Source organism: Shinella fusca, from assembly GCF_014203155.1.
GTDB lineage: Bacteria > Pseudomonadota > Alphaproteobacteria > Rhizobiales > Rhizobiaceae > Shinella > Shinella fusca.
Genome location: NZ_JACHIK010000025.1, coordinates 1 through 48,641, shown reverse-complemented (window position 1 = coordinate 48,641; position 48,641 = coordinate 1). Strand labels below are relative to the sequence as shown.

The following is a 48,641-nucleotide window of genomic DNA, read 5'->3' as shown; positions in this document are numbered from 1 at the left end:
CACGGTATGCGCATCCTCGACGTCCTTCGCCGCGCCGCCGGCCATCAGCGTGAGTTCGCCGGTCAGCGCCTTCGGCGCGCCGCCGGAAAGGGGGCAGTCCACCCAGCGAAGGCCCCTTTCGGCGGCATCGGCCGCCAGTTCCTTCGTCGTTTCCGGATCGATCGACGACATGTCGATGATCAGCGTGCCGGGCCTTGCGCCTTCTGCGACGCCCGTCTGACCGAAGACGGCCTTGCGCACGATGGCGGGCGCGTTGAGGCTGAGGATGACGTAGTCGCTCCCTGCAGCCGCTTCCGCCGCGCTCGATGCGGCATAGGCGCCCCTGTCGACCAGCGCCTGGCGCTTTTCCGGGCTGGGGTCGAAGACGGTGAGACGGTTGCCGGTCCCGGCAAGCCGCGTGCCGATGGCGCCGCCCATGGCGCCCGCGCCGATCAGCGCTACCCTGTTGCTCATGGCCCGCTCTCCTCAAGATGCGTTGCGATGTCGATGGTCACGGCCCAAGGGCGGCGATCAGCCGACTTCCGACCGCAGGAAGGCCTGCAGTTCCGGCGTCTTCGGAGCGGAGAAGAATTCGGCGGAGGGGCCTTCCTCGTGGATGATGCCGTCCTTCATGAAGATCGTCTTGTTGGCGACGCGCCGCGCAAAGCCCATTTCATGGGTGACGAGGATCATCGTCATGCCGCCGCGGGCGAGATTCTCGATGACGGCGAGCACTTCGCCGGTCAGCTCCGGGTCGAGCGCCGAGGTGACCTCGTCGAACAGCAGGACCTTCGGCTGCATGGCGAGCGAGCGGGCGATGGCCACGCGCTGCTGCTGGCCGCCGGAGAGCATGTCCGGATAGGCGTCGAAGCGATCGCCGAGCCCGACGAGCGACAGGCAGCGCCTCGCCTCCTCGCGGGCGGCCTGCCTCGGCAGGCCCTTCACCTGCACCGGCGCGAGCATGATGTTCTCGCCGGCCGTCAGGTGGGGAAAGAGGTTGTAGCTCTGGAAGACGATGCCCACGTCGCGGCGGAGCTGGCGCAGCTCGGCCGGCTTCCGCGACATGCGGTGGCCGGCCACCTCGATCTCGCCGTCGTCGATGCTTTCGAGACCGTTCAGGCAGCGCAGGAAGGTGCTCTTGCCGGAGCCGCTGCGGCCGATCAGGGCGACGACCTCGCCGCCTTCGACCGTGAGGGACACGCCCTTCAGGACCTGGAGCGCACCGAAGCTCTTGCGGATGTTCTTTGCGACGACGACGGACATGGCGGGGCCTCTCGATCGGGAAAGACGGGGCGCCGCGCGGGCGCCCCTCGGGTTTCAGGCAATCAGAACGACGGCAGTTCCGGCATCGGGGTCTTCATCCACTTCTCGTAGATCGCGCCCAGCTCGCCGCTCTGCTTGTGGACGAAGAGCACGGTGTTCAGCCAGTGCAGGAGGTCCGGATCGTTGCGGCGCAAGCCGACGCCGTAGAAGCTCTGGAGATAGGTGGTCTTCTCCTCGAAGCCGCGATCGGGATAGCGTTCCTGAAGCTGCGCGGCGATGTAGTTTACCGTGCCGATCGCATCGACCTGGCCGGAGACGAGCGCGTTCAGCGTCGTGCTGTCGTCGTCGAAGCGGACGAGCTCCATGCCTTCGATCCCGGCGGCCGAGAGGATCTTCTCGTGCGCCGTGCCGCGCGGCACGCCGACGCGCTTGCCGGCAAGGTCCGCGAGGCTCTTTATGACCGTGTCCTTCGGCGCGATGATGACCGACTTGTGGCCGCCGTAGGGGTTGGAGAAGGCGACCGAGAGCGCACGCTCGGTATAGATGCCGAAGCTCGCCACGACGAAGTCGACCTTGCCGGTCTGCAGCGACGGGATCCGGCTCTGGCCGGTAACGGAGACGAGTTCCAGCTCGACGCCGAGATCCTTGGCCAGCAGCTTGGCGACATCGACGTCGAGCCCGTCCGGCTGCATCTCGGCGTTGGTGATGCCGAAGGGCGGCACCGACAGGTCGACGCCGATCAGCACCTTCTTGCGGGCGATGATGTCGTCGAGGGAGGAGGCCGACGCCGTGGCGGCGCCGACGGTGAGGGCGAGAAGCCCGACGAGGGGCAGGAGAAGGGATTTCAGGCGCATGGTATCCTCTCAGTTTCGGTTGGGGTTCCGGTTGGGTGGACGGCCTTCTGCGTGCCGTCCGGCGGTTCAGGTTCTCGCGCCGCGGCGCGCGGTGCGCCGCTCCAGCCACAGGCTGAGCTGCGTCAGCGGGAAGCAGACTGCGAAGTAGAGTGCGGCGACGCTGAGGAACGCCTTGAGCGGCTCGAACGTGGCGTTGCTGACGAGTTGGCCGGCGCGGGTGATCTCGATGAAGCCGATGATCGAGGCGAGCGAGGTCTGCTTGATGATCTGCACGAGGAAGCCGACCGTGGACGGCATGGCGAGGCGGATCGCCTGCGGCGCGATGACGAAGCGCAGCGTCTTCCAGGGCGTCAGCGCCAGCGCATCGGCGCTCTCCCACTGGGCCCTGGGAATGGCGCGCAGCGCGCTTTCCCAGATGGCGCCGAGGAAGGCGCTGGAATTGACGGTGAGCGCGATGGCGGCGGCCGTCAACGCGGCGATCTCCACGCCGAACAGCGAAGGCGCATAGTAGCAGAGGAACAGCAGCACGAGCAGCGGCAGGCCCTGGACCAACTGCATGTAGAAGGTGGTGAGGCCGCGCAGCGCACGGCTGCGGGCGATGCGCAGCAGCGCGAGCAGGATGCCCATGAGGCCGCCGCCGACGAAGGCGATGACGGTCAGCGTCAGCGTCCAGCGCAGCGCATAGACGATGAACAGGAATTCGGGCGTGCCGAATGTGCGCATGTCATGCCCTCCCGAGCAGGCGGCGACGCGACCGCGTGAAGATCATGAGGCCGGCAATGTTCAGCACGCCGCGGAAGACGAAGTTGAGCACGACATAGACCACGGCGATGACGAGGTAGATCTCCATCGTGCGGAACGTCTCGGAGCTTGCGATCATCGCGGCGCCCGTCAGGTCCTCGACGCCGATGGCGGAGACGAGGCTGGTCGAGAGCATAAGCAGCACGCATTGCGAGACGATGGGCGTGAACACCTTTTCCAGCGCGGGCGGCAGGATCACGAAGCGCAGCGTCTGGAAATAGGTCATGCCGAGGCTCTCGGCCGCCTCCACCTGGCTGCGGTGCGTCGCCTCTATGCCGCCGCGCACGATCTCCGCGACATAGCCGCCGTTGTTGAAGACCAGCGCGATGAAGACGGACGCGAGCGGGGACAGGCGGATGCCGATATTCGGCAGGCCGAAGAAGATGACGAATATCTGCACCAGCAGCGGCGTGTTGCGCGTCACCTCCACGTAGATGCGCACGAGGAGCCGCCCCGGCTTCCACGGCGAGGTGGACAGGACCGCGCTGGCGACGCCGAGCGCGATCCCCCCGAAGATGCCGACGAAGGAAAGCAGGAGCGTCAGCCAGAGCCCGCTCACGACTTGCGGCAGGTAGTTCAGCAGCGGGCCGAACTGGAACGTATAGTTCATCTCTAACCTCGGCTTTCGTTCGGGTGGCGGGCGGGTTTGCTATTGCTGGCCGAGCGGGCGAACGCGCAGATTGGGGCCGGCAAAGCCGATCGTGTCCGGATGGCACAGATCCAGCGCAGCCGCCACATGCCACCACGTGTGGTCGGCCTGGCGGATGATGTAGCATTCCGTGCTGTGGCCGATATGCGCGCCTTCCAGCGAATGGCCCATGCAGATATGGCCGATCTCCTCCGGCAGGCCGACGGAAAGGCAGACATGGGTGCCGTAGGCCGAGTGGCGGAAGGAGGGCTCGCCGTAGCGGTCGCCACGCTCGCTCCAGCGCTTCAGGTTCACCGGGTCGAATTCCCAGGTCTTGCCGATATCGTGGCACAGCCCGCCGGCGAGGATGATGTCCCGGTCGACCTTCGCTTCCGGATAGGTCTTCCTGAATTCGTCGTAGATGGCGAGAGCAAGGCGCGTGACGCCGCGCAGATGCGCGTCCTGCCGGCCGCGCTTCAATGCGAAGACGTTGGGGCTGCCTTCGCCGGAAATGTCGGTGACGCGGTCGAACGAGGAGCGCTCCAGCGCGAAGACCCAGGCGTCGACGACCTTTTCCCTGAGCTCGTCGGACTGGATCTCCGCGATCTCCGGCAGGTCTTCGAGAATGTGTTCGCGCGAAATGGTCTTGTACATGGGGTCACCGCGTCTCTGATGTGGATGAGGAAATCCTATGCGGTCTTGAGATCAAAATCTAATTAGGATACTTATCGCTATCGATAGAAGAATTCTATTCATCATGGCCCTCAGCTTCTCCGCTCTCGAATCCTTCTACTGGGTCTGCCAGCTGCGCAGCTTCAGCGCGGCGGCCGACAAGCTCCATGTCAGCCAGCCCACGGTTTCCTACCGCATCCGGGAATTGGAAGAGCAACTCGGCGTGTCGCTCTTCGTGCGCCAGAAGCGCCAGCTCGTGCTGACCAGCGAGGGAGAGGCGCTGAAGCACTATGCGGAATCGATGATCGCGATTGCGCGGGACATCGAATCCAACATCAAGACCCGCAATACCCGCCTGCCGACGCTGAGGGTCGGCGTGATCGACAGCTTCGCCGCCGTATGCCTGCCGGCCCTGCTCGACGAACTCGACAAGCGCTTCGCCGGAACGCGGATCGCCGCTACGGTGGATACCAGCCACAGGCTTGCCGACCAGCTCTCCGAGGGTCTTCTCGACATCGCCGTCCTCTCGACCCCTCCCCCGCACGATAACGTCGCCCTGGAGCTCCTGGGGCGTCAGAGCGTCGGCTGGGTCGCAAGCAGGAAGCTCGGGCTACCGGAGGCAACCATCTCCGACGAGGAGCTGCTGGCGCAGCGCATCTTCTCGACCCCCGCGCCCTCCAACCTGCACTCGCTCACGACGGGCTTCCTTTCCGCCTCGTCGGGCGGCGGGTTGAGGCTCAATGTCTGCAACAGCCTCGGCACGATCCTCAACCTCGTGGAATCGGGCACGGGGATAAGCATCCTGCCGACCCGCCTGATGCAGGAGCTGATCGCGAGCGGGACGATGCAGGTCCTGAAGACCCAGTCGCCTCTTCCCTTGCAGGAAGTGTTCATCGGCACGAACAAGGGCGCCATCGTGCGCGCCCTCCCGCAGGTGACGCAGATGATCCGGAAGGTCAGCGGCAGCGTCGGTTTCTGCGTTTGAGGACGTCACGCAAACCCGGGAGCCCGGCCGGTCGAGGCGCGGAGACGGTAACCTAGGCACGCCCGCGGCGAACGATATGTTCGCGCTGAATGTCGCCCACCGCCGAGACGCCCAGCAAGGCCATGTTCCGGTGGATTTCGGATTGCAGGATCTCGACGGCTCTCTCGACCCCATGCGAACCCGCGACGGTTGCGGCATAGAGGAACGGCCGGCCGACGAAGACGAAACGGGCGCCGAGCGCGAGGGCCTTGATGACGTCCGTGCCGCGCCGGAACCCGCCATCGATCATGACCGCCGTCCTGTCGCCGACCCTTTCGACGATCCCGGGAAGCGCGCTCAGGGGCGACATCGTGCCGTCCAACTGACGCCCGCCGTGGTTGGACACGATCACCCCGTCCACCCCCAGTTCGTGGGCGCGGAGCGCATCGTCCGGATGCATGATGCCCTTGACGACGAGCGTCCGCGGCCAGCGCTTGCGGATGCGCTCCAGATGGACCCAGTTCAGATGGTCCCTCCGGCCGAAATCGCGCATGACGCTCGGCGAGATGATGGGCGCGCCGCGGGTCGCATAGGAATTCTCGAAATGCGGCACGCCGTGCAGCGCCAGCGTGCGCAGGAAGGTCCCGACGGTCCACCGGGGATGCGTGATGCCTTGCCATGCGAGGCCAAGGCCGGGACGCAGCGGCGTCGAGAAGCCGGCGCGCACGTTGTTCTCGCGGTTTGCCAGGATCGCGGTATCGACCGTGAGCACCAGCGTGGGAAAGCCCGCACGCTCGGCCCGCTCGACGAGCGCATCGATCCGGTCCGGCTCCCCCGGAAGGTAGGCCTGGAACCACGATCCCGGGGCGGCCGCGGCAATCTCCTCCATGCGGATCAGCGACGATCCGCTCACGATCATGGGGATGCGGCACTCCTTCGCGGCCTCGGCGAGGCGGATGTCACCCCGGTAGGCCATCAGGGCGCTGATGCCCATCGGCGCGATCCCGAACGGCGCATCGTAGGTCTGCCCGAGAAGGGTCGTCGCGGTGCTGCGCCCGGAAACGTCGCGAAGCACCCGCGGCTGGAAGGCGTAGGCGTCGAAATCCTCCGCATTGTAGCGCAGCGAGGCGTTCGTCTCGCTCGCGCCGGCGATGTAGCCGAACAAGGGCCGGGGGAGACGCCGCCTTGCCGCGCGTTCGAAGTCGTTGAGGCACAGATAGGTCTGGAGACGGGCACTCGTCATCGTATCACCGGGATTGCATCGACCCGGCGCGCCGGGTCGGAGAAGCGGATAACGGCCGCACAGGGCGGCCGTTTGAGGTTTCCAAGTCTTCCCTATACGTCAGGCTTCCTCTTCCTGGAACGCTTCCTCGCGCGTGCGGCGGAAGGAAGGCAGCACCATCAGCACCAGCATGCCGACCGTCGCGATGAGCAGGACGAGGCTGATCGGCCGCTCGTAGAAGACGCTCGGGTCGCCATGGGAGATGGTCATCGCCCGGCGGATGTTGGTTTCGAGGAGCGGGCCGAGGACGAAACCGAGGAGCAGCGGCCCCGCCTCGCACTTCGCCTTGCGGAAGGCGTAGCCGAGAAGGCCGAAGCCCGCCGCCAGGACCACGTCGAAGATGCGGTTGTTGATGCTGTAGACCCCGACGCAGCAGAACAGCAGGATCGCGGGATAGAGCAGGCGGTAGGGCACCGTCAGCAGCTTCACCCATACGCCGATCATCGGCAGGTTGATCACGACCAGCATGAGGTTGCCGATCCACATGCTGGCGACGAGGCCCCAGAAGATCTCCGGCTGCGTGGCCAGCACCGTGGGCCCGGGCGTGATGCCGTGGATGATGAAGGCGCTCAGCATCATCGCCATCATGTTGTTGGAGGGAATGCCGAGGGTCAGCAGCGGAATGAACGAGGACTGCGCGCCCGCATTGTTGGCCGCCTCCGGGCCCGCGACGCCCTCGACGGCGCCTTCGCCGAACTCTTCCGGGTGCCTTGAGATCTTCTTCTCGAACGAATAGGCGCAGAAGGAGGCAAGCGTCGCCCCGCCGCCCGGCAGGACGCCGAGGAACGTGCCGACGCCCGTTCCGCGCAGCACCGCGGGCCAGGCCCGGCGGAAGTCCTCGCGGGTCGGCCACAGCCGGCTGAGCTTGCTGACCAGCACCCCGCGCGCCTCGTGGTTCTCGAGGTTCTCGATGATCTCGGCAAAGCCGAACAGGCCGATGGCGATCACCACGAAGTCGATGCCGTCGAACAGTTCCATGGCGCTGAAGGTCAGGCGCTCCTCGCCCGAGCCGGCATCGATGCCGACCATGCCGAGAAGCAGGCCGAGCAGGATCATGCCGATGGCCTTCAGCACCGGCCCGCGGGCGAGCACCGTCGCCGCGAGCAGGCCGAACAGCATGAGCGAGACATATTCGGCCGGCCCGAAGGACAGGGCGAAGGAGGACAGCGTGGGGCCGGCGAGCGCAATCCCGAAGGTCGCGACCGTGCCGGCGAAGAAGGAGCCGAGGGCCGCGACGGCGAGCGCCGACCCCGCTCGCCCCTTCTGGGCCATCTTGTAGCCGTCTATCGCCGTCACCACCGAGGAGGCCTCCCCCGGCAGGTTGACGAGGATGGCCGTCGTCGAGCCGCCGTACTGCGCGCCGTAGTAGATGCCGGCCAGCATGATGAGGCCGGCAAGGGGCGGCAGGTAGAAGGTGATCGGCAGGAGGACGGCGATCGTCGCCGTCGGGCCGATGCCGGGCAGGACGCCGATCAGCGTGCCGAGCAGCGCGCCCACCAGGCAGAAGCCGAGATTTGTCGGTGTCAGCGCCTCGCCGAAGCCGAGCGCCAGAAGATTGATGAAATCCATGTTCCAAGCCTCAGAAGGGCCAGATGGGCATCTGAACGCCCAAACCGACGATGAAGACCAGGGCGCCGAAGGCTGTCAGCCCGGCGGTGAGCAGGAGCACTTCGCGCAGTCTGGAGTCGCGGTCGGCGACGCTGCCGACGAGCAGCAGCCAGACGGACCCCGCGACGAACCCGAAATATTCGGCGACGAACGCAAAGCCGATCACGGCGGCGAGGATGACGATCACAGGCCAGGGCCTCGGCCTTGCAATATCCTCCCGGTCGCGGAACAGGCCGAGACCGCCGACCGCCGCGCCGACGACGATCAGCAACCAGCAGACGACCCGCGGAAGATAGCCGGGGCCCATCGCCGAAACGGTTCCGAGGGTCAGGTCGCGCCCGGCCCAAAGGCCAAGCGCTCCGAAACCGACGAAAAGGGCGGCCGTCAGGAAATCCGGGCGGTCGCCGGTGCTGCCGGCCTTGCGCGGGGCCGACATTACTGCTGTTCCTTCGCCAGCTTCCAGATCGCGCCGAGACGTTCGGCCCTCACCGGCATTTCCTTGTTCCAGTCATCGGCGGAAAGGTAGGAGAGCGCCAACGACTGCTGCTTGGCCTTCTCCTGGAATTCCGGATTGTCGAGCGCCTTGTGGACGGCATCGGAGAACTTCGTCCGGATATCCGCCGGCACGTCGCAGCCCATCGCGATCCCGCGTTCGGAACTGACCAGAACGTCGAAGCCCTGCTCCTTCGCCGTGGGCAGGTCGGGAGCGATGACGGAACGCTGCTCGGCGAACTGGCCGAGGTTCTTGAAGGCCGAATGGTCGCTGCCGACGAATTCGCCGACATTGATGCCGATCATCATGACATGGCCGCCCAGCAGCGCGGTGCGGGCCTCGTTCGCCCCGTTGAAGGTCACGGCGGTAAGGTCGATGCCGGCCGACTTCTCCAGTTGCAGCATGGCAAGATGCTCGTCGGTTCCAAGCCCGGTCGTCCCGACCGTCACGGCGCCCGGATTGGCCTTGGCATACTCCACGAGATCCTTGAGGGAATTGAATTCCGAACCGGCCTGCACGATGAAGGAACCCGGATCCTCGACGATGCGCGCGACCGGGCAGAGCTTCTTGGGATCGAAGCGGACCTTACGGTCCATCTGCATGGTCAGGTAGCCGGGGGTGTTGAGGGAGGAGGCGGTGTAGCCGTCCGGGCGCGCCTCCGTCAGGGCCGTGTAGGCGATCTCGCCGGAGGCGCCGGGCCGGTTGAGGATCGTGATCTTCGCGCCCAGCTCCTCTTCGATATAGGGCGCCAGCGTCCGGTTCATCACGTCCGTGCCGCCGCCCGGCGCGAAGGCGACGATAAGCTCGATGGGCCGGTCCGTCGGCCATTCGGCATGCGCGATGCCCGTGCCGAGCAGCAGGGTCGTTGCGAGTGCGGTATTCCGGATCAAGTGCTTCATGGTTTCCTCCCGTTGATGACTCTAGCGAAAGCGCCGCGGCGCTTCGACATTTTCGATTGGCCCCGCACAGGATTGTCCTCTACGGGGCCGGGTTCCCTGCGGGACCGGCGGCCTCACTCCTCTGGCGCGCCTTCCGTCCCGCATCGGTGCGATCAGGCCTCCGCGGGCAGTTCGCAGCCGCTCTTTGCCAGCGTGTCGTTGAACCAGGTCGGCCTGTGCTTGCCGGCCAGGATGGTTTCCATCTGCGCGTTTTCCGCCGCGTGCTTGGCGGCCGTGCGCTCGTAGACCTCGGCGACGTCGTCCACGGGGATCGCGACGACCCCGTCCGCATCGCCGAGGACCAGGTCGCCGGGCATCACCACCATTCCGCCGATGGCGATGGGGCAGTTGATCTCGCCGGGGCCGTTCTTGTAGGGGCCGCGATGCGTCACGCCGACGGCGAACGCCGGAACGTTCATGTCGAGAAACGCGTCCGCATCGCGGATCGCGCCGTTGAGGACGAAACCGGCCACGCCGCGCGCCCGGGCATGGGCGAGCATCATTTCGCCCATCAAGGCATGGGTGACGTCGCCGCCCGCATCAACGACGATGACGTCGCCTTCGACGGCCATGTCGATCGCCTTGTGCAGCATAAGATTGTCGCCGGGCGGCGCCTTCACGGTGATGGCGGGGCCGGCGAGCTTGCCGGCGCGGTGCATGGGCCGGAGCTGCGCGCCCCCGCCGTAAAGCCGGTGCATGCTGTCGCTGACATTGGCGACGGGCAATTGCCTGAACTTCTCGACCCATTGCCGGTCGACGGCGCGGGGCCGGCTGCGAATCCTGAAACCGATGGTCAACGTACTCTCCTGCTGTCGAAATTGATGATGATCAGGCGGACGCCTTCGCCAGCGACCGGAAGTTCACGATCCGCTCGCGGCCGAGGCCGCGGCCCTGGAGCACGGCAAGGACCCCTTCGACCGCCTCCACCCCGACGCGGGCGTTCGCCTCCCTCGTCACCCCGCCGATATGGGGCGTGACGACGATCCGCGGCTCCTTCCAGAACGGGTGGTCGGCAGACGGCGGCTCCGTCCGGAACGTATCGAGGCCCGCCCCGGCGATATGGCCGCTTGTCACCGCGCGCAGCAGCGCCTCCTCGTCGATGAGGCCGCCGCGTGCGGTATTGATCACGTAGGAGCCGGCCTTCATCAGGCCGAGGCGTTTCTCGTCGAGCAGGTTGCGCGTCTCCGGCGTGAGCGGGCAGTGCAGGCTGACGATCTGCGACGCCGCAAGAAGCTCCTCGACGGTCCCCACCCTTGCGACGCCGGCTTCGGCGAAGACGGCCGCGTCGGTGAACGGGTCGCAGGCGCTCACCGTCATGCCGAAGGCTTTCGCGAGCGCCGCCGTGTGCCGCGCGATCGACCCGAAACCGACCAGCCCGAGCGTCATGCCGGAAAGCTCCTTGCCGGAAAAGCCGGGTTTTTCCCATTTGCCCGCCCGCAGCCCGCCGTCCAGCGGCAGGATCCGCTTGACGGTGGTCAGCAGCAGGGCCATCGCATGTTCGGCAACCGAAGGGGCATTCGCGCCGGCCGCGACCACGACCGGGATTTCGCGGCGCGAGGCCGCATCGAGATCGATGTTGTCGACGCCGACGCCGTGCTTGGAGATCACCCGCATCGAGGGCGCCGCGTCGATCGCGGCGGCACCGAAGCGGCCCATGCGGACGATGACGCCGACCGGGTCGGCATCGGCGACGATGCGCACCAGGTCCTCCTCGCTCGTATAGGGCGGCACGTAGACCAGGCCGTAGCCATTGTCCTCGGCGAGCTTGGCGGCCTGCTCGTTGATTGCCGGGCCGGTGATCAGGATATGCGGGCGTGCCATGCGTTCCTCGACTGGACATCACGAGGACCGGAGCGGCAAGTGCGCTCTCGAACCCATCCTCCCGTGCCCGAACGCCTCCGGGCACCTCCTAGCCCTGACGGTAACATAAGGATTTCTTGAAAAAAGCGAATAATTCTGTCAAAGAAGAACAGGAATTCTTAATTCATGAGGGGGCAGCTTGGATATCCGCCAGCTCAAGACCTTCATCGCCATCGCGGAACACGGCACCTTCGCGAAGGCGGCCGACGCGGTCGGCCTCACGCCCTCGGCCGTCAGCCAGCAGGTTCAGGCGCTGGAGAGCGAAGTTCGCGCCGAGCTGTTCGACCGCTCCACGCGGCCGATCACCTTGAACAGCCAGGGCCTGCAGATGCTCGAGGCCGCACAGGGCCTCGTGCGCTCCGCCGACGATATCGTCGATGCGATTTCGGGCCGGGCGATCGGCGGCACCTTCACCATCGGCTCGGTCCGTTCCAGCGCGCTTTCCCTGATCCCGCGGGCGATCACCGAATTGAAGAAGGACTTTCCCGACCTCAAGATAAAGCTCCATGTGGCGAACTCGGACGAGCTGCTCAACGACGTCGTCACGGGACGCCTCGATTCGGCGATGGTCGCGGAATATTCCGGCGTGCATTCCAGCCTGAGATGGAGCCCGTTTCTTCGCGAGCCGCTCTTTGCCATCGCGCCGAAGGGGACGCGCCCGCGCCCCGCCGAAGAGATGCTCTCTGACCTGCCCTATGTGAAGTTCGTCAGCCGCTTCCCCCTCGCCCACATCATCGAGACGGAGGTCGCCAGAAGCGGGATCGTCACGAATGTCATCGCGGAGATCGACACGATCACCTCCGTCGTCGCCTGCGTCGTCCACGGCCTCGGCGCATCCATCGTGCCGTGGAGCGCCCTGAAGGAGACCTCGGGCGAAGTGGTCGCCGTACCCTTCGGCGCCCCGCAGATATACCGCCAGCTCGGCCTGGTGGAACGCCGCACCAGCCCCCGCGCGGCCGTCATCGACAAGCTCCACGGCTACCTCGTCAGCTTCAGCGGGGATTATGGCGTGGCACGCTGAGGACAGCCACGCCTTCGACGGTTTCCGCTCCGACTGATGCAGGAAAAGAACGACCGTCAAACGATCAATTGATCACCGCGCTCCGTCGCTGCGCCTCACGGGCAAGGATTTCCCGCGCCGCGTGGTCGGCAATTGGAACATTGCGATCGGCCGAAATTTCACCTGCAGCGATGAGCGCGTGGTAGCGAGCACAACACACCCGAAGGAACGAGGTAAAGTTGCCGAGGTCGTGATCGGCATCCATCGCCTCGTGCCAGAGCCGCGTTATGAGCTGCGCGACGGTCATTCCGTCGCGCAGGCCGATTTCGCCGAGCGTATCCCAGAAATGGTTCTCGATCCGGATCGAGGTGGCGACCCCGTCGATGCGCAGACTGTGGGTACGGCTTTGCCACTGGCCGGCATCGGCCTTGATGAAGAGTTCGCACATCGCCGGGGCCTCCCGTCCCGTGAACGTCGACGCCGCCCGGACGACCCTTGAGCCGGCCGGGCGCCGCTTTCCCTTATCCTATCGCAGGCGAAGACCGACTTACAGGATCGCCAGGAACTGCCTGAGCCATGCCGGATGCGCAGGCCATGCCGGTGCCGTCACCAGATTGCCATCGGTAACGGCGTCCGTCACCGCAATATCGGCGAACGTTCCGCCCGATGCCGTTACTTCATAGGCGCAGGCCGGATAGGCCGAGCAGGTGCGGCCCTTGAGAACGCCCGCCGCCGCAAGCAGTTGCGCACCGTGGCAGATCGCGGCGACCGGCTTACCTTCATCGAAAAAATGCCTCACCTTGGCAAGCACATCGGGATTCATGCGCAGATATTCGGGCGCGCGGCCGCCCGGAACCACAAGCGCATCGTAACCGGCCGGATCGGCGGTGGCAAAATCGGCGTTCAAAGCGAAATTGTGGCCGGGCTTTTCCGAATAGGTCTGGTCCCCTTCAAAGTCGTGGATCGCGGTCTTCACCGTATCGCCCGCCTTCTTGCCGGGGCAGACGGCATCGACGCTGTGGCCGCAGGCCAGAAGCGTCTGAAACGGGACCATCGTCTCATAGTCCTCGGTGAAATCGCCGGTGATCATCAGAATTCTCGCCATCGTACATCCTCCCTTGCTGCGACGGTTGCCCAGCAGACTAGGCGAGATGCCTTTGAAGCAGGTGTTATCCCGATACTACCGCGAATGCCTCGGCGCCTTCCCTTCGCCGGACGAAAACCTAACTCCCACGGCAACGCCGGCAAGCGGGAGTTGCAGTCCATAAAACGCGTGAAGATAGCCACCAGTCTGACAAGGGCGAAGCCGGACATCTGGACGCGTGCCCTTAGACGAGGCCAGAAAGCTCGCGCGACCGTTGCCGCTCGATGCGCGCGTCAGTTCTTCGCGCGAGCCATATGGATTGGCAATCGTCATGCCCACCGGAGAACCGATTGGGCAGTGAGACTTTCGCTTCAGTCAGTGGCCGTCGAAGTGGCCTGCCGAGACGGCGGGCGCCTGGGCGACCCTGACGGCGACGCTCACGCCGCGAACAACGGGCGCTCCCTCGGACTGCGGCACACCCGTTTGAGCGAGCGTGCCCTCGATCGGAGCAACGGTGCGCGCGTCGAGATCGACCATATAGAGCGCCGAATCCCCTTCCATGCCGATGACGACGGAATTTGCCATATGCGTTCCTTCCTTTCTCCGGGTTAGAAGCCCGCCTGTCGCAGGCCGGTGCGGTACATGTCCTTCTGCCAACGCTCCTTGATGGGAATGGCGGAAAGCCAGGTCTCGATGTCGAAATGGGGGTTCAACTGGAGAGCACGGTCGCGCTCGCGTTCGGCCTCTTCGCGATTGCCCAGCATGCCCCAGGCCGCCGCCGCAAGACGGGCGGCCGGCGCGGAAACCGTCATCCGGTCGATAAACGCGATTGCCTCGTCGTAGCGCTCGAGGAAGAAGCTCGCACCGGCGGCGCACCACAGATAAAGGTCCGGCGGAATGAAATTCAGCGCAATGGCGCGCCGGATCGCGGCAAGCCCTTCCTTCGGGCGCGATGCGTGAATGAGGGAGTCCGCGAGGCTGTAGATGCCGTCCGCGTAATGCGGGCCGAGCTTCACGGAGGTCGAAAGCGCTTCGACGCTGCGGTCGGCATCGCCAAGATAGAGCTCGGAGACGCCGAGCTCCCGATGCCCGAACGGCGACAACGGATTGAGGTGGATCGCCTCTAGCGCAACGTCCTGGGCAGCGCGCAGCAATTCCTCGTTCTGCCGGGCGCCGAGCAGCCATTCCATCGACAGGGTGCGCGACAGGCCGCTGAGCGCCGGCGGAAAAGCCCGATGCTCGGCAAGGGCGTGCTCGAAATCGCGGCGCGCCTGCAGGGCGCCGGCCACGGTCGGCACTTTCAGGCGGTGAATGCCGCGAAGATAGAGATGATAGGCCCGGGCATTGCGCACATAGTCGTCGTAGAAGACTTCGTTGCGCTCCATCTCGGCCGCGATATGGGACGTCATCGAGCGGACGATGTCGCGCCGCCGGTCGGGCAGGGTCGCGACTTCAAGGGTATAGCGCGCCGCCCAGACCATCGTGTCGGTGGGAAGGAACAGCAACTGGACAAGCAGTCCCTCCGGCGAGATCCTCGTATCGAGAACGTAGTGGACCTCGTTGCGCTCCAGCCGGCCGACCCAGTCGACATCGCCCCGCAGGCACCTTGCCGTATGCGGCGCGACCACGACGATGCCGCGCATGACCGCAAGGCCCATCGCGATATCCTCGATGAGCCCCTCGGCCAGCATCACATCCGTCGCCTTGGATCGACGCGCCACCGGCGGCAGGAGCGCGATCCGCGGGTGGCCACCGTCAAGACATTGCTCGATCCGCCCGGCGGCGGGATCGACGCGCATGACCGATTGTCCTGAATCGCATAGTGGCAAGGTGGCCTCCCCTGCGCTTGCCGGCAGACACATGAAGGCTACTCCATGAGCGGGCTTTACTCAACCTAAAACCGCAAAAAATTCTCCCGGCACCAACCCCAAGTCACGACGACAGGCCTTGAACGCGGAAACCCCGTCGGCCGCATGTCCCGATACATTTTCTTACATTTCCCGCCCCCGCCGGAAACATGCAAGACACATGGCAAAGCTCTTTAGCCTGTCAACGGCAGTCAACAAGGGAAAACACCGTGCCTTTCCAACTCTTCATAATCGCCACGCTCGCCGTCGGCGCAATGATGCTCGCCACGCCGGCGATGGCGGAACAGAAGCCGACCGTCGTGCTCGTGCACGGCGCTTTCGCCGATTCCAGTAGCTGGAACGGCGTGATCAGGACGCTTGAAGCCGATGGCTATCCGGTCGTCGCCGCGGCCAATCCCCTGCGCAGCGTCAAGGGCGACGCCCGGTCCGTATCGAGCCTTCTGTCCACCATCGCGGGCCCGGCCGTGCTCGTCGGTCATTACTCAAGCCCAAGATCGATTTCAGCGAGCGGATGGATCACGACGGCGACGGGCTGGTCAGCCAGGAGGAGATGAACACGCCGCCGCTGCTGATGCCGGCCCGGCGGAACAAGCCTTGCGTTGTGCAGTTAGACCTGCGGCAACAATCCCGAGGAGATTCCCATGGCCAAGAAAGCGAGTCCCATCGCGAAGATGGAGGAAGCGGACGTGCACGACCAGACGCTGCAGCGCGGCAAGGGCGGCGAGCTGCACCAGACAGCAGGGGACGGCCAGCCGGTGCTGACGACCGCACAGGGCGCGCCGGTGGCGGACGACCAGAACACGCTGCGCGTCGGCGCGCGCGGGCCGGCGCTGATCGAGGACTTCCACTTCCGCGAGAAGATCTTCCATTTCGACCACGAGCGCATTCCCGAGCGCGTGGTCCATGCCCGCGGCTACGGTGCCCACGGCTATTTCGAGACCTATGATTCGCTCGCGGCCTATACGCGGGCGGACGTGTTCCAGCGCGCGGGCGAGAGGACGCCGGCCTTCGTGCGTTTTTCCACCGTCGCCGGCAGCAAGGGGTCGTTCGACCTTGCCCGCGACGTGCGCGGCTTCGCCGTGAAGATTTATACGAAGGAGGGCAACTGGGACCTCGTCGGCAACAACATCCCGGTCTTCTTCATTCAGGATGCGATCCGCTTCCCGGACATCATCCACGCCGTGAAGCCGGAGCCCGACCGCGGCTTTCCGCAGGCCCAGTCGGCGCATGACAATTTCTGGGACTTCATCAGCCTGACGCCCGAAAGCATGCACATGATCATGTGGATCATGTCGGACCGGGCCATTCCCCGCTCCTTCCGCTTCATGGAAGGCTTCGGCGTGCATACGTTCCGCTTCGTCAATGCGAAGGACGAATCGACCTTCGTCAAGTTCCACTGGAAGCCGAAGCTCGGCCTCCAGTCCGTCGCCTGGAACGAGGCGGTCAAGATCAACGGCGCGGACCCGGATTTCCACCGGCGCGACCTCTGGCAGGCCATCCAGTCCGGCAATTTTCCGGAATGGGAGCTCTGCGTCCAGCTCTTCGATCAGGATTTCGCCGACAGCTTCGACTTCGACGTGCTCGACCCGACGAAGCTGATCCCGGAAGAAGTGCTGCCGGTACAGCCCGTCGGCCGGCTCGTGCTCGACCGCATGCCGGAGAACTTCTTCTTCGAGACCGAACAGGTCGCGTTCATGACGCAGAACGTGCCGCCCGGCATCGACTTCAGCAACGATCCGCTGCTGCAGGGCCGCAACTTCTCCTATCTCGACACGCAGTTGAAGCGCCTCGGCAGCCCGAACTTCACCCACCTGCCGATCAACGCGCCGAAGTGTCCCTTCGCGCATTTCCAGCAGGACGGCCATATGGCGATGCGCAACCCGACGGGCCGCGCCAACTACCAGCCGAACTCGTGGGGCGAGGGCCCGCGCGAATCGCCCCTTGAAGGCTACCGGCACTTCCCCGCCGAGGAAGCCGGCCCGAAGGTCCGCCTGCGGGCGGAAAGCTTCGCCGACCACTACAGCCAGGCGCGTCAGTTCTACATCAGCCAGACGCCGCCGGAGCAGCGGCACATCGCCATGGCGCTGACCTTCGAGCTCAGCAAGGTCGAGACGCCTGTCATCCGCGAGCGCATGGTCTCCCACCTTCTCAACATCGACGAGACGCTGGCCGGCAAGGTCGCCGCCGCCCTCGGCATCGATCCCGTACCGAAGCCGGCGGATGCGGCGGTCAAGACGCGCCAGGACCTGGAGCCCTCCCCCGCCCTCAGCATCCTTGAGCGGGGCCCCAAGCGCTTCGAGGGCCGCAAGCTGGGCGTGCTCGTCACCGAGGGCGCCGACCGCGCGCTCTTCGATGCGCTGGAGGCCGGCATCATGGCCGAGAAGGCGGTGATCGAGATCATCGCACCGAAGGTGGGCGGGGTGAAGCTTTCGGACGGAAGCCCGCTTGCGGCGCAGCAGATGATCGACGGCGGCCCGTCCGTCCTCTACGACGCCGTGGTCGTCCTCGCTTCCGAGGCGGGCATGGCGGACCTCCTGAAGGAGGCGGCGGCGCGGGACTTCGTCGCCGACGCCTTCGCCCATTGCAAGTTCATCGGCTATACGGCACCGGCCTTCCCCCTTCTCGAAAAGGCCGGCGCCGCCGACATGCTCGATGAGGGAACGGTGGAGATCGACGGCGTGGACGCGGTCGCCGATTTCCTGAAGGCGCTCGGCGCGTTGCGCGTCTGGGCGCGCGAGCCATCGGTCAAGCTGCCCTGAACGGAAAGCCCCGGCGAAAGCCGGGGCCTCCCGGGCGGTCAGGGCGGCCAACGGCAGTGCCGCCGCTTCGGCTGCCGATGGAACCTCCCTCGGCTCTCGCGCCTTACCGCTCCATCACCATTTCGAGGGAGCAGGCCCATGAAGTGCATTTCTCTCCTCATTCTGGCGGGCGGCCTGGCGCTCACGCAGGCGCCTCGGGCGACAGCCGGCGAAGAGCAGTTCCTGGCGTCGCTGAAAGGACAATACGAGGGCAAGGGGCAGGTGAGGCTGCGCACGAACCGCGGCCCGATCAACGTGACCTGCAGCTTCGGTTCCACGGCAACCGCGAACACGCTTTCACTGGACGGCAAGTGCCGCGGCCTCGTCGTGGTCTCGCGAGCCATAGGCGCCGAGCTGACCCGGCGCGGCAGCTCCTACAAGGGCTCGTATATCGGCGCGGGCTCCGGGCCGGCAACTTTGTCGGGCAAGCGGAACGGCAACGCCTTGAACCTCACCATCCGGTGGGCCAAGGAAATCAACGGCGACCGCAACGCCCAGCTATCGGTGGCCAAATCGGGCTCACGCGGCCTCACGCTGACCACGACGGACAAGGACCCCGCGTCGGGCAAGGCCGTCGTCACGAGCAAGATCGTGCTGCATCGAAAGTAGGTTCGGATGCTGCCGTCAGCGCCGCACGGCCGGAGCGTTCTCCGTGGACGGCGTCGTAGATGCAGGGCGCCGCAACGACGGCGCCCACGATCAGCAAAAGGACGATTTTCTTCATCGCGGCTCACACCACGGTCAGCACGACGTCGATATTGCCGCGCGACGCCTTGGAATAGGGGCAGGTCCGGTGCGCCTCCTCGACCAGCGCCTCGGCGAGGTCCCTTTCGAGGCCCGGCAGGCTGATGCTCAGGCGCGCCTGGAGGAAATAGCCCTCGCCGGCCATGCCGAGGTCGACCTCCGCATCGACGGCGGCCTCTGCGGGCAGGCGGAGCTTGCGCCCGGCGGCGGCAAGGCCGAGCGCGCCGATGAAGCAGGCCGACCAGCCGGCGGCGAACAGTTGCTCGGGATTGGTGCCGCCCTTGCCGCTGCCGGGCGGCGACAGGCGCACGTCGAGCGCCCCGTCGTCGCTGCGGGCCGCGCCGTCGCGCCCGCCGGTGGTGTGGGTCTTGCCGGTGTAGAGAACCTTTTCGATCCGGGTCATGCTGTCTGCTCCTTCGTGCGTCGCCGTTCGCGACATCGTTGACGAGAAGCGTTCTGAGGGATCGCCGTATCCGGCATGTTTTCGAAAAGGGGTAAATTGTATCGCAGCGTAGCAGCGGGGCCGGCGGCTACTTTCCCATACGAAAGGCCCGGAATATCCGGGCCTTGTTCAGGTCAACACGATTTCGGCGGCAAGCCCGCCGCCGGGGCGATTGCAAAGCCGCACCGTCCCTCCGATCGAGGCGGCGAGTTGCTGGGCGATGGCAAGCCCGAGGCCAGCGCCGCCGGTCTCGCGGTTGCGCGACCCCTCCAGCCGGAAGAAAGGCTTCATCGCCGCTTCCAGCCTGTCGTCCGGAATGCCCGGCCCGCGGTCGAGCACGGCGATGACGGTCCTGCCGTCGTCGCCGCGCACAACGCTTATCTCGGCGCTGCCGGCATATTTCAACGCGTTGTCGACGAAATTGGCGAGGATGCGGCGCAGCGCATGCGGCTTGGTCGCCACCGTGCCGGAAACCACGCCCGATACCTGAACCGCCTTGCCTATATCCTGGTAGTCGTAGGCGATGCTGTCGATGAAGGAGGAAAGATCGATGCGGGTTGCCTTCTCGCCGCTGCTGTGGGCGCTGCGGGCATAGGCGATGCCGTCCTGCACCAGCCGCTCGATCTCAGCAAGGTCGCGCACCAGCTTGTCGCGCTCGGGCGTATCGTCCGCCATGTCGGCGCGCAGCCGCATGCGGGTGATCGGCGTCTGGAGATCGTGCGAGATGGCTGCAAGGATCTGCACGCGCTCTTCCAGATAGTGGGCGATGCGCTCGCGCATGGCGTTGAAGGCCGCGGCGGCATGGGCCACTTCGCTCGGCCCGGTTTCGTCGAGGGCCGGCCCGCGCCTGTTGGGATCGAGCGTCTCGGCCGCCACGGCAAGCCGTCCGAGCGGGCGCGTCGCCTGCCGCACCGCATACCAGGCGCACAGCATCAGCAGCGCCATCTGCACGATGAAGACGTAGGGCAGCCAGTCCGCGACCGGCATGACGCCGCGCGGCATGATGTCGATGGTCAGGGGGCTGCCGTCGCTCAGCGACAGATGCGCCTGCAGGCGCTGCACGTCTCCGGGGATCGTCTCGAGGCTGAGGGGAAAGCGATGGCCGATCGCCGCCTCGATCCGCGCCGCGATCTCGGCGCCGTGCCGCGAGGTATCCGGCACGCCGGGCACGCCCTCGCCGAGCACGAACTGGTAGTTGCCGCGCCCGAGCCGGCCGACAAAGCGCGGCCGCTCGCCGGCCGGCAACTGGTCGAGCACGGCGATGGAGGTCGCAACGTCGTTCTCCAGCGTGCCGAGCATCAGCTCCTTCGCGGTCAGGTAACGCTCGATGGAGAGCACGGTGAAGGACAAGGCGTAGGCGACGGCCAGCCCGACGAACAGGATGAGGAATATCCGGGCGCGCAGCGTCGCCGGCCAGCGAAGACCGCTCATCGCTGCTCCATGATCTCGATCGGCACGGAAAAGACATAGCCCTCGCTGCGCACCGTCTTGATGTAGAGGGGCTCGCGCGCGTCGTCGCCGAGGCGCTGGCGCAGCCGGCTGACGAGAAGATCGATGGAGCGGTCGAACAGGTCCGCATCGCGCCCCTGCGTCAGGTTCAGCAGCTGGTCGCGGTTGAGAACGCGCTGGGGATGGTCGACGAAGACGCGCAGCAGGCGGTATTCCGCGCCGCTGAGGGCAATGGCCGTTCCCTCCCGGTCGAGCAGGTGCCGCCCGACCGTGTCGAGCCGCCAGTCGCCGAAGCTCAGGATCCGGCCCGCCTCGCTGATCTGGAGATTGGGCGGCAGCATGCGCGTGCGCCGGAGCACGGCCTTGATACGGGCGAGCAGCTCGCGCGCGGCGAAGGGTTTCGCCAGATAGTCGTCGGCCCCCATTTCGAGGCCGAGAACGCGGTCCATCTCGTCGTTGCGCGCCGTCAGCATCAGGATCGGCGTCGCCTTGTGCCTTCCCGCGCGCAGCTCCCGGCACAGGACGAGGCCGTCGTCGCCGGGCATCATGACGTCGAGCACGATGAGATCGACGGTGTTGGCCTCGAGAAAGGCCCGCATCTGCCGCCCGTCGGCGGCGATGCTCGCCCGCAACCCGTTCTTCTTCAGGTAGGACGACAACAGTTCGCGGATCTCGCGGTCGTCATCGACGATCAGGATATGGTCGACATGCTCCATGGAAGGACTTTCATTTTCCATCGCGGCCCCTTACGGCCATTTCCTTGTAACCGCCGGGCCGGCATCCGCAAACGGGGATATCACAGCCGCGACGCGTCGATCACCGCCCGGGCGAACGCCAGCGGCGCTTCCTGCGAACATGTGCGACAGGGTCCCCGTGCCATGTATCCGCGTTATGTGCCGCGGGCCGTGAAGGTGCATGCGGATGTAACATCCGGCCGCCGGGATACACTTCGATACAATCGCCGCCATGGCCCGCACCGCCCTACAGTTCGGTACAAATTCCCGCTGCGGCGAACACATCCGGGATACGCCGCGCTGGCGATATGCCCCCACTGGCCGCGCCGTATCGCCGTCCAGAGCCGAAACCCACGCCAAAGGAAACGACGATGACGCTTCTTGTGATTGCCTATCTCGGGGGCGCGCTGACCATTCTCAGTCCGTGCATTCTGCCGATCCTCCCCTTCGTCTTCGCGCGCGCAGGCCAACCCTTCCTGCGCAGCACGCTTCCGATGCTTGCCGGCATGACGGCGACCTTCGCGCTCGTCGCGACGCTGGCGGCAGTCGGCGGAAGCTGGGCGGTCCATGCCAACGACTACGGCCGGCTTGCCGCCCTAGCCGTCCTTGCCCTCTTCGGCGCGAGCCTCCTGTCGCCCCGGATCGCCGCGGCCCTCAACCGGCCCGCGGTCGCGCTCGGGAACAGGCTGCTGAGCCGGCCGGCGCCTGCGGGCTCCGGGCAGACGGCTACCCGCTCCTTCCTGCTCGGCGTTGCCACCGGCCTGCTCTGGGCACCCTGCGCGGGGCCGATCCTCGGCCTCGTTCTGACGGGCGCCGCCCTGAGCGGCGCCAATCTCGAAACCTCCCTGCTGCTCTTCGCCTATGCCGCCGGCGCCGCCACGTCGCTCGCCCTTGCCCTTGCAGTCGGCGGCAAGGTCTTTGCCGGCATGAAGCGCTCGCTTCGAGCCAGCGAGCGCATTCGCCAGGCGCTCGGCGCCGCCGTGCTCGCCGGGGTCGCCGCCATCGCGCTCGGCCTCGATACCGGCCTTCTGGCGCGGCTTTCCTATGGCGGCACCGCATCCTTCGAACAGGCCGTGCTCGATCGCCTCCCTGCACGCCCGACGGCCGAGGTGACGGGTTCCGTCGTCTCCGCCGCCAGCAACGGGCAGCCCTTCCGCAGCGACCTTCCCGTCGAGGGCGAGGCACCGTCGCTCGACGGCGCGGTTGCCTGGCTGAATTCCGCGCCCCTCGACATGGCGGCGCTGCGCGGCAAGGTCGTCCTCGTCGATTTCTGGACCTATTCCTGCATCAACTGCATCCGGACCACGCCCTACGTTCGGGCCTGGGCCGACAAGTACAAGGACCAGGGCCTCGTCGTCGTCGGCGTTCACGCACCCGAATTCGCCTTCGAGAAGAACATCGACAACGTCAGGAAGGCCGTCGCGGACGCCGCGATTACCTATCCCGTCGCGATCGACAACGACTACCGGATCTGGCGCGCCTTCGCGAATAGCTATTGGCCCGCCCACTATCTGATCGATGCCGACGGCAGGATCCGCTACCATCATTTCGGAGAAGGCAACTACGCCGGGACCGAACAGGCGATCCAAGGCCTCCTGCGCGAGGCGGGCGGCAAGACGGCATCGAATGCGCTCGTGAAGCCGCAGGCCAGGGGCGCCTAGGCCGGCCCCGATCTTACGAATATCCGCTCCGGCGAAACCTATCTCGGCTACGAGCGCGCGACGGGCTTCGTCTCGCCGGAAGGCCTCGCGGCGGACGGCGCCCGCAGCTACACCGTCCGCGATCACGAATTTTAGAAATCTGCGTTAAAGAAAACTTTTACACTTCCAAAACACTATTCATGAACCTTATCCGATCTGTGGGGACGAAATGAAAATCCTCTCGCGATTCCGGCTCGTCGGCACCGTCACCGCCACGACCATCGTCATTCTGCTCCTGGCCCTTGCTGCCGTCGCCATCGCGATTTCCAGCCGTGTCACCGACCAGATCGCCCAACAGGCAATCGACAGCCAGAATGCCAGCCTCCGGGCGGCGGCGACGATCGTCGAGCGGGACCTGCCGGGCACCAGGATAACCTGGGCGCCGGACGGGAACGTCGCTCGCGTCGAGATGGAAGCGATCCCCGCGACCTTCGAAGACCATACCATGATCGATACGATCGGCCGTATGACCGGCCAGACCGTGACGGTGTTCGCCTGGGACGAGAAGGCGAAGGACTTCCTGCGCCGCACCACCAACATCATCAAGCCCGACGGCCAGCGTGCCGTCGGTACGGCGCTCGGCCAGACGGGCGCGGTCTATCCGGTCGTGACGAAAGGGCAGACCTATCGCGGCGAGGCCGTCATCCTCGGCATTCCCTATTACACCATCTATCAGCCGGTCTTCAGCGCGGACAACAAGGTGATCGGCATCCTCTATGCCGGCGTGCGCGCGGCGGAGATAAACGCCATCGGCAGCCGCATTACCTGGACGATCGCCGCGGCCGCGCTCGTCACCCTGCTGGTCGCCGGCATGCTCATGACCTTCGTCGCCCGGCGCATCATGGGGCCGATCCCCCGCCTGACCCATGTCGCGACCCAGTTGGCGGAAGGGCATATCGATACCGCCGTGCCGGACCAGACGCTGCGCAACGAGATCGGCGGGCTTGCAAGGGCCCTCGAAGTGTTCCGCCAGAATGCCCTCTTGAAACTCGACCTCGAACGGCAGGCGGACGAAAGCCGGTCGCTCGGCGAGCGCGAGCGGCTGCAGCGCGAGCAGGCGAAGGCCGAGGAGACGGCCCGCATCAGGACGGCGGTCGACACGCTCGCCGACGGCCTGCGCCGGCTGAGCCAGGGCGACCTGACCTGTCGCATCGATGCGCCGTTCGGCGACGAGCTCGACCGCCTGCGGGAAGACTTCAACGGTTCGCTTGCGACGCTGAACTCCACGATTACCCGCCTTACCGGCGAGGCGCTCGGCATCCAGGCCGGCGCGAACGAAATGACGACGGCCAGCGGCGACCTCTCCAAGCGCACGGAGCAGCAGGCCGCCTCGCTGGAGGAAACGTCCGCGGCGCTGGAACAGATCACGGCCACGGTGAAAAGCGCCTCGGAGCGCGCCGACGAGGCCTCGTCCATGGCAAGCGAGGCCAAGCAGAGCACGGAGCGCTCGAGCAAGGTCGTTTCCGACGCCATCGACGCCATGGGGCGCATCGAGCATGCCTCCTCCGAAATATCCAAGATCATCAACGTAATCGACGAGATCGCCTTCCAGACCAACCTGCTGGCGCTCAACGCCGGCGTGGAAGCCGCGCGCGCCGGCGAGGCCGGCAAGGGTTTTGCGGTCGTCGCCCAGGAGGTGCGCGAGCTTGCGCAACGCTCGGCCAGCGCCGCCAAGGACATCAAGGCCCTGATCGGCAAATCCGGCGAGGAAGTGGCAAGCGGCGTCGGCCTGGTGAAGGCGACGGGCGAAGCCCTGACGCGGATCTCCGAACAGGTGGTAAGGATCAACGGCCATATCGGCTCGATCGCGACGGCAGCGCGCGAACAGGCGACCGGGCTTCAGGAGATCAACATCGCCGTCAGCCAGATGGACCAGTTCACGCAGAAGAATGCCGCGATGGTGGAGGAAACGAGTGCCGTCACCCACCGCCTCGCCGAAAGCGCCTCGACGCTGGCAACGCTGGTCGGGCAGTTCCGCACGGGCGCCCAGGAGACGGGCACCGTTCCCGCACGCCAGCCGGTCGCGGCCGACGGCCCCGGCAGGGCATCGACGCCCTCGCCGGCCCGCCGCATGCTGGGCTCGCTGGCCAAGGCATTCGCCCCCGCCGGCGCCACCACTCTTGCCGTCAATGCGGACTGGGAGGAATTCTGATCCGCCGCATGCCGCACCGGCTTACGGTCGCCAAACGGCCTCAGCCCAGCAAACGCCGGATTTCTCCGACCATCCGGGACATGTCGGTCGGCTTGCCGAGATTGGTAACGCCGCGGAAGAAGCCGGATTCGGTGAGCGCGCGCCCTTCGGCGGAGGCGAGGACGAAAGGCACGTCCCGCGACCTGAGCAGCGCGGCGACGGCCGTCACCTTGCCGTCCCGCAAGGTGACGTCGAGAACGGCGGCGTCCGGCCGCTCGCGATGGAGAAGCTGCAGGGCCTCCTCGACGCTTCCGACCGGCCCCAGGACCTCGAAGCCGCCGCTTGCGAGCGCCCGCTCGATCTCCATCGCGATGAGGATTTCATCCTCGGCCACCAGGACGCGCTTGGCGGCCCGACAGCGCCCGTCATCGAAAGACATGCGCATCCCCATATCGGCAGTTTGACGATGGCGGCCAAACCGCGCGCACCGAACCTTTGTTCCGCCGATTGCGGCCGACACATTGGCCGGCCGGACGATTGCAGTTGCAAACGCTTTGGAAAACCCCATGTTAGCGAAGCCCGTTGCCGTTTGAAACGGGGGCCGGAGCACGGATTGGCATCATCTCCGTAAACGCCGCGAAGGGGTGTCAAATTGCGCGAGTCCGTTCATTTCCTCGATGGCGGCGGAAAAATGGCCGACATCATCCGGGCCTACGACTGGTCCTCGACCACTCTCGGGCCTCTCGAACAATGGCCTTCCGCCCTCAAGATCGCCGTCGGCATGATGGTGAATTCGAAATTCCCCAAATGCATCCTCTGGGGACCTGACCTCGTCACCATCTGCAACGAAGCGTTCCTGCCCATTCTCGGCGGGAAGCCGCCTGCGCTCGGCAGGCCGTTCAGCGAGGTGTGGGGCGAGGTTTGGGACGAGATCGGGCCGATCGCCGAGCGCGCCTTCGCCGGCGAGGCGACGTTCATCGAGGACTTCCCGCTCGTCATCAACCGCCACGGCTATCCCGAGAAAGCCCATTTCACGTTCTGCTACAGCCCGATCCGCGACGAGACCGGCGTGGTCCGCGGGATGATCGACACGGTGATCGAGACGACGGCCACGGTCGAAGCCCGGCGTCAGGCGAGCCTGCTCAACGGAGAGCTGGAACATCGCATCAAGAACACGCTCGCCGTTGTCGCGGCGATCATCAGCCAGACATTGCGCGGCGGCGATACCGATGCGGAGGCGCGGTCGGCCCTCCTGGAGCGCATCCAGGCGATGGCGCACGCCCAATCGCTGCTGACACGCGCCGGCGCGACGGAAGCCAGCGTCGTCGATGTCGTCCTGCAGGCAACGGCGGCGTTCACGACGTCGGACGAGCGGTTCCACATCGGCGGCCCGCCGGTCATGCTGTCGTCCAAGCAGGCCCTGAGCCTCAGCCTGGCATTGCACGAGCTGGCGACGAACGCCGTGAAGTACGGCGCCCTTTCGAACGAGAAGGGAAAAGTGCGCATCGACTGGACGGTGGGCCGGCCCGACACAGACGACGCGTTCCTGCTCCGCTGGATCGAAGAGGGTGGGCCGGAGGTCCAGGCCCCGACCCGCAAGGGCTTCGGCTCCCGCATCATCCAGACGGTGCTGCCATACGACTTCGGCGGTGAAGCATCGCTTTCACACGACCCTTCGGGCCTCCGGTTCCAGTTGCAAACCAGCATGCGGCAGATCGGCAACCGCCCGGCCCAGAGCGATCTCCCGGAGCAATCGGCGTCGCAGGCCTCGTAAAAAACGACAGGCCCCAGCGCGGAATACGCCGAGGCCTGCCGGCGGGGCTGGGAGGAAGGTCACGCCGCCTTGGGCTTGCGGGCTTCGCGTGCCCATTCGGGAATCCAGTCGCGATGGGCTGCGAGGAGGTCGTCCACCAGCGACCAGATCTGTTCGAGATCGAGTTCGGCGGCCGTGTGCGGGTCCATCATCGCGGCGTGGTAGAGGTGGTCGCGGTTCTCCGTCATCAGGGCGGCGACCGTCAGTTCCTGCACGTTGATGTTGGTGCGCATCAGCGCCGTCAGTTGCGGCGGCAGGGCGCCGATATGGGTCGGCTGGATGCCGGAGGCGTCGACGAGGCAGGGCACTTCCGCCGCGCAGTTCTCCGGCAGGGAGGTGATGCAGCCGTTGTTGCGCACATTGCCGTAGATGACGGAGGGCTCGCCCGTCCACACCGAGTTCATGATGGAGGAGGCGTATTCGTGGCTCGCCTTCACCTCGATCGTCTCGGCATCGCGGAAGGCGGCCGCCTGGCTCTTCCAGCGCTCGACCTGCTCGATGCAGCGCTTGGGATACTCGTCGAGCGGGATGCCGAACTTCTCGATGAGGTCCGCGCGCCCCTCCTTGATGAAATAGGGCGTGTATTCGGCGAAATGCTCCGAGCTTTCGGTGACGAAATAGCCGAGCCGCGTCAGCATCTCGTAGCGCACCTTGTTCGGGCAGCGCGGGTTCCAGTGGCTGGGCTTGGGAAAGCGGCCCTCGCGGTAGCCGGCAAGAAGGTCCGGGTAGAGGTCGCGGTAGCTGCCGTCCGGCTGGCGATGCTCGAAGGAAAGGTAGAAGGCCATGTGGTTGATGCCGGCGGCGCGGTAGCGGATCTCCTCGACGGGAATGTCGAGGTCGCGCGCCAGCTCCCACGCCGTCCCCTGCACGGAATGGCAAAGGCCCACCTGCCGGATCGCCGGGAACTTTTCCGCGATGGCCCAGGTGTTGATGGCCATCGGGTTGACATATTGCAGGAGGATCGCATCCGGGCAGACCTCCAGCATGTCCGCGCAGATCGACCAGAGATGCGGCACCGTCCGAAGCCCCCGCATGATGCCGCCGACGCCGAGCGTGTCGGCAATGGTCTGGCGCAGGCCGTACTTCTTCGGCACCTCGAAATCCGTGACCGTGCAGGGCTCGTAGCCGCCGATCTGGAAGGCGACGACGACGAAATCCGCCCCCTCCAGCGCCTTGCGCTGGCTGGAATGGGTCTCGACCTTTGCACTGGAGCCGAGCGTCCTTGCCAGCTTGCCGGCGACGATCTCGCTTTCGGCGAGCCGTTCCGGGTTGATGTCCATCAGCGCGATGGTCGCGCCGGAAAGCGCCGGGCGCTGCAGCACGTCGCCGATGATGTTCTTCATGAAGACGGTGGAGCCGGCGCCGATGAAGGTGATCTTGGGATGTCTCATGGGATTGCCTTTGTATTCTGGGTTAGGCGGCCACATCGAAGGCGGCCCGGACGAGCCGTTCGGTGTAGGGAGTCTTGGGGCGGGTGAGCACGTCTTCGACGGGGCCTTCCTCGACGATCCGCCCGTGCTGCATGACGACGACGCGGTGGCAGAGCGCGCGCACCACCTTCAGGTCGTGCGATATGAAGAGGTAGCTGAGGCCCCGTTCGTCCTGGAGCTTGCGCAGGAGGTCGATGATCTGCGCCTGGACGGAGAGGTCGAGCGCCGAGGTCGGCTCGTCGAGCAGGATGAATTCCGGCTCCAGCGCGACGGCGCGGGCAATGGCGATGCGCTGGCGCTGGCCGCCGGAGAATTCATGCGGGAACCGCGACAGGATGTCGGTCGGCAGCCCCGCGGCGGAAAGCGCCTCGCGCACCCGGTCGATCCGCTCGCGGCGGTTCTCGCCGAGGCCGTTGACGACCAGGCCCTCCTCGATGATCTGCCCGATGGACATGCGCGGATTGAGCGAGGAGAACGGGTCCTGGAAGACGATCTGCATGCGCGAGCGCAGCGGGCGCATCTCAGCCCGGTTGCGGCTTTCGATCGGCTCGCCGTCGAACGTGATCTTTCCGGCATCGGCGTCGATCAGCCGGATGAGCGCCTGGCCGAACGTGGTCTTGCCCGAGCCGGATTCGCCCACGAGCCCGAGCGTCTCGTGGCGGCGCAGCGAGATCGACAGGTCGTTGACGGCAAGGAGCTCGCTGTATTGCGGCTTGAAGAAGCCGCCCCTGCGCAGGGTGAAGGCGACGCGCACGTCCTTTCCTTCGAGGATGACCGGGGAGCCGGCCGGCAGCGGATTGGCCGCCCCGCGCGGCTCGGAGGCGAGCAGCCGGCGCGTATAGGGATGGACGGGATCGGCGAACAGCGCCTCCGTCGTGTTGTGCTCCTTCACCTCGCCCTGGCTCATCACATAGACATAATCGGAGAACTGGCGCACGACGGTGAGATCGTGGGTGATGAGGATCACCGCCATGCCCATCTCCTGCTGGAGCGCGCGGATGAGGTTGAGGATCTGCGCCTGCACCGTCACGTCGAGCGCGGTGGTCGGCTCGTCGGCGATCAGCACGTCCGGCTTGTTGGCAAGCGCCATGGCGATCATCACGCGCTGGCGCTGGCCGCCGGAAAGCTGGTGGGGATACTGGTTGAGCCGCGCTTCCGGATCGGGGATGCGGACATGGCGCAGGAGCTCCAGCGCCTCGGCCGTCGCCGCCTTGCGGCTCATGCGCCGGTGCACGCGGATCGCCTCGACGATCTGGGTGCCGACCGTATAGACCGGGTTGAGCGAGCTCATCGGCTCCTGGAAGATCATGGAGATGCGGTCGCCGCGCAGCTTGCGGCGGCGGCGCTCGGAAAAGGCGAGCACGTTCTCGCCGTCATAGTCGATGCGCGACCGCGGGCCGGTCTTCGCCCGCTTCGACAGGAGGCCCATGATCGTGCGGGCGGTGACGGACTTGCCCGAGCCGCTCTCGCCGACGATGGCGACCGTCTCGCCGCGATAGAGCTGGAAGGAGACGTCCCGCACGGCGCGGACCGTGCCGCCTTCCACCTTGAAATCGACCGCGACGTTGCGCGCGTCGATAACCGGCCGGCCGTTGCGCCCTTCAAGGTCGCGCCGCTCGGCGGGGGCCGTGACGATGCTGTCGGATGGCGTCATGTCCGGTCTCCTCAATAGGGATCGATGGCGTCGCGCAGCCCGTCGCCGAGCGCGTTGAAGGCGAAGACGGTGACGAGCACGAAGCCCACCGGCGCGAGCAGCCAGGGATAGGAGCCGATCACCGAATAGTTGGCCGTATCCTGCAGCATCAGCCCCCAGGAGATCAGCGGCGGCTTGACGGCAAAGCCGAGGAAGCCGAGGAAGGATTCCAGCAGCACCACGCTCGGGATCGCCAGCGTGACGGCGACGATGACGTGGCTCATCACGTTCGGCAGGATATGCTGCAGGAGGATGCGCCGGTCCGTCGCGCCGACGGCCATGGCGGCGCGCACATAGTCGATGCGGGCGAGCGCCAGCGTCTTGCCGCGCACCTCGCGCGACATCTGCGCCCAGCCGAGCGCCGACATGACGATGATGACGAAGGCGAGGAAGACATTGGTCGGCGCCGTCACCGGGATCAGCGAGGTGAGCGCGAGATAGAGCGGCAGCTGCGGGAAGGCGAGCACCAGCTCGACGAAGCGCTGCGTCCAGGCATCGAAGCGCCCGCCGAAATAGCCCGACATCATGCCGACCGTGGTGCCCACCACCGTCACGACGAAGACGACGACGAGCGCGATCATCAGCGAGATGCGCGAGCCGTGCAGCGCCCGCGACAGGACGTCCCGGCCGAACTTGTCTGTGCCGAGCAGGTGGACCGCCGAGCCGTCGACCGCGCCGAAGAAGTGACGCTCGGCCGGAATGAGGCCCAGCAGGCGGTACGGCGCGCCCTTGACGAAGAAGCCGAGATATTGCGGGTTGTCGTAGTCCGGCCCGACGACGGGCTGGAAGGTCACGGGGTCCAGCTCCGCCGTCTCGCGGATCGGATAGGCGCGCGGCGTGAAGGCGAAGTTGCCGTCCTTGTCGGTGAAGCGGATCGCCTGCGGCGGGGTGAAGGCGATGTCCGTCGCCTTGGGATCGGCCGGCGAGAAGAATTCGGCGAAGAGCACGATGAGCGCGAGCAGGCAGACGAGCGCAAGCCCCAGCATGCCGGTGAAGGAGCGCTTCAGCCGCCGCCAGACGAGCGCGGAGTAGCTTTCGCCGTGCTGGTCGCGGGCGGCCGCGGCATCCGCCGCAGGCGTGGATCGGATCTCGGCGATCATGCGGGTCCTCCCGAAAGGCGCACGCGCGGATCCAGCATGGCCAGAAGCAGGTCGGCGATGATGTTGCCGACGATGAGCGTGACGGAGAGCACGAGCATAAAGGTGGCGGTGACATAGACGTCGCCGACCTGCATGGACCCGACGATGGCCGGGCCGACCGTCGGCAGCGCGAAGATGATCGCCGTCTCGATCTCGCCGGTCAGCATGTAGGGCAGCACGACGCCCTGGTACATGACGAGCGGATGCAGCGCATTGGGCACGGCGTGGCGCAGGACGACGGCGCCCTCGCTGAGCCCCTTGGCCCGCGCCGTCTCGACATATTGGGCGTTCAGCGTATCGAGCAGGTTCCCGCGCATGACGCGCATGTTGTAGGCGAGGCCCCCGAAGGTGGCTATGGCGACGACCGGCCAGACATGCTTCACGAGGTCGACGAACTTGCCCCACGACCACGGCGCCCCGCCATAGCGGGCGGAATGGAAGGAATTGATCTCGCTGACGTTGAAATGGAAGACCAGCACATAGACGATGATCAGCGCCATCAGGAAGCGCGGCACCGTCATGCCGAGGAAGGAAATGCCCGACAGCAGCGTGTCGATCCAGGAATATTGCTTCGTGGCGGCGACGATGCCGAAGAGGATGCCGATGCACGAGGCGAGGATGTGGCAGACGAGCGCAAGGGCCAGCGTGCGCGGCAGGCGCTCGGCCACCACCTCGGACACCGGCTTGTTGTAGTAAAGGCTGTGGCCGAAATCGCCGCGCGTGACGATGCCGGTGATCCAGTTGACATACTGGACGGGCAGCGGCCGGTCGAGACCGTGTTCCGTGCGATAGGCCTCGGCCTGGGCGTTCGCCTCCTCGAAGGAGGCCCCACCCTGGTTGATGAGCTGCGAGCGGATGTAATCCGCATAGTCGCCGGGCGGCGCCTGGATGATGGCGAAGGTCACCACGCTGAGCACGAAGAGCAGCGGTATGGCGGCGGCGATCCGCATCATCAGGAAGCGAAGGAGATGCATCGTCGTTTCCCTTGTTTCGCCGCCGGCCGGACCGCGCTGGGTCCGGCGCCGGCGACGCGCGAGAGGGGCATCCGGCCGTGGGCCGGCCGGATGCGGATGGGTCGGCTTACTCGGCCGGGCCGCCGTCGCCCGGCTTGCCCGGCAACTGCTCGGGATAGAGCTCGTAGTCGCCCTGCTTGTCGGCGGCGACGTAGAGCCGCTCGCGCATGATCGAATCCTCGGCCCAGTTGAACATGAAGATCGGCGTGCCCTGCGGAATGTTCGAGAAGCGCTTGTTGACGATGAGCGCGCCCGGATATTCGGTGAGGCCGATCGAGTCCAGGTTGGTGGTCGCCACCTTCTGGTACTGCTTCATGAGGTCCGCCCGCTCGGCACTGTCGTTGCTGGCGATGAACTTGTTGACGATGTCGACAAGCTCCTGCTCGAACGGCATGAGATCGAGCGTGCCGTCCGTGCCGGCGCGGTGGTGCCAGCTCGTGCGCGGACCCGTCGCGGCAAGCTGCGGCGTGTTCTGCACGACCGAGGTGAGGTCCTGCTCGTTGCGGCGGATCGACCAGTCGAAGCGCCCGCCGTAGTGCGCCGCATCGCGCTTCGGGCCGTCCAGCGTGTTGAGCACGACCTTGAGGCCGAGCCGCTCCATCTGGCCGACGACGCCTTCGCCGAGGTTGCGGTCGGTGCCGTATTCGCCGGTGATGAGCAGGACGATCTGCACGTCGCCGCCGCCGGCCGTGCCGGCCGGGAAGTTCACGAAGCCGTCGCCGTCGGTATCGACGAGGCCCGCCTTCTTGAGGAGCGCCTTGGCCTCGTCGAGGTCATAGGGATAATACATGGTGGACTGGCGGTCGTAGAAGCTGGTGCCGGAGGAGAGCCCGCCCGGATAGATCGCCGTGAACGGCCCCTTGACCAGCGAATCGCCCAGCTTCTGCCGGTCGATCGCCATGGTGACGGCCTTGCGGAAATCGAGGTTGCGGTTGAGCTGGCGCACGGCCTCGCCGCGCTCGTCCGGCTCGCCCCAGCCGTTGGCTGAGAAATTGAGGTGCAGGTTGTAGCCGATGACGCGCGGGCCGAAGGCGAGACGCGCGGGCGCGGTGTCCTCGGCGGCGCGCTTCAGCGCCTCCACGAAATTCTCCGGCTGCTCCAGGTTGGAGATGTCGCCCGAGCCGGCGATGGCCTGCACGTCGCGGTCCGCCCAGGTGGAGAGCTTGTAGTGCGCCTCGTTGAGATAAGGCAGCTGCCTGCCCTCCTCGTCCACCTTCCAGTAATAGGGGTTGCGGCGGAGCACCACGATATCGTCCGAGCGGTAGGCGACCGGCACCCAGGCGCCCATGACGGGGAAATTCAGGTATTCCGGCGGGAAGGCGTTCTTGTACTGGTCATAGGTCGTGCCGGCATATTTCGGATGCTTCGTCTTGAGGATGTGCGAGGGGCCGGGGCAGAAGGTGCCGTAGGCCATGGCGAACAGATACTGGCGCGGGAAGGCTTCCTTGAAGGTCCACTCGATCGTGTAGGGATCGAGCGCCTTGAGCGTCGTGCCCACGCCGAAGGTCTCGGGCGTCGCGCCGTTCAGCGGCGTGACGTTCGGGTCGAGGACGTTGTCCTCCCAGTAGAACATCACGTCCTCGGCGTCGAAGGGGTCGCCGTCGGACCACTTGGCGCCCTCGATCAGCTTCATCGTCAGCTTGTGGCCGTCCTCGGACCATTTCCAGCTCTTCGCAAGATTGGGCAGCGGCTCCATGTCGTTCGCCTCGACCTGGAAGAGCGGCGCGGTGCGCGTCAGGCACTCGAACATGCCGATGTCGATGCCGCCCCAGCCCTGCGACTGGCCGGCGCTGTAGTTCCAGCCCTCCGGCCGGCCGCCGATGACATGGCGGATCGTGTCGCCGTAGACGCCGGTGCCGTCCGGCATGTTGCCGGTCTTGTAGACCAGCGGCTCCTTGGGAAGGCGCTCGCCGACCGGCGGCAGCTTGCCGGTCTTGACGAACTTCTCCGTCACCCAGTCCGGCTCCTGATAGGCGGAAAGCGCCTTGTATTCCAGGATCGAGGTCCGGGGGACATAGGTGATCTTGCCCTGGGCCGGAAAGACCGGCTGCTCCGGCACGACCACGGGATCGGCGGCGCCCGCCGGCATGGCGAGCGCCGAGACGCCCAGCATGAGCACGGCGCTCCGCAAGGAACGGATGAATGTCATTGTCGCTGTTCTCCCTCTTGTTTCCGGCCGCTCCTCCACGGGCGGCCGTTTCCTCCGAAATCCGCGGCAGGCTCCCTCAGCCCGCCGCGCGCAGCCTCATCGCTTCGCGTTCGGCGCGCACTTCCTCCAGGGAGCGGACCTCGCGGCTCGCCGCGCCCTTCCACTCGCGCGTCCTGACGGTGCCGCGGGCAAGGCGCTCCTTCGCGCCCGCGACGGCATGGGCATACTGGGGCAGCCAGGCGGCCTGCGCGACCACCATTTCGTCCACCATCTGCCAGACTTCCTCCGGCGTGCAGATCGCGCCCACCAGCGGATCGTGCAGCACGGCGAGCTTCAGGAGGTCGATATCGCCCGAGATCGCCGCGTGCACGGACATGCGCTGCACGTTGATCGAGGAGATGCAGGTCGCCGCACAGGCCTCCGGCAGCGTGATGCCCGCCACCATGTTGATGCCGAAACGGTCGACGAAGCCGGGCGATTCGATGATCGCATCGGCCGGCAGGTTGGTGATGACGCCGTTGTTCTTGACGTTGAAATGCCCGCGATAGACCCGGCCCGTCTCCAGCGCTTCGAGGATGTGGCTCGCATGCTCGTTGGAGCGGCGCTTCGGATCGATCGGCTTTCCGGCCGCCTTGAGCAGCTCGGGATAGTCGCTCTCGAACCAGTTGCGGGTCTCGGTGGAATAGCGCAGGTACCCGCCGGTCTCGCCGTGGATCCAGTCCGACATGTCGATCCAGCGCTGCGTCTCCTCCGGCCGCTTGCGATACCAGGGCAGATATTCGGAAAGATGGCCGTTGCTCTCGGTGGAATAGACACCGAAGCGCTTGAGCACGTCGATGCGCAGCTTCTCCTGCTGCGAGAAGACCGGATGGGCCTCGAAGGCGGCGACGAGCTCGTCCTTGCCGACCTTGCGGCCCCTGAGGCGGAGGTCGACGAACCAGGTCTGGTGATTGATGCCCGAGCAGATATAGTCGAGCTCCCCCTCGCCCGCGCCGAGGATTTCCGCGATCTGCTCGCCGCCGTGCTGGACGCCGTGGCACAGGCCCACCGTATCGACCTTGCCGTATTCGATGGCGGCCCAGGTGTTCATGGCCATGGGATTGGCGTAGTTGAGGAATTTCGCGCCCGGCTCGGCGACCTCGCGGATATCCTTGCAGAAATCGAGGATGACCGGGATGTTGCGCTGGCCGTAGAGGATGCCGCCGGCGCAGATCGTATCGCCGACGCACTGGTCGACGCCGTATTTCAGCGGGATGCGGATGTCGTCCGCATAGGCTTCGAGGCCCCCGACCCGCACGCAGCTGATGACGTAGCGCGCGCCCTCCAGCGCCTTGCGGCGTTCCGTGGTGGCGGTGATGCGCGTCGGCAGGCCGTTCGCCTCGACGATCTTCTCCAGGATCGTGCGGATCATCGTCAGGTTATGCTCGCTGAGATCGGTCAGGGCGACCTCGATATCGGCGAATTCCGGCACGGACAGGATGTCCGTGAAGAGCTTCTTGGTGAAGCCGACGCTGCCCGCGCCGATGATGGCGATCTTGAACCTGCTCATGCTATCCTCGTCCGAATGGGTCCCGGCTGCCTGAATGGGTAAAATCGAGCGCATGCGCCGTTTGCCAGCCGAAACGGGCTGCTCGCGCAGTTGCTCGTCAACCCTCTTGAAATCCGGAAAAACTTCCTCTCAAGTCGGCATTATGCGGATCGCCGGATGAGATCATAGAGAGGGATTGTGCTTTCATGGGTAATTCTATGCTCCAGAACCTCATTGCCGGCGGCCCGGTGATGAAGACGGTGTCGCTGCCGCGCGGCCGTCACCGGCTGCACACGATGCCGACCAGCACGGGCTATGAGGTGCGCAACGACACGAGCTACGACTGGGACGGCCGCAAGCGCGGCCAGACACCTTTCACCGTCGTCCAGCACACCCTGAGCGGGGCGGGAAACCTGCGCTACGAGAACCGGATCTACCGGGTGCGCCCGGACGACACGCTGCTGCTGCTGGTCCCGCACAATCATCGCTACTGGCTGGAGGAAGGCGGCCACTGGGAATTCTTCTGGATCTCGATGAACGGCGAGGAAGCGCTGCGCATCCACCGCGCCATCCTGTCGATGACCGGCCCGATCCTGAAGCTCCAGCCGGAAACGGTGGAGCATCTGGCCGACTGCAGCCGGCGCCTCGTCTCCGGCGGTGGAGAAGCGCCGGGGCAGGCTTCAGCCATCGCCTACGAGGCGGCGATGGCGCTCTACGACGACGTCTTCGGCTCCCACCCTACGGCGGGCGAGGAATACAGGGCGATGCAGCAGGTCATCAGCCACATCGACGCCAACCTGGACAAGCCCCTGCCGGTCGAGGAACTGGCGCGGGTCTCCGGCTTCAGCCGGTCCCACTTCTCGCGCGTCTTCGCCGCGCACGAAGGCGTGCCGCCGGCCGAGTTCGTCCTGCGCAAGCGCCTGCAGCGCGCCACCAAGCTCCTGACGCGCGCCGCCAATCTTTCCGTCAAGGAGGTTTCCAGCATGGCCGGCTTCGAGGACCCGAACTACTTCGCCAAGGTCTTCCGCCGCCATTTCGGCGCAAGCCCGACCGAGTTCCGCACCACCGGCATGTACGCCAGCCCCCCACCCACCGACGCGCCGTGATCCTGCGCCAGAAGCGATGCGACCTCCGCGAGATCGAGGCTTTGTTTCTTGCGCCCTTAAACGCAACAAGCCCCGCGGCTTTTTGGCTGCGGGGCTTGCTGTGAATGTTGGTTGCGGGGGCTGACAACCGCTGTAATCGAACACCCCTGAGATGCTTCGTCTGAGTGCTCAGCAAGCGCTGGAATGCGCCAACAATTAATCGAATCCTATAACAAGTTGGATGGTAAAGCGATGACCGCCAAAAACACGACACTCACTCTCGAACATATCGAGGACGCCGAACTGGTCGCATGGATGAGAGAGCAACTGGCACGAATAAAAGACTTCCTGATTGACCACGAAGCCGATGAAGAAATGATATCACCTATCGATCGAGCGATCGAGGACAATGAGAATTGGTCTGACCCTGAAAACTACGATTTACTTAATAACACATCCTCTGGCTCATGTTAAAATGCATCTTCCGAAGTCCAGAAATTTTAGATTTAAATTTCAGTCACAAAATCTCATACGAGGAGCGGCCCTGCCAAAGACCTGTGGGGATGGAGAGTGTTGCTGTGCTTGAGCCAGAACGGTAGTCGCAATGACAGCCTTGAGATGTCACTTTGGGGCCGTAACAGATGGCCTCTTACATGATCTGGAGCCGGAAGACGTATCTCATTGAATGACCAAAAGGGCCGGGAGTGGACTGGCGGCTTCTGTTCGCCTGTGGGCTATAGCTGCCATTCGCATTGCTGAGACGGATCAGCAAATTTCCACCGCATTTCGGCCATGGCCACCCGTCGGCAACTCATCCTGGAAGCAGACACTCAATGAATCACGTATCGATCACATCAGCCCGACAGCCATCCTATGTACGCCTTGGAACAGCCACACCACCCTTTCGCTTGATGCCGGCTTCGACTCTGAAAATGTCAGGCACATTAATCTTTCCGTTTGCGCGTTCCTCAGTAACCGCAATGCTGTTCATAGCATCGAGCAGCGCCTCAGTGTTCTTTTCATCGGCCAGTTGCACGGGCGCGAGCCAGTGACCCGCTCTTGCTTCCCCCAGAATCCCCTGCACAACTTCTGAGTCCTCCCAAATACGAAGCAACTCGCGGCGCTCAATCGGAACGAATTGACCCTTGAGTGCAGCTAGAGCACTATCGATCCACCGATAATCCTCACGCAATTCTGCCAACCGAGTACTGGAAGCCTTACGGACGCCTTCGATCAGGCCCAGATGATCCACCGCTCTGTCACTCGGAACAGGTTTGTGTTCGGACGCCTTCTGCCAGGCTGTCAAGAATGTTCGGGGCGAACAGGCATTTCTGGCATCGCTGAGGTGCAGGGGCACCCAAGTATAGACTCTGCCTCGTCTCGCGTCGGTACCCATATATGGTCCAGCTATCTCTTTGATTAGGTTCCTTTGGTCCTCCAGTGCCCCGCTGCTTTGCTTCGCCATTGGGCCTAACGCGTCCGATGCATTGATCCTTCTCGCTACGGAAGTGAGCGCAGTCTTTCCCGCGGGGCCACGCATGATTTCGAAGAATAACAACCCGAACAGCTCATGAGGTTGCCAGCTGAGGTCGACGTGATCGTTCAGAATCTTGGATCCGTCGGGAAACTGGAAAATGCTTCGATCCGAGAACTGGTCGGGTCGGATAAAGATCTTCGTTCGGATCGACTTGAATGACTTCAGGCCTACGGCACGGCGCAGCAGCGCCGTAGTGAGCTGTCGAATGCGCTGCCAGTCTCCAGGGAGGCGATCCAGTGCGTCGAAGAGGATGAGCACGCCTGTGCCCTTCTTTGCGAGATCATCGTCGACAGACGACAGCGCGTCTTCGAATTCTCCGGGGCTTTTCTTCAGTTTTGCAAGTGTCTTGTCAAACTGCAGCGGTTCGACTGCCGAACGAATTTCTTGCACGGCCCTGAATATCACTGCACGCCAGATATCTTCGGCGGTGTATCCACCGCCAAGGGCACGCTCTATGCTGTCCGGAGTAGGCGCGATGGGATCGGTCTTCTCTGCGCCGTTGAAGCCAATTACGACTTTGCTCTTTTTCAGTTGCGGCTGGCCGTAGATATCTGCGACGCGACTACGAACCGCCGTGTCGGTCAATGCATGGGTCCACAAGCTCTTCCCCATACCTCGGTTGCCGACAACCAACTGCCGGCCCAGATCCAGCACAGATCGATGGCTTTCGGGTGTGAATACACGATCGGGTCCTACTGGTTCGTTGGGCTCCACCTTACTGGCCGGGCTAAAGGAGGCCATGGTCTCCCTCAGAACCTGCATCTCGTTGTTGTCGCGAGCTTTCATGTCGACGCCGTCCGATCTTGGCCAGGCAGGATTTCCAGTGCCGAGTATAGCTTATCGAGGAATGGCCTGTAGGTCTGCTCGAAGAAAGCACCTAGCAACTGGCCCCCGCGCTGGGCGGGGTCAAAGTCTAGGAATCGACTATCAAAAGGAATGACCAACGGATGGTGGGGCGCATCGGGATCATCGGGAGCGAAATTGATAGCCTCTGCCACCTGTCCTTCCTCATCGATATCGTCATACAGGTTCTCGGCGAACAGTTCGTACAGATTGTCTGCGTTGGAGGCTGCCGTTTCGCCGTTCATACTGGCTTTTGCATAGACCGGCCGGATCATAAGGCGCCAATCCGAGGATTGGCCTAGTTGCACCGACCGCTGCGCCAAAAGGCGCAACGCAGCAAAGAGCGAGCGATACCCTCTGATTGTTTGCTGCTGGGCAGTTCCAAAGAACAAAACCAAGGCGCCCAAACTCAGGACAGCCGGTGCAGCAAGCTCAGCCAGTCCGGCCCGACTGTCGATCAGCACAACGTCATAGGACTCAAGGCCTGTCATTCGCTCGATCATTTGAGATATTTGCGACCCGACAGTCGCGACGTTTCCCATCTCATCCACATCATCGGTCATTGCACGTGACAACTTAGCCAGAACGTTGGCAGGGTATTTGACAGAGCTGCTCCCTAGCGCGGGTAGTACATCGACGCGCCCACCGCCCGATGAGGTGAGAGTGCTCGTTCCGATAAATCGGTGAAGTTCTTGGTCTGTAACTCCGCCGATTCCATTTTCGACCAAGTAGTCCGCAACTCCGAACTCTGGGGCCCGGTCGTCGGACAGCAGAAGTTCCCCAAGGCCAGGAGCTTCCAAGTCGAGATCAACGACAAGGACGTTTCTCCCCCGTGCTGCAAGATCTGCGGCGGTGACGGTTAGTGCAGTAGAACGGCCAACGCCCCCCTTTAAACTGGCGAAGACCACTCTAGACGGCACAGCAACGGTCGACACCGGCTCCGATAGCCAAGCTGCGCCAACGATGCGTCTGTCGATCAGCCAGAATTTATATCCGCCTTCATCGACAAACAGCCGGTCTTTCGCCGCAAGCAATCGCGCTGCCCCCGGCTCGTCAGCGAACGCTAAAACGCCATCTGCGCGAGCGTACGGACCAAGGACCTCTTGCAATGCCTTGAGCAGCGTCTGTGGGTCCTCGGCAGATTCTGCATCATTCGCAGCCACGAACTTCAGGTGACCCACGCTATCCCTGACGATAACTCCGTTTAGAAGAGCATCCGGCCCCCAGTGAGCCGATATCTGCTCGGCGATCATCAGAAGCGCTTCATCGAAAAACGGGGTCTCGCTCATAAATCGCCCAACTTGTCGACGAGGTCGGTCGCCTGAGCTTTCCATTTATCCACCCATGCATCATGAATTTGGCCTGTCGGTGCGTATCGCATATCTGTGCTCCAGTTCTCGAAGACACCGGATTCCGAAATCCGTCTCAGCGCTCCCTGCAAACGACCATGGGCCATATCCGCAACCATGGTGCGCAGGCTTGGGAAGTGAGCATAGAATGGGTCATTCCGTTTGTCGTTCGGGTTCGGCTTCATTCCGCTACGCGACATCATGTGCTTCAGCGCGAGTTCTCCCGCTAGTCCGAATAGGTAGCCGGAGACCGCCCGACAACCTGGCTTCTTCCCTGGCTGCTGTTCATCATAGAGCTTCTGCGCAGTCATGAGGTGTCGTCTTGCTGCACCAGCCATGTCATACCCATATGCCATCCTGCCCCCGATCACTTCACTGCCATTACATAGCCGTGCAAAGTGCCTTGACCAAGACAAAAAAGTGCACGTCTTCACGGAGCTAGGGATATGCCACTGCTTTGGTGGATGTGATTAGGCATGGAATAAGGACCCCGCAAATGGGGTGATCGGCATCGAAACGGGACCCCCATTCGCGCAGGGGTTACAACAGCCTCCGGTTTTATCGGAGGCTTTTTATTTGGATGCTTGTCGTGGAGACGATTTCAAAGATACGCCGCCTTGCCCATGTGCAGGGCAAGTCGATCAAGGCGATCTGCCGGGAGCTTGGCATATCGCGCAAGGTGGTGCGCAAGGTTTTGCGTTCCGACGAGACGGAGTTCAAGTACGAACGGCTTCGCCAGCCTCAGCCGAAGCTTGGTCCCTGGCGCGACCAGCTCGACGGATTGCTTCTTGCCAATGAAGCCAAGCCGTCGCGCGAACGGCTGACGCTGATCCGGATATTCGAGGATTTGCGTGATCTGGGTTACGAGGGCGGTTACGATACCGTCCGGCGCTACGCCCGGGCCTGGGCGAAGGAGCGCGGGGCCGTGACAGCGGAAGCCTACGTTCCGCTCTACTATGCGCCGGGCGAGGCCTACCAGTTCGACTGGAGCCACGAGATTGTCGTGCTCGGCGGCGTGACGACGACGGTGAAGGTTGCCCATGTCCGGCTGTGCAACAGCCGGATGATGTATGTGCGGGCCTATCCGCGCGAGACGCAGGAGATGGTATTCGACGCCCATGATCGGGCGTTTGCCTTCTTCGGCGGCGCGTGCACACGCGGCATCTACGATAGTGAGGCGGACAAGCAATCGATCCGGTGAATCGATTGCCCGCCGAACAAGACGGCGGTGGAGACGGTGTTCGTGGGCAAGGATCGGCAATACAATCGCCGCTTCCTTCAGATGTGCAGCCATTTCCTTGTCGAGCCGGTGGCCTGCACGCCGGCGTCCGGCTGGGAGAAGGGTCAGGTCGAGAACCAGGTGAACCTGGTGCGCGAGCGCTTCTTCACACCGCGGCTGCGCTTCAAATCCTACGACGAGCTGAACGGCTGGCTGCTGGACAAGTGTATCAGCTACGCCCGCGCCCATAAGCACGTCGACCAGCCGCAGCGCACGATCTGGGAGGTGTTCGAGCAAGAGCGGTCGCAGCTTGTCGCTTATCCGGGGCGGTTCGACGGCTTCCACGCCGCGCAGGTCTCGATCGGCAAAACCTGCCTCGTTCGTTTCGACAACAACAAATACTCTGTGCTGTCGACTGCTGTCGGCCGCCCGGCCGAGATCCACGCTTATGCCGATCGTATCGTGATCCGGCAAAACGGCATCGAGATCGGCCAGCACGAGCGCCACTTCGGCCGTGGCGAGACGATCTATATCCTAAGGCGCTGTGCGGGTGAAGATTGTTGTAATGCTCGAACCAGAACGGCAGGTTCGCGATGACGGTTTCGGCGTCCGGAGTGGGGTTTACCGAGACGTAGTCGCGCTTGAAGGTTTTGACGAAGGCCTCGGCCATGCCGTTCGACTGCGAGCTGCGCACCGGCGTCGTGCATGGTTCCATACCGATGTCACGGAGCAAGGACGCGGTGTCCTTGGCAATGAAGCAGGAACCATTGTCGGTGACCCGTGCAATTCGAGATCACGATCGAGGTCAGGGCAAGCCTGCTTGCCTGACGACCTGAGCTTCCACACTGCTCAACCGGGAGTCAGGAAACAGGCAGGGAAGTCACCAGGCGAACAACTAAAAAGTCAAACATCGCGATGTACTTCGATCAGCTTTTTGCGCGGCCCGAGGTATTGGCATTTGTCTGGCTGCTACCTATACGAAGGTTATCTGACGGGGATTCGGGGGGGCGAATGTACAACTTGATAATGGCAGCCGTAGATAGCGACTGGAATGCGCCCATCGGCGTAGAGATGGAGGCTACATTCGACCTGTCGAGGTTCCTCGAATACACCGAGGAAACGCTGGCACAGATTTTCAAGCCGGTCTCGGATACGTCTCTCCAATTTCTGTCACAGCTGCCCGCCGTTTTCATGAGTGAACTGGACCGGAACGAGCAAGGCCAGAACATTATCCGGATCAGGATAGGGCGTGTCTGGGATGTTGGTCTCGCTGGCAGGTCACTGACCTATCGCTTCAGAATCGAACGTGACTACGGCACGATCCCTGTCGCTGATCGTAAAACAATTGAAGCGGCGTTTGAGCTTGGCCGTTTCGAGCTTACCCGGACGCATTGGGCGATCAAAAATGCCGATTTGTTTAGCGCTTTGACGGCTGCTGGACTGGCGTCTCCCGTCGTAGCGCCGACCGTCATTCCGCCGCCACCGTCGCCGCCAGCCGCGGAGTATCCTATCGTCCATACAGTCGAGGATTTCCTTGGCCATGTGCTGGGCCTGCCGAAAGGTCCAGACGAGGAGATATTCTATCGGGGGCATGCGAACAGAAGCTACAAGCTCGAACCCTCATTGTTCCGGACTAACCCGGCAGGGGAATTCAAGCATCTTCGGCAGGAAGACATTCTGGTACGAGAACTGCTAACCGCACACGCCAATGATTTCGCAGCTGACCCATACATGCTGGATCGTCTGGTCCGTATGCAACACTTTGGCCTGCCCACCCGGTTGCTGGACGTGTCGTCAAATCCATTGGTGGCTCTTTATTTCGCCTGTTCGGGCGCCGGGGTCGATGGCGAAGTGATCATGCTCAAAACCAAATCGTCGGACGTTCAGTTTTATGACTCTGACAAAGTGAGTTGTATCGCCAACCTTTGCCTTATGTCCGATGCCGAAAAGAACAGGATGGACACAAAATCCGACATTGCCACGTTCGCCTCGACCACTGCCGGGGAGAAGTTGCTCAATTTTGTCCGCAGGGAAAAACCGTACTTCACGGCGCGTATCTTGCCCTCTGACCTGCAGCGAATTTTGTTCGTGCGCGGACGCAATTTGCATGAGCGCATACAAGCGCAATCTGGCGCGTTCCTACTATTTGGCAAGGACGCCATATTGGAGGAGACCGGCCACAGCTCACTCAATGTCCAGCGGGTCGTCGTACGGAACAAAGGCTCCATTCTCGACCAGCTCGACCGGCTGAATATCAAGTCGAGCACCATTTATCCCGGCATCGATAAAACGGCGACCGACATAGCCAGAAAACATGAAGTCAAAAGCGGAGTCTGAGGCCGGTAAATGGCTAATAGCGCCTCATCACCGCCGTTCCCCACCGGTAGCCTCACTCATTTTAAGAGCTTTCGATGTCTGTGAGAACAAAAAGTGAGCGGCTCAAGCGGCTGGTTGGAAATGGCTTCTTCGCCCCCGAATTGCCGCCTTGCTTCATTTCCAGTGACATGGCCCGGTACAGGGCATCGACCCTGGCGAGCATAGATTCCATGCCTCCTAACGGGCGAGGTGATCCTGCCCATTACACCTTCATCTCAGAGCCGGCTCAGTTCTATTTTCCGCGGTTCGGGAAGAACGATCGCCGACATGCAGTCCCGAACCCTATCGCGCATCTGCTTTTGTCGAGGGTTCTTGCCGACAACTTCGTCGATTTGACCAAGAGTGCGCGACAGTCCCTGATCTCCCTTTCACCTCTGGTGCTCGACTGGAGCGGACCGCGAGCACTCGTTCGTCCGACCATCGATGCCCTGGACGACTTTCGGATAAATCTGGCATCGAGGCGGGAAAAATACGCTGCGGCAGATATTCACGCCTTTTTCCATTCTATCTACACCCATGCTATCCCGTGGGCGATCCATGGGAAAACGTTCGCCAAGAGGAATCGCAGGCCGATTCACTATGGCAACCTGATCGACCTGCTTTGTCGTAATGCGCAAGATGGCCAGACGATCGGTCTACCTGTGGGACCTGATACCTCGCGGCTCATCGCAGAGGTCGTCGCCTCGGCGATCGATGACATCCTCCAGAAGAAACTGGGTGTGGGCGCACGTGACGCCTCCCGGTACATCGATGACTATACTTTGAGCAGCCCCGCCGATCATACTGGCGAAGCCATGCTTGCAGCAGTGCGGCAAGCGGCTGCCCATTTTGAGCTCGAACTCAACAACGACAAATCCTCCATTCACTCGACGGCGCTTCGGCCGGCGAAGGGATGGCAACGAGCGGCTCACGCCTACATTCCTCGTCCTGCAGGACCGGCGGGCGCTGTTGACGCCGGTGAGATCGAGCATTTCCTCTATCAACTTGGCCGCTTGTGCCTCGCTCACCCCGACCTCAACATCGAGAAATTTGGCCTACAGAATGCACGATCTGCGTTGGTCGCTGTCGACAGCTGGCAACCTCTCCAATTTGCTCTGATCAGCGCTTATCGAAGAAATTCAAGTCTGGTCTCGTTGCTGGTGGAAGTATGCCTGTTGCGGCAGATCTCCCATCACGACGTCCAGAGCGACGTGCTGATCGAATTTATCGAAAACAGGTTGCCCGTTCTTGCCAGCGGCAACAGGACTGGAGAGATAATCTGGCTACTGTTCATGGCCGCGCGGTTGCGCCTTCCATTGTCTGCGGCGAAACTCAAGCCGCTCTATGCGATGGAAAATGGGTTCGTCGCCCTCTTGGTCGCGTTGCTGGATCGTCGGGGGCTTGTCAACGGTGCCATAGACCGCCGGCTCTGGGACACCTCGCTCAACCAGGATGGTTTGCGCGGGCCTATGTGGCTCTATGCATATGAAGCGGTCGGTGCCGGCCTTCTTCCCGGTGCCTCTGACGCCTTCATATTGTCGGACCCATACTTCTCGCTTTTGCACTCCAAGAAAATTCGGTTCCTGGACATTGATCGCGGGTACTCTTCGGTAACGTCGGTTCTGCGGGGGCTAAGACAGGAAAATGAGCGTTTGCGCCGGCTTCGAGAAGCGCTGCAACGGGCGGAGCCGCTCGATTGGGACGACGATGAAGCTGAAGAGGACGACGAAAATCCGTTCGAGGGGCTTTATTAAGTTGAGGGCGAGAGGAATACCCAATGCAGCAGGCCGCGTCAGTGATGCAGTTTTTGAACACAAATACCGGCGCCATTACCGGTTTGGCCACCGTTGCGCTGCTTTTGGTGACGGGATGGTACGCATGGACCACTCGCGCGCTACTTAAGGAAGCGCAACAGACCCGGCTGATGGCATCTGAGCCAAGGGTCGTTGCCTACCTCAGAGTCCATGAAATTCACGGCAATATCGTCCAACTTTGCATTGCCAATCTGTCAGCAGCTGCAGCAACCGGTGTTTCAGCATCCGTCGACAAGGTGACCGATTGGCCCACCAAATTCGATTTTGGCGACATCAAGATTTTGCGCGATCTGAGCTTCCTTAGACCCCACGAAGTTCTAAGATTTGACCTCGGCTACGGTCCAAATCTCTTCCATGATGGTCAGCCCGCGGTGTTCAAGGCTGCCATAAAGTATGAGAGCCTCGATGGCCGGCCCTTCACTTTCGAGGATACACTCCAGGTCGAAAGTGTCGCTGGCTTTGGAAACTGGCGTGTCTATGGGATCGATGACGTCGCTCGGCGCCTCGAGGAAATTTCGAAGACGTTGTCGGCTTTTTCAGGTGGGCGCAGGCTCAACGTGGACAGCTTCAGCGCAGCTGATTGGAAAGAAGAGGAGCGGGCTCATAAGGAGAGGCGTAGCCAGAATGCCCCTGGTCAGCGGGAGTAGCTGCGTCGCCGCGTTATCTCATCGCCGTTTTTGGATTCGCCCTGGCGAGTAGTGATAAACGGCCATCACCACTCGCCTGATGTCGCACTCATGGGGACTCCTGTCGGTTCGGCTTCAGCCGGCGCCATTTGAGTTTTGACAACCAACCGCGACCTTGCTCATATCCGAGGCGGGCCGCTTCCAGTATTCTGGGTGTCCCCGAATGCGCTTGGCATATACTTCGCATTCATCCCATCCATTGTCCCTGTCATGTTCCTACCACCTAATGATTGGGCGGTACTGGACAGTCCGTCTGCGGCCTCATATCAGCCGTTTGGCACCGTGCATTCCACATGTCCGCTACCGTCGGCGCACTGCCAAAAGCCGTCAGTCCGCTTACGGCCCCATTGCTGTCATTAATCTCACCCCGCCGATGTCCTTTTCCTGGCCAATACCCTAATCTGCTCGACAGCGAGTTCGAGGGTGTCATCCGATAGCTCGCGAGTGATGGACTGCAATTCCTCGACCAGCTGAGCCCTGCGCCTGGAGATCGGTGCTTCGTCGAAGTCGAACAGCGTCTTGAGCGGTACATTAAGCGCCTGCGACAACTGCTCGACTGTCACGAAGTTCGGAAGGCTCCTGCCGCGCTCGATGTTCGACACCGCATCGACCGAGCGCCCAATCCGGGTGGCCAGCTCCTCCTGCGTCAGCTTCTTTTCCTTGCGGATCGCCTTCAGGCGCAATCCAAAGCGCGTTTTCGTGTCCATACCCGTATTTCAATCCGGGTTGAGGATTCGAGAACGGAGTGAAGTTGGAAACGATTTGTAAACTCGTACAACTATACGGTTTATCTGCGAATCCCGATTTCGGCTCCTGTCTGTTCCGCGTCGTCACCGTCGACGGGTTTGTACCGGGGAAATCCCCTTCAACCAAAACCAGCCGCGGCTAAGGACCGCGGCAAGACGGAGTTCCTGTCGTGATCAGAGCAACATACCTTTCAAGCCTTCTCATGATCGTCGCGGCGTGTCCCGCAATCGCCGCCGATATGGACGGGCCGATCATCGCCGGCAGCCCGGTCTTCTCCTATGACAATGCCGCCGACACAACGGACATGCTGGAGCCGTCAGGTTCCGGATTTTCGGGTTACGTCGAAGGCAGCTTCAGCAAGGCTTTCGACACTCCCTATGACGTCGACGGCCGCGCATGGGCCTTACGAGGTTCCATCAATATCGAAGGCCCAAGCGGACTGAACGTCCAGTTCGACGGAGGCTATGCAAGAACCACCGTCGAGGACGTCAGCGTCAACCAGCTCGTCGGCGCCGGCCACACCTATTATCGAGACCGCGAGTTCGCCATCGGCGGCTTCGTCCAGGCAAGTTCGATCGGCGCCGATTACCTCGGCTATAGCTTGGACGGCACGATCAAGGACTATCTGGGAGGCGTAGAGGGCGCCTGGTTCATGGACCAGGCAACGGTCTACGGGCGCGCCGGCTACGGTCAGGCAAAGTGGGAAGGCTACTCTGCGGATCATGCCGTGGGCGCAATCGGCGCCCGCCTTTATGCGACCGACAATTTTCGCTTCGATGTGGAGGGCGCAATCAATCGCCTCAGCCATGCCGATCTCAAGCTGGATACTAGGTCTGCGACCTTCTCGATCAATTGTGAGCGCAACGAACACCCCACCTTTTAACGGCGCGATTTGGGCTTGAGATTCTGCTCGTTGATTTGGAAGGACGATTTTTCAATGGACGAGCGG

The 48,641-nt window shown here is 63.8% G+C and carries 43 protein-coding genes and 3 pseudogenes; 15 read left to right on the top strand and 31 right to left on the bottom strand.

Features of this window, described 5'->3' with window-relative positions; all coding sequences use genetic code 11:
- The 6 genes from HNQ66_RS22190 to HNQ66_RS22165 form a co-directional block, all read right to left on the bottom strand.
- Nucleotides 1–453, bottom strand: a 453-nt coding sequence (locus tag HNQ66_RS22190) for an NAD(P)-dependent oxidoreductase (protein ID WP_184146880.1), incomplete at its 3' end; no start/stop codon positions are given.
- A 57-nt stretch (nt 454–510) separates the two neighbouring features.
- Nucleotides 511–1,242, bottom strand: coding sequence for an amino acid ABC transporter ATP-binding protein (locus tag HNQ66_RS22185; RefSeq protein WP_184146878.1), 732 nt, complete (start codon nt 1,240–1,242; stop codon nt 511–513).
- Between the two features lie 62 nt (nt 1,243–1,304).
- Nucleotides 1,305–2,096 carry a transporter substrate-binding domain-containing protein gene (locus tag HNQ66_RS22180; RefSeq protein WP_184146876.1) on the bottom strand — a complete coding sequence of 264 codons (792 nt, stop codon included), beginning with the start codon at nt 2,094–2,096 and terminating at the stop codon, nt 1,305–1,307.
- Nucleotides 2,097–2,162: 66 nt separating this feature from the next.
- Nucleotides 2,163–2,819, bottom strand: a complete 657-nt coding sequence (locus tag HNQ66_RS22175) for an amino acid ABC transporter permease (protein WP_184146874.1) — start codon at nt 2,817–2,819, stop codon at nt 2,163–2,165.
- A gap of 1 nt (nt 2,820) precedes the next feature.
- The gene (locus tag HNQ66_RS22170; protein ID WP_184146872.1) at nt 2,821–3,507 is read right to left on the bottom strand and encodes an amino acid ABC transporter permease; all 687 of its coding nucleotides are present in this window, start codon (nt 3,505–3,507) and stop codon (nt 2,821–2,823) included.
- A 39-nt stretch (nt 3,508–3,546) separates the two neighbouring features.
- Nucleotides 3,547–4,179, bottom strand: coding sequence for an HD domain-containing protein (locus tag HNQ66_RS22165; protein WP_184146870.1), 633 nt, complete (start codon nt 4,177–4,179; stop codon nt 3,547–3,549).
- A 103-nt stretch (nt 4,180–4,282) separates the two neighbouring features.
- Between HNQ66_RS22165 and HNQ66_RS22160 the strand changes: the two genes are divergently transcribed.
- On the top strand, nt 4,283–5,182 hold the full coding sequence (locus HNQ66_RS22160) for a LysR family transcriptional regulator (protein WP_184146868.1): 900 nt from the start codon (nt 4,283–4,285) through the stop codon (nt 5,180–5,182).
- 52 nt (nt 5,183–5,234) lie between these two features.
- Here HNQ66_RS22160 and HNQ66_RS22155 read toward each other — a convergent pair whose 3' ends face one another.
- From HNQ66_RS22155 to HNQ66_RS22130, 6 genes are all read right to left on the bottom strand, one after another.
- Nucleotides 5,235–6,404, bottom strand: coding sequence for an alpha-hydroxy acid oxidase (locus tag HNQ66_RS22155; protein WP_184146866.1), 1,170 nt, complete (start codon nt 6,402–6,404; stop codon nt 5,235–5,237).
- 99 nt (nt 6,405–6,503) lie between these two features.
- A complete protein-coding gene (locus HNQ66_RS22150; protein ID WP_184146864.1) occupies nt 6,504–8,012 on the bottom strand; it encodes a tripartite tricarboxylate transporter permease in 1,509 nt (502 codons plus the stop codon).
- 10 nt (nt 8,013–8,022) lie between these two features.
- Nucleotides 8,023–8,487: a tripartite tricarboxylate transporter TctB family protein gene (locus tag HNQ66_RS22145; protein ID WP_184146862.1), complete on the bottom strand. Its 465-nt coding sequence runs from the start codon at nt 8,485–8,487 to the stop codon at nt 8,023–8,025.
- On the bottom strand, nt 8,487–9,443 hold the full coding sequence (locus tag HNQ66_RS22140) for a tripartite tricarboxylate transporter substrate binding protein (protein WP_184146860.1): 957 nt from the start codon (nt 9,441–9,443) through the stop codon (nt 8,487–8,489). Before HNQ66_RS22140 ends, HNQ66_RS22145 begins: the two co-directional genes overlap by 1 nt.
- Nucleotides 9,444–9,595: 152 nt before the next feature.
- A complete protein-coding gene (locus tag HNQ66_RS22135; protein ID WP_184146858.1) occupies nt 9,596–10,279 on the bottom strand; it encodes an RraA family protein in 684 nt (227 codons plus the stop codon).
- 31 nt (nt 10,280–10,310) lie between these two features.
- Nucleotides 10,311–11,303 (bottom strand): hydroxyacid dehydrogenase, encoded by a 993-nt coding sequence (locus tag HNQ66_RS22130; RefSeq protein ID WP_184146856.1) that lies wholly within the window; start codon nt 11,301–11,303, stop codon nt 10,311–10,313.
- Nucleotides 11,304–11,481: 178 nt separating this feature from the next.
- Here HNQ66_RS22130 and HNQ66_RS22125 point away from each other — a divergent pair, with 178 nt between their 5' ends.
- A complete protein-coding gene (locus tag HNQ66_RS22125) occupies nt 11,482–12,363 on the top strand; it encodes a LysR family transcriptional regulator (protein WP_184146854.1) in 882 nt (293 codons plus the stop codon).
- Between the two features lie 64 nt (nt 12,364–12,427).
- On the opposite strand, the gene HNQ66_RS22120 is transcribed toward HNQ66_RS22125, so the two are convergent.
- The 4 genes from HNQ66_RS22120 to HNQ66_RS22105 all read right to left on the bottom strand — a co-directional run bounded on the left by HNQ66_RS22120 (nt 12,428) and on the right by HNQ66_RS22105 (nt 15,225).
- Complete coding sequence (locus HNQ66_RS22120) at nt 12,428–12,790, bottom strand: ribbon-helix-helix domain-containing protein (RefSeq protein WP_184146852.1); 363 nt, start codon at nt 12,788–12,790, stop codon at nt 12,428–12,430.
- 99 nt (nt 12,791–12,889) lie between these two features.
- On the bottom strand, nt 12,890–13,447 hold the full coding sequence (locus HNQ66_RS22115; protein WP_184146850.1) for a DJ-1/PfpI family protein: 558 nt from the start codon (nt 13,445–13,447) through the stop codon (nt 12,890–12,892).
- Nucleotides 13,448–13,801: 354 nt separating this feature from the next.
- A complete protein-coding gene (locus HNQ66_RS22110; RefSeq protein WP_184146848.1) occupies nt 13,802–14,011 on the bottom strand; it encodes a hypothetical protein in 210 nt (69 codons plus the stop codon).
- Nucleotides 14,012–14,034: 23 nt separating this feature from the next.
- On the bottom strand, nt 14,035–15,225 hold the full coding sequence (locus HNQ66_RS22105; protein WP_184146846.1) for a hypothetical protein: 1,191 nt from the start codon (nt 15,223–15,225) through the stop codon (nt 14,035–14,037).
- Nucleotides 15,226–15,503: 278 nt separating this feature from the next.
- On the opposite strand from HNQ66_RS22105, the gene HNQ66_RS22100 reads away from it, so the two are divergent.
- The 3 genes from HNQ66_RS22100 to HNQ66_RS22090 all read left to right on the top strand — a co-directional run bounded on the left by HNQ66_RS22100 (nt 15,504) and on the right by HNQ66_RS22090 (nt 18,701).
- Complete coding sequence (locus HNQ66_RS22100; protein ID WP_380780968.1) at nt 15,504–15,848, top strand: esterase/lipase family protein; 345 nt, start codon at nt 15,504–15,506, stop codon at nt 15,846–15,848.
- Between the two features lie 87 nt (nt 15,849–15,935).
- Entirely contained in the window at nt 15,936–18,053 is a 2,118-nt protein-coding gene (katE, locus tag HNQ66_RS22095; RefSeq protein WP_184146844.1) for a catalase, read from the top strand.
- Between the two features lie 138 nt (nt 18,054–18,191).
- The gene (locus HNQ66_RS22090) at nt 18,192–18,701 is read left to right on the top strand and encodes a hypothetical protein (RefSeq protein WP_184146842.1); all 510 of its coding nucleotides are present in this window, start codon (nt 18,192–18,194) and stop codon (nt 18,699–18,701) included.
- 121 nt (nt 18,702–18,822) lie between these two features.
- Here the strand turns inward: HNQ66_RS22090 and HNQ66_RS22085 are convergent, their stop codons facing one another.
- The 3 genes from HNQ66_RS22085 to HNQ66_RS22075 all read right to left on the bottom strand — a co-directional run bounded on the left by HNQ66_RS22085 (nt 18,823) and on the right by HNQ66_RS22075 (nt 21,443).
- A complete protein-coding gene (locus tag HNQ66_RS22085; RefSeq protein WP_184146840.1) occupies nt 18,823–19,239 on the bottom strand; it encodes an organic hydroperoxide resistance protein in 417 nt (138 codons plus the stop codon).
- 168 nt (nt 19,240–19,407) lie between these two features.
- Nucleotides 19,408–20,709 carry an ATP-binding protein gene (locus tag HNQ66_RS22080; protein WP_184146838.1) on the bottom strand — a complete coding sequence of 434 codons (1,302 nt, stop codon included), beginning with the start codon at nt 20,707–20,709 and terminating at the stop codon, nt 19,408–19,410.
- Nucleotides 20,706–21,443 (bottom strand): response regulator, encoded by a 738-nt coding sequence (locus tag HNQ66_RS22075; RefSeq protein ID WP_184146836.1) that lies wholly within the window; start codon nt 21,441–21,443, stop codon nt 20,706–20,708. The genes HNQ66_RS22080 and HNQ66_RS22075 overlap by 4 nt, the downstream gene beginning before the upstream one ends.
- 389 nt (nt 21,444–21,832) lie before the next feature.
- Between HNQ66_RS22075 and HNQ66_RS22070 the strand changes: the two are divergent.
- Together HNQ66_RS22070 and HNQ66_RS22065 are read left to right on the top strand one after the other, a co-directional pair.
- Nucleotides 21,833–23,245, top strand: a pseudogene (locus HNQ66_RS22070) (cytochrome c biogenesis protein DipZ); the annotation flags it as partial.
- A gap of 85 nt (nt 23,246–23,330) precedes the next feature.
- Nucleotides 23,331–25,313, top strand: coding sequence for a methyl-accepting chemotaxis protein (locus HNQ66_RS22065; RefSeq protein ID WP_184146834.1), 1,983 nt, complete (start codon nt 23,331–23,333; stop codon nt 25,311–25,313).
- A 40-nt stretch (nt 25,314–25,353) separates the two neighbouring features.
- Here HNQ66_RS22065 and HNQ66_RS22060 read toward each other — a convergent pair whose 3' ends face one another.
- On the bottom strand, nt 25,354–25,731 hold the full coding sequence (locus HNQ66_RS22060) for a response regulator (RefSeq protein ID WP_184146832.1): 378 nt from the start codon (nt 25,729–25,731) through the stop codon (nt 25,354–25,356).
- 252 nt (nt 25,732–25,983) lie between these two features.
- On the opposite strand from HNQ66_RS22060, the gene HNQ66_RS22055 reads away from it, so the two are divergent.
- The gene (locus HNQ66_RS22055; RefSeq protein ID WP_184146830.1) at nt 25,984–27,066 is read left to right on the top strand and encodes a sensor histidine kinase; all 1,083 of its coding nucleotides are present in this window, start codon (nt 25,984–25,986) and stop codon (nt 27,064–27,066) included.
- Nucleotides 27,067–27,125: 59 nt separating this feature from the next.
- Here HNQ66_RS22055 and melA (HNQ66_RS22050) read toward each other — a convergent pair whose 3' ends face one another.
- From melA (HNQ66_RS22050) to melA (HNQ66_RS22025), 6 genes are all read right to left on the bottom strand, one after another.
- A complete protein-coding gene (melA, locus tag HNQ66_RS22050) occupies nt 27,126–28,496 on the bottom strand; it encodes an alpha-glucosidase/alpha-galactosidase (protein WP_184146828.1) in 1,371 nt (456 codons plus the stop codon).
- A gap of 22 nt (nt 28,497–28,518) precedes the next feature.
- On the bottom strand, nt 28,519–30,189 hold the full coding sequence (locus HNQ66_RS22045; protein ID WP_184146826.1) for an ABC transporter ATP-binding protein: 1,671 nt from the start codon (nt 30,187–30,189) through the stop codon (nt 28,519–28,521).
- A gap of 11 nt (nt 30,190–30,200) precedes the next feature.
- Complete coding sequence (locus HNQ66_RS22040; RefSeq protein WP_184146824.1) at nt 30,201–31,328, bottom strand: ABC transporter permease; 1,128 nt, start codon at nt 31,326–31,328, stop codon at nt 30,201–30,203.
- Nucleotides 31,325–32,341 (bottom strand): ABC transporter permease, encoded by a 1,017-nt coding sequence (locus tag HNQ66_RS22035; protein WP_184146822.1) that lies wholly within the window; start codon nt 32,339–32,341, stop codon nt 31,325–31,327. Before HNQ66_RS22035 ends, HNQ66_RS22040 begins: the two co-directional genes overlap by 4 nt.
- A gap of 106 nt (nt 32,342–32,447) precedes the next feature.
- Entirely contained in the window at nt 32,448–34,529 is a 2,082-nt protein-coding gene (locus tag HNQ66_RS22030; protein ID WP_184146820.1) for an ABC transporter substrate-binding protein, read from the bottom strand.
- A gap of 76 nt (nt 34,530–34,605) precedes the next feature.
- Nucleotides 34,606–36,078, bottom strand: coding sequence for an alpha-glucosidase/alpha-galactosidase (gene melA, locus HNQ66_RS22025; protein WP_184146818.1), 1,473 nt, complete (start codon nt 36,076–36,078; stop codon nt 34,606–34,608).
- A 185-nt stretch (nt 36,079–36,263) separates the two neighbouring features.
- Between melA (HNQ66_RS22025) and HNQ66_RS22020 the strand changes: the two genes are divergently transcribed.
- Both HNQ66_RS22020 and HNQ66_RS22015 read left to right on the top strand, forming a co-directional pair.
- Nucleotides 36,264–37,163, top strand: coding sequence for an AraC family transcriptional regulator (locus tag HNQ66_RS22020; protein ID WP_184146816.1), 900 nt, complete (start codon nt 36,264–36,266; stop codon nt 37,161–37,163).
- A 231-nt stretch (nt 37,164–37,394) separates the two neighbouring features.
- Complete coding sequence (locus tag HNQ66_RS22015) at nt 37,395–37,616, top strand: hypothetical protein (protein ID WP_184146814.1); 222 nt, start codon at nt 37,395–37,397, stop codon at nt 37,614–37,616.
- Nucleotides 37,617–38,013: 397 nt separating this feature from the next.
- Here HNQ66_RS22015 and HNQ66_RS22010 read toward each other — a convergent pair whose 3' ends face one another.
- The 3 genes from HNQ66_RS22010 to HNQ66_RS22000 are packed head-to-tail and all read right to left on the bottom strand — an operon-like array spanning nt 38,014 to nt 41,182.
- Complete coding sequence (locus HNQ66_RS22010) at nt 38,014–39,465, bottom strand: hypothetical protein (RefSeq protein ID WP_184146812.1); 1,452 nt, start codon at nt 39,463–39,465, stop codon at nt 38,014–38,016.
- Nucleotides 39,462–40,811, bottom strand: coding sequence for a KGGVGR-motif variant AAA ATPase (locus HNQ66_RS22005; protein WP_184146810.1), 1,350 nt, complete (start codon nt 40,809–40,811; stop codon nt 39,462–39,464). The genes HNQ66_RS22010 and HNQ66_RS22005 overlap by 4 nt, the downstream gene beginning before the upstream one ends.
- Nucleotides 40,808–41,182: a hypothetical protein gene (locus HNQ66_RS22000; protein ID WP_184146808.1), complete on the bottom strand. Its 375-nt coding sequence runs from the start codon at nt 41,180–41,182 to the stop codon at nt 40,808–40,810. The genes HNQ66_RS22005 and HNQ66_RS22000 overlap by 4 nt, the downstream gene beginning before the upstream one ends.
- Before the next feature lie 269 nt (nt 41,183–41,451).
- On the opposite strand from HNQ66_RS22000, the pseudogene istA reads away from it, so the two are divergent.
- A pseudogene (gene istA / locus HNQ66_RS21995) lies at nt 41,452–42,621 on the top strand (IS21 family transposase); the annotation flags it as partial.
- Here the strand turns inward: istA and HNQ66_RS21990 are convergent.
- Nucleotides 42,608–42,868, bottom strand: a pseudogene (locus HNQ66_RS21990) (integrase core domain-containing protein); the annotation flags it as partial. The pseudogenes istA and HNQ66_RS21990 overlap by 14 nt on opposite strands.
- A 233-nt stretch (nt 42,869–43,101) precedes the next feature.
- Here HNQ66_RS21990 and HNQ66_RS21985 point away from each other — a divergent pair.
- The 3 genes from HNQ66_RS21985 to HNQ66_RS21975 all read left to right on the top strand — a co-directional run bounded on the left by HNQ66_RS21985 (nt 43,102) and on the right by HNQ66_RS21975 (nt 46,906).
- The gene (locus tag HNQ66_RS21985) at nt 43,102–44,427 is read left to right on the top strand and encodes an FRG domain-containing protein (protein WP_246434377.1); all 1,326 of its coding nucleotides are present in this window, start codon (nt 43,102–43,104) and stop codon (nt 44,425–44,427) included.
- A gap of 74 nt (nt 44,428–44,501) precedes the next feature.
- Complete coding sequence (locus tag HNQ66_RS21980; RefSeq protein ID WP_184146806.1) at nt 44,502–46,199, top strand: RNA-directed DNA polymerase; 1,698 nt, start codon at nt 44,502–44,504, stop codon at nt 46,197–46,199.
- A gap of 23 nt (nt 46,200–46,222) precedes the next feature.
- Nucleotides 46,223–46,906: a hypothetical protein gene (locus HNQ66_RS21975; protein WP_184146803.1), complete on the top strand. Its 684-nt coding sequence runs from the start codon at nt 46,223–46,225 to the stop codon at nt 46,904–46,906.
- 401 nt (nt 46,907–47,307) lie between these two features.
- Here the strand turns inward: HNQ66_RS21975 and HNQ66_RS21970 are convergent, their stop codons facing one another.
- Nucleotides 47,308–47,652, bottom strand: a complete 345-nt coding sequence (locus HNQ66_RS21970) for a helix-turn-helix domain-containing protein (RefSeq protein WP_184146801.1) — start codon at nt 47,650–47,652, stop codon at nt 47,308–47,310.
- Nucleotides 47,653–47,894: 242 nt separating this feature from the next.
- Between HNQ66_RS21970 and HNQ66_RS21965 the strand changes: the two genes are divergently transcribed.
- Nucleotides 47,895–48,575, top strand: coding sequence for a hypothetical protein (locus tag HNQ66_RS21965; protein ID WP_184146799.1), 681 nt, complete (start codon nt 47,895–47,897; stop codon nt 48,573–48,575).
- Nucleotides 48,576–48,641 lie beyond the last annotated feature (66 nt).

Coding starts and splice junctions, on each gene's coding strand:
- HNQ66_RS22035 (WP_184146822.1), bottom strand. CDS start 32,341: ATGCATCTCCTTCGCTTCCTGATGATGCGGATCGCCGCCGCCATACCG.
- HNQ66_RS22075 (WP_184146836.1), bottom strand. CDS start 21,443: ATGGAGCATGTCGACCATATCCTGATCGTCGATGACGACCGCGAGATC.
- HNQ66_RS22155 (WP_184146866.1), bottom strand. CDS start 6,404: ATGACGAGTGCCCGTCTCCAGACCTATCTGTGCCTCAACGACTTCGAA.
- HNQ66_RS22150 (WP_184146864.1), bottom strand. CDS start 8,012: ATGGATTTCATCAATCTTCTGGCGCTCGGCTTCGGCGAGGCGCTGACA.
- melA (WP_184146818.1), bottom strand. CDS start 36,078: ATGAGCAGGTTCAAGATCGCCATCATCGGCGCGGGCAGCGTCGGCTTC.
- HNQ66_RS22165 (WP_184146870.1), bottom strand. CDS start 4,179: ATGTACAAGACCATTTCGCGCGAACACATTCTCGAAGACCTGCCGGAG.
- HNQ66_RS22110 (WP_184146848.1), bottom strand. CDS start 14,011: ATGGCAAATTCCGTCGTCATCGGCATGGAAGGGGATTCGGCGCTCTAT.
- HNQ66_RS22045 (WP_184146826.1), bottom strand. CDS start 30,189: ATGACGCCATCCGACAGCATCGTCACGGCCCCCGCCGAGCGGCGCGAC.
- HNQ66_RS22160 (WP_184146868.1), top strand. CDS start 4,283: ATGGCCCTCAGCTTCTCCGCTCTCGAATCCTTCTACTGGGTCTGCCAG.
- HNQ66_RS22115 (WP_184146850.1), bottom strand. CDS start 13,447: ATGGCGAGAATTCTGATGATCACCGGCGATTTCACCGAGGACTATGAG.
- HNQ66_RS22005 (WP_184146810.1), bottom strand. CDS start 40,811: ATGAGCGAGACCCCGTTTTTCGATGAAGCGCTTCTGATGATCGCCGAG.
- HNQ66_RS22185 (WP_184146878.1), bottom strand. CDS start 1,242: ATGTCCGTCGTCGTCGCAAAGAACATCCGCAAGAGCTTCGGTGCGCTC.
- HNQ66_RS22060 (WP_184146832.1), bottom strand. CDS start 25,731: ATGTCTTTCGATGACGGGCGCTGTCGGGCCGCCAAGCGCGTCCTGGTG.
- HNQ66_RS21985 (WP_246434377.1), top strand. CDS start 43,102: ATGTACAACTTGATAATGGCAGCCGTAGATAGCGACTGGAATGCGCCC.
- HNQ66_RS22175 (WP_184146874.1), bottom strand. CDS start 2,819: ATGCGCACATTCGGCACGCCCGAATTCCTGTTCATCGTCTATGCGCTG.
- HNQ66_RS22055 (WP_184146830.1), top strand. CDS start 25,984: ATGGCCGACATCATCCGGGCCTACGACTGGTCCTCGACCACTCTCGGG.
- HNQ66_RS22105 (WP_184146846.1), bottom strand. CDS start 15,225: ATGCGCGTCGATCCCGCCGCCGGGCGGATCGAGCAATGTCTTGACGGT.
- HNQ66_RS22140 (WP_184146860.1), bottom strand. CDS start 9,443: ATGAAGCACTTGATCCGGAATACCGCACTCGCAACGACCCTGCTGCTC.
- HNQ66_RS22145 (WP_184146862.1), bottom strand. CDS start 8,487: ATGTCGGCCCCGCGCAAGGCCGGCAGCACCGGCGACCGCCCGGATTTC.
- HNQ66_RS22040 (WP_184146824.1), bottom strand. CDS start 31,328: ATGATCGCCGAGATCCGATCCACGCCTGCGGCGGATGCCGCGGCCGCC.
- HNQ66_RS22170 (WP_184146872.1), bottom strand. CDS start 3,507: ATGAACTATACGTTCCAGTTCGGCCCGCTGCTGAACTACCTGCCGCAA.
- HNQ66_RS22010 (WP_184146812.1), bottom strand. CDS start 39,465: ATGAAAGCTCGCGACAACAACGAGATGCAGGTTCTGAGGGAGACCATG.
- HNQ66_RS22080 (WP_184146838.1), bottom strand. CDS start 20,709: ATGAGCGGTCTTCGCTGGCCGGCGACGCTGCGCGCCCGGATATTCCTC.
- HNQ66_RS22090 (WP_184146842.1), top strand. CDS start 18,192: ATGAAGTGCATTTCTCTCCTCATTCTGGCGGGCGGCCTGGCGCTCACG.
- HNQ66_RS21980 (WP_184146806.1), top strand. CDS start 44,502: ATGTCTGTGAGAACAAAAAGTGAGCGGCTCAAGCGGCTGGTTGGAAAT.
- HNQ66_RS21975 (WP_184146803.1), top strand. CDS start 46,223: ATGCAGCAGGCCGCGTCAGTGATGCAGTTTTTGAACACAAATACCGGC.
- HNQ66_RS22065 (WP_184146834.1), top strand. CDS start 23,331: ATGAAAATCCTCTCGCGATTCCGGCTCGTCGGCACCGTCACCGCCACG.
- HNQ66_RS22120 (WP_184146852.1), bottom strand. CDS start 12,790: ATGTGCGAACTCTTCATCAAGGCCGATGCCGGCCAGTGGCAAAGCCGT.
- HNQ66_RS22130 (WP_184146856.1), bottom strand. CDS start 11,303: ATGGCACGCCCGCATATCCTGATCACCGGCCCGGCAATCAACGAGCAG.
- HNQ66_RS22180 (WP_184146876.1), bottom strand. CDS start 2,096: ATGCGCCTGAAATCCCTTCTCCTGCCCCTCGTCGGGCTTCTCGCCCTC.
- melA (WP_184146828.1), bottom strand. CDS start 28,496: ATGAGACATCCCAAGATCACCTTCATCGGCGCCGGCTCCACCGTCTTC.
- HNQ66_RS22020 (WP_184146816.1), top strand. CDS start 36,264: ATGGGTAATTCTATGCTCCAGAACCTCATTGCCGGCGGCCCGGTGATG.
- HNQ66_RS22030 (WP_184146820.1), bottom strand. CDS start 34,529: ATGACATTCATCCGTTCCTTGCGGAGCGCCGTGCTCATGCTGGGCGTC.
- HNQ66_RS22000 (WP_184146808.1), bottom strand. CDS start 41,182: ATGACTGCGCAGAAGCTCTATGATGAACAGCAGCCAGGGAAGAAGCCA.
- HNQ66_RS22015 (WP_184146814.1), top strand. CDS start 37,395: ATGACCGCCAAAAACACGACACTCACTCTCGAACATATCGAGGACGCC.
- HNQ66_RS21965 (WP_184146799.1), top strand. CDS start 47,895: ATGATCGTCGCGGCGTGTCCCGCAATCGCCGCCGATATGGACGGGCCG.
- HNQ66_RS21970 (WP_184146801.1), bottom strand. CDS start 47,652: ATGGACACGAAAACGCGCTTTGGATTGCGCCTGAAGGCGATCCGCAAG.
- HNQ66_RS22085 (WP_184146840.1), bottom strand. CDS start 19,239: ATGACCCGGATCGAAAAGGTTCTCTACACCGGCAAGACCCACACCACC.
- katE (WP_184146844.1), top strand. CDS start 15,936: ATGGCCAAGAAAGCGAGTCCCATCGCGAAGATGGAGGAAGCGGACGTG.